Source organism: Bifidobacterium sp. MSK.17.10 (genome assembly GCF_019129655.1).
In the GTDB taxonomy this organism is placed as follows: Bacteria; Actinomycetota; Actinomycetes; order Actinomycetales; family Bifidobacteriaceae; genus Bifidobacterium; species Bifidobacterium adolescentis.
On the sequence record NZ_JAHOJD010000009.1, the window covers coordinates 57,268 to 101,232 of the forward strand.

The window sequence follows — 43,965 nt, forward strand, 5'->3', positions numbered from 1 at the left end:
CACCGGCATCGGCACCGCGCTGATTTTCAACGGCGAGCTCATTCCGAACACCGAGCTCGGCCATCTGGAACTGCTCAAGGGCAAGGGCGACGCGGAGAAGTACGCCGCATCCTCCATCCGCGAGAAGCTCGACATGGGCTACAAGAAGTGGGCGAAGCGCCTGACCAAGTACTACTCCCTCATGGAGTTCTACTTCGACCCGCAGCTGTTCGTCGTCGGCGGTGGCGTGTCCCGCGTCTCCGAGAAGTTCCTGCCGTACATCGACATCAAGACCCCGATCGTCGCAGCCAAGCTGCACAACGAGGCCGGCATCATCGGCGCCGCATACTACGCGAGCACCAAGCAGAAGTGATGTGTTGACCGATTAGGTTGTCACAAGGCCGTCCGATTCGTCGGACGGCCTTTTTCGTTGTTCCATGTGCCGCAGATGGAAGACGGCAGTCCATGGAGTAGGGTGGAGAGCATGCGTTTTTCCTCAAGAGTCGACATCAGTGAGCCCAATCCCATCGCCAAGGCGGAAGCCACCGCCAAAACAGCCGGCAGACCGCTCGGCAAGCTCAACGACTCCAATCCGACACGGCACGCGCTGGCTCCGGATCTTGTGCCGGACATCTACTCCGCCGACCCGCGCGGCCAACGCTACGCGCGTGAGGCGCTGGCCGCGTTCCTTGACATGCAGGAAATCGGCCATTGCTCGCCGGACGACCTGTACATCCTCAGTTCAACTTCCGAAGCCTACTCGTGGCTTATCAAACTGCTGTGTGATGCCGGTGACGCCGTGCTCGCACCGAAACCCGGCTATCCGCTCATCGAATCGATCGCACGCCTCGAATGCGTCGACATGATCGAATACCAACAACGATTCGACGGCTCCTGGTACATCGACGTGGCCGAACTGAAAACCGCGCTGGAAGGCCCGGACGGCAATCGCATCCGCGCGCTGGTGCTCATCAACCCCAACAATCCGACCGGTTCGTACGTCAAACCGTCGGAACGCGAGGCGATCGTCCGCCTGTGCCGGGACCACGACGTGGCCATCATCGCCGACGAAGTGTTCTACGATTACGATTTGGAACCATTCGAAGGCAATGCACGACTCGCGGGGGAGCGTGGCGCGCTCACATTCGCGTTGGACGGTTTTTCGAAAATGCTCGCCGCACCGCATGCCAAAGTCGGCTGGATCCAAGTGTCCGGACCGGCAGAAGACGTGACGGAAGCCAAGCGTCGTCTCGACGTGATCGCCGACGACTATCTGCCCATGAGCGAGATCGTCGCAAAACAAATTCCCGCACTGCTTGAAGCGGCGCCATCGCAGACCGCGCGCGTGCAGGAACGTGTGCGCGGCAATCTCAAAGCACTGCATGCCATGCTCGACGCGGACGAGCAAGGTCTTGTCAGCGTATTGCGTGCCGAAGGCGGATGGAACGTACTGCTGCGCGTGCCCAGCGTGCTCGACGAGAACGAGCTGGTGCTGCACATGATCGAACGCCACGGCGTATCCGGACAGCCCGGCTACTTCTTCGACATGACCTCCAACGGCTATCTGGCCATCTCACTACTGCCCGAACCGGACGATTTCCGGCATAACGTGTACGTGGTGATCGACACCGTCAACGAACTGATCGGCTGAACGGACTGCCGAGTCCGAAATCTCTTCTACGCCCTGTCGCCCTTCGCCGCCTCATACTTCGAACGAACCAAATCCGTGTAAAAATCGACCGCCTCACGAGGCACGCCGTCGAACACCACACGATGGTCGTCGACAACGAGCACGCGGCCGATCGCATATTCCGGACGGACGATCAGATCCGTGTCATGCGTGGCGAACACCACCTGCTTGTCATAGCTGAACAGGGCCTTCGCCACGCGCGCCGACGCCACCTCGTCCAATCCCTTGGTCGGCTCGTCGGCGACGATCGCAGCGGGGGAGAAGCTCAACGCGGCCGCGATCGCCAGCAGATGCCGCTTCTCGCTATCCAAAGCGGAGGCCGGCTCGCGGGCCACGGAAGCCAAGTCGAAATGCGCGAACAGATTGCCGATGATCGCCTGACGTTCGCTTTCCGGCACCTTGTGCTTCTTCAACGGCAGGTCGATCGCCTCACGAATCGAAGCCGCCTTGTAGTAGGCGTTCGGAATCTCTTCGCGCCGCACGCGGCCGACCAGATCCTCGACATGCTTCAGATTGCGTTTCACGGCGGGGTCGTATGCGGTACCGTCCGCTTCGATGCGGACCGTTCCGGACGTGGCGGCCAACGCTCCGTCCAGCAACTTCAGCAGCGTGGTCTTGCCTGCGCCGTTCAAGCCGATTATCGCCACACGCTTGCTGTCAGGTGTGATATCAAGCGTGGTGGCTTCCAAGCCGATATTGCCGTCCTCGTACATGTGGGCGGCCTGGTCGAGATGGAACGTGACGGACGAAGCCGGTGTGGAATGTTTACCGGCGAACAGCGAATCGAAGAAACCCATACCGCCGATTGTAACGAACCGCAGGCGCAACCGCGCGCAGGTTCACCGGCAGTTCATCCGAATCGTCCGTGCCCGCATGCGTGGCGGACGCCTTGTAATCGGCGAACAGGCTGCCGAAATCCAACAGTCGCGTCACACTGCTGGTTTCGGCATCGAGTTTGACGACTTGGTCCTGCACGGCGTTGTCGTCGCGGCCCAGTTCGGTGGTGAGCAGCACGATGTCGCCTTTGGCATCCAACGTGCGGCCTGAGGATGGTTGCGTGGCGGCGAAAGCGGTTTCATGGTCGGCGACCCCCGGAACATAACTCAAAGCAACAATGATGACAATCACTATGATTGCCGATGAAACTCAGAGCAAACCGGAAAAACTGCTATATGAATCAGGAAAGAAACCTGAATTTTTACTGGATGTAGCTTATGTCGGACGTCAACCCAACATGAACCAGGACTGCACGTCGAGATAGAGGGCGGGATTGTTGCGCAACATCTCATCGTCACGCCCGGGCAGGAACAACGACATCAGCGCGACAACCAGCGTGAACAGCAGCAGCGCGAGGAATCCGGCACGACATACCCAACGCAGACGCGGCTTGCCGCAATCAAGTACGATCAGCAACGAAGGCAACGCGGCCAAGGCAAACAGCCATCCGAAATCGGCGATGTACCGCCATCCCAAACCAGCCATGCGGGAGTCAATCACCACAAGCAGCAATCCCAATGCCAGGCTGGATGTCAACAACAGCCATGTGTTCGTGCGCCCGGCCTTGCGCATACGCCGGTAGAGGAACGGGCAGGCCAGCGCGGCCAACGTCAACGGAGCTATCGTGAATAAGCCGCCAGGCATTGCCTCGGTAAATCCCCAAGTGGGAAGAGGCGCCGGATTGACGGCGAGGAACGGAAACGCATCCGTGAACCGCAACGGCAGGAACAGGTAATATGCGACGGTCAGCGCAAGATTCGACAATGGCTGCCGATAACTGGTCATATCCGTGACCGTCATCTGATATGAGGTGCCGAAGTCGAGCGGTGATCCGAACCGGACCACGTTGTACGCCAGCAGAGGAACGATCACAATCAACGCGGGAAGCAATGCGGCCAACGGCGCGCGCATCAGACGCCAGACCGACATATGGGGAAGGGAGGAATCATTGGAGGCGTGACGGAAAATCGACTGAATCTGCGGCCAGAATATTACGAAAGCCAGCAACGCCACGAGAATGAACTGCGGACGGCACCCCAGATTGGCCGCAATGCACATCGAGCCTGCAGCCAGATGGGGCAACGACAACGACTGCGTGCCATCAACCTCACGAATCCGATCGCCTGACACCGGCACCCGCTTGGCGGCGCCCAACCACAGCCACAATCCCAACACGCTCAGAAACAGGGAGGCGGCGATCGGCACCGAATAGAAATTCGTCCGATACCACAGATACAAACCATTGGAAGCCAACAGCATGAACACGCACAGCATACTGACCGCAGCCAACGGCGCATTCGGACGAATTCGGGATATCACACGAATCACCAGCAGACATCCGAATACCAGAAAACCAAGCATCAGCAGCGGCACGGCCGCACCGCAGGGCATCATCAGCCCGCCATCGACGAACAACGATGTGACCGCCCGATACGGCAGGAACAACAACAACGCGGGAACCACACCGAAATACGAATACCAGTGCCCCTGATAGAACGCGTAATCCCAATACACTGGGCTTACGCCATCGGCAAGCAACCGCTGCCGGGTGGCCACATCATACGGATCCGCCGCGTCACGCAACGCATCCGGCACATCCAAATCCAACCACGCGTGACCATCAAGCAGCGCCCTTGCCACGTAATCGTACTGGTCGAAATCATACGTGTACGTGCCTTTCGTATGGAAGCTCAACGGAGCCGCCTCCACCAGCTGCCACACCACAACGGCACAAGTGACCACAACAGGCACCGCCAGCAGCGCCCCCAGCCACGCACGCTGCCTCACACTCGTCGTATCCAACGGCATCCGCCACAACCGCGAACCAGGCCTCCACACCAGTACCATCGCCAACACGGCCACCATCACGCCGATACGCAACGGATTCAACGCGAACGGTACACGCACATTCGCACGCACCGCATCAAACGGAATCAGCGAACCCTTCGGCTCGACAATCCGCACGCACACCGAACCACCGGCAGCCGCCGCATGCACATACAGCGAACGCGGCGAAGACACCGACACCGAACTGACCGTACCGGCCCTGCGATTGACATCAGGACGGACGCGAACCGTGCGCAACACCTGCTCCGATTGTCTGGCTGCCTTATCCAACGCCTTCGAAGACACCGGGTCCATACGAACATATTCCGACGAGCCATCCGCATCGACCTGCATATATGCCTGCGTCGGATCGGTGACCTTCAACAACCCCTCGTCAGTACGTTCGAGCCCAGGGCCTAGCACGTTGTACGCGGCGGCGGAATCACCCGATGCGGCCAAGGAACGCCAAAACGGCATATTGCACAACACGCACTCGACCACCACCATCACCGCGAAAGCGACTACAATGGCTGCGCACATACGACGACGTGCCTGAAAACGCTGCTTCGAAAAAGTCACGTCATTATTCTAATAGCTTCATGTCGCGTTGGATTGAAAGAATAGCACACATGTCTCACCGCACACCATCAGACCCGGCCAGCCAACCGGAACATAACCGGACCATGCTCGAACGCGTCAGGCAAAATGTGCGGCGACTCGTCAACCAGGCCACGCCGCGCCACATCCACGCCAACCCCTTCGGCAAGGCGCTTGACAAGCCCGACGACATCGTCGACGAACTGACCCGCAACGCCATCCGGCTTAATCCGCTCATCAAACGACACATCATCGACGGATTCGAAGGCGTGCCCGGAGGATTCCGCCTCGGATGGGCCCAACTGCCGCAGACCCACGGCCATGCCTTCTCCATCGGATTGTTCACCGACAGCGACCACTTCGCCCAAATCGCGCTCGCGGACGGCAAAGCGCGTGTCTTCGCCGGCACCGATCCGGACATGGACACGCAGGAACTCGAACCGCGGTTCGTCTTCGTCAAAGAGGAAACCCTTACGTTGGCGGACGGTCCAAGACTCGGCCATGCGGCCAGCCGCAATCCGAAAACGGTGCGCGCCACGCAAGGCGGCGTCGTGGGACGCATGCCGGGCGGTCGCATGATGTGGCTCGCCTCATGGCTCAAAACCGGCAGCCGTTACACGCTTGAGCAAATGCGCGCCAACCTGCCAGCGAATATGCGGTTCGACCTCGAATATCGGGACGCCATCACCATCGCCTTCTTCGCCGCCTACATGCTTCCACAGATGAACGGCCTGCTCGTCGGCTTCGGTTCCGGCAACATTTTCCGCAGGCTCAACCGCGAAGCGCCCATAGGCGCCATCCGACGGTCCATCAGAGACACCATGAGCGCCCGGTCGCATGGCATGCGCGCCTCCGGCCTGGAAGACTACTTCGCCGATCTGATGCGCGAAGCCCACGCGCTCGATACCGATCAAGGGCTCGAAGCTGTGCACGGAGCGGAACCGCTGCGCCTGTACACATCCAGCTATTCCGGATGCTACTTCTTCGCATGGGATTCCTCCCTGCCGTTCTCGGCAGTGCTGTGCGCCCTCAACATCGAGGGCAACCTCAACCGCTTCGCCGCCGTCAGCTCATGGTTGGAACGTAACGCACGCATCGGCGCTCTCCCCACGGAGGACACGGTGACGCGTGCTGAAGCCGCGCAGATCGACTTCGCCCTGCTGGAGAATCCGACGCTGATCGCGTTGAAACCGGACGACCGGTTCGGCGCGATCCTCGACCCGAACCGGGAAGACGGCATCCAGGCCGCCAGCCGACTGGCGGATATCGCGGCCGACTTCCGGCGTGAAGTCGCCGAATCAACCAAGGACAACGTGTTGGAAGGCGATTTCGGCGCCGACGGAGGTTCCGAATGGGTGTACCGGCAGACCATGTCCCGTCTGCTGCGCAGCCTGCGTCTGCCATACCGTTTCGACGTTGACTTCCGGTGCGACCTCAGCGACGGCGAAGTCGCAATCGGCTTCACTTCTGCTGGAGTGTCCATGATGCCGTTCACCCGATACGACGTATCGCGCCGCGCGTGGATCGACCTGACCGACGTCGAACGCACGCGTATGAGCGTCGATTACAATCTGCGCGTCGGACTCATGATGGCCGCGCTGAGCTTCGGAGCCGATCCGAATGTCAAACGCGTGTCGATGCACATCGATTCGATTGGTCTGGAAGAGGCCGTAGCCGAACAGGATTCCGCCATCAGCGAGTTGATGAGCGAGGCGTTAAGCGCCTTCGAACGCATCCGTACCGGAGACATGAGGCCATCCGGATCCAAAGCCGCTCCAAAGGACGGCGACTACCATGGCGATCCGGCTCGGCCCGTCACTCCGAGAACCACCGATATCTCATCCGAATCAATCGATTCCGACGATTCGGCTGGCTCGGATAGCGTTGGCACTGGAGACGATACGGTGGACGGCCAGTTCGAAGACCTGATGAAAGACATCGACTTCGACGAAATGGCGTTCGCGGTACCGGACGGACGCGCCGATGATGACGACGCCTCCATGCGGGACGACGCCAGCGACAAAACGGAGTACGACACCTACCTCGATGATGATGACGACGATCCGATGGCGCAGCTGCGCAAAAACCCGACCGTACGCAACTTGGTGACCGTCACCTTCACCCGCGACGAGTTCCTGAAGCGGCTCGACACTGACGGATTGGCCCATCCAACCGCCACATACCGCATGTTCGACGCCGAAATGGACGTGGACGGCAAAGGCGCGCTCAAACCCATCGATGCGGCCTTCGACCTTCGTGACAGCCGATTCTCACCGGCGGGAAGCCAAGAAGAACCCGAACTGTCCGACATTCGTTTTGATGACGGCACGGCGCAGTTGTTCGGCTGTGAGAACATGATGGGCCTGTCCATCCAGCGTGTCGACCTGTTGCAGCGCGCCGTGGGGGAGTTCCATCGTCTTGCGCAAAGCGACGGACTCGAATCGGTGGCCAAAGCCAAACAGGCCATGGACATCATCAATTCCATATCCGATCCGGAATTGACCGAATTGGCGCCGCAGGTCACCAGCGCGCTGATCGACGGCGAAGACACGCCCGACTTCTCATTCGAACTGGCACAATCCCTCGATGACGAACGTCTGAAGGCACGAGACATGCTGTTCTCCGGAGACGTCGAGCGGGCCATCGAATCCGCCCAGTCCACACTCGAACGTATGGACCGGATCTTCGCTGAAAATCCGGGCGTGCCGCGGTACTTCAATTCATATGCGGAACGCGTTATCTACAACCGCATGTTCGCCACCGAAGGCGAAAGAACGGTGCTCATCCCCGACAACCTGTTCTACATGCATATGGAGCTTGCCGACCTGCTCGCCCAAGTCAAAGGCGTCGATGCCGCGCTGCCGCATCTGAACGCCATGGTGCGTTACGCCCCCGCATACCCGCTGTCGCATCTCAAGCTCGCCGTGCAGCTGGGGCGTGCCGAGGACTGGGATCCGGCACGTGCGGCATGCCTCAACGCGCTGAACGTCGCGCTTGACCGGGAAGACGCCTCATTCGCCTACTATCGCCTCGCCTATGCGGAATGGATGTGCGACCACTTCGACCTTGCCGCCGCCTCATACATCATGAGCGAGGAGATCGCCCCCGGACGTATCGCCATGCTCGAAAGCGAACTGCAGGAACTGATCGGAAGAGCGCAATCGCAGTGCATTCCGGTGCCGACCAACGTGCAGGAAGCCATCCACGTGCTCGCCGACGCCGGACTGCCGGTATGGCCGAACACGCCGGTCGCGCCCCTGATGCACCAAGCGGCCCGCGTCTGCGTGGACAAAGGCATGTTCGTGCCCGCACGCACCCTGTCGGTGGCCGCGATGCGCATGGATTACGAAGACCATGACGGTGCCGACGTGGTGCAGGTGCAGTTCCTGCGCTCTCTGAACAACTAACAAAAACAGTCGAACATTTGTGCGATAATCGGTGCTGGCGTGGACATCCGCGCGGCATGGCGGAAATGATGGGAAAGCGGTGACAATGACGAATCGTGATGATTCCGAACAGTTGGCATGGGATTTCGACGCGCCGGAGAGCGACGGTAGTTCCGCGGCCGTCGTGGCCGATGAGGTGCTGGCTTCGCTGACTCCGGGCAGCGAACGTTGGATTGCCGCGTTGCAGCCGACCGATGCCGACGCCATGCGCCTCGACAAGGTTGATGTGGCTTCGATGAGCGCCGAGGCCGCGGCCAGGCTGTGGGCGCGCGTGGCCGCATGGGTGGAATCAGACCAGATCGCATACTATATCGACGATGCCCCCGTCTCATCCGACGCGGCATATGACGCAAGATTGCGCTGCCTGCAATCGCTTGAGGCGCAGTTCCCATCACTTGACTCACCGCAGTCACCGACCCATCGCGTGGGCGGCACGTTCTCCAACGACTTCGCTTCCGTACGTCATCCATCGCGCATGATGAGCCTCGATGACGTGTTCTCCATCGAGGAGCTGCGCGAATGGTACGACGGCGTGCTCAGGGGATTGGATTGGCCCGAATCGAAGCCACTGCCCATGACCTGCGAGGTGAAAATCGACGGTCTTGCGCTGAACCTCATCTACCGCAACGGCGTGCTTGAACAGGGTCTGACCAGAGGCGATGGCGTGACCGGCGAGGACATCACTCTCAACGTGCGCACCATCTCCACCATTCCGCAGAACCTTGCCGGACCGGAGGAAGACATTCCCGAATTCGTGGAGATTCGCGGCGAAGTGTTCATGCGATGGGACGATTTCAACAAGCTGAACGCCGAGAACGAGGACGCCGGTCGCGCGCCATTCGCCAATCCCCGCAACGCGGCCGCAGGTAGTCTGAGACAGAAGGATCCGCGTATCACCGCAACCCGTCGCCTGAGCTTCTACGCGCACGGCATCGGATCGCTGCGTTGGGGTGCGGGGCACGCCGGCAACGGCCATGATGTGGTCAACGACCAATCCGAAGCCTACGAATTGTATAAGAAATGGGGTGTGCCCGTCTCTCCGCACAACCGTGAGGTCACGTCGTTCAAGGAAATCCTCGACATGATCGACTATTACGGCGAACACCGAGGCGACATCGAACACGCGCTTGACGGCATCGTCGTGAAGGTCGACGATTTGGGATTGCAGCGTTCCCTTGGCGCCACATCGCGTGCGCCGCGCTGGGCCATCGCCTACAAATATCCACCGGAAGAAGTCAATACCGAGCTGCTTGACATCACTGTGCAGGTGGGGCGCACCGGACGTGTGACTCCGGTGGCGGTGTTGAAACCCGTGTACGTGGCCGGTTCCACAGTATCCCGTACCACGCTGCACAACCCCTTTGAAGTGGAACGCAAAGGCGTGCTCATCGGCGACACCGTGGTGGTGCGCAAGGCGGGAGACGTGATTCCCGAGCTCGTCGGTCCGGTGCTGGAGCGACGCAAGGGACGCGAGGGCGAGCTCCGCCGGTTCGTGATGCCCACGCGTTGCCCGAGCTGCGGCGCGGAACTCGCTCCCGCCAAAGAGGGAGACAAAGATATACGCTGCCCGAACGTGGAATCCTGCCCGGCGCAGCTGACCGAGCGGATCATCAATCTGGCGTCCCGCAAGGCGTTCGATATCGAACATCTGGGCGACCAATCAGCCATTGCGCTGACGAATCCCGAAGAGGACAGGCCCGATTCCATCGACACGTATGCGCCGAACATCACCGAAATCGTGGTGAAACCCGGTGAGGAGCCTGAACCGTACGAGCCGGTGGCGGGACTGGAACTGCCGCCCATGCAGACACCTGTGCTGTCCAGCGAGGCCGGGCTGTTCTCGTTGACGTCCGCAGACCTCAAGGATGTGCGCGTCTGGCGCGAGGCCCCAATCATCGAAATCCACGAGACCGTCGGGTCAAACGGCAAGATCAAGAAAGTGCGCAAACGTGTGGGCGGATCCGGATTATGGCATCAGGTGCCCGCATTCTGGACCGCGCCTACCGCTGCCCGCAAACGCAAGGAAGCCGACATCGACGAGACCGCGGAATATCCGCAATACGTGGTGCCGGATGACGCCGTGGTGATCCGCGAGGAAATCAAGGTATCCCGTGGAGGCGCGTCCAGCGTGCAGCCGGTGTACATTCGTCCGGCGGAAAACACCCGCAAGATGCTCGACGAAATGGACAAAGCCCGCCATGCCGACCTGTGGCGCGTTCTGGTGGCCCTGTCCATCCGCAGGCTCGGACCGCCCACCGCACGCACCATCGCCAGCGCGTTCGGTACGTTGGATGCCATCGAACATGCCAGCGTGGACGAATTGTCCCAAATCGACGGTATTGGTCCGGAAATTGCGGAATCCGTAGTCACATGGTTCACCGCGGCCCGTGAGCCGGGCAATTGGCGCGGTGCCGTGCTTGACGCATGGAAGGCCGCCGGCGTAGGAGTCGGACAAGCCCAAGCCAGCGGACTACCACAGACATTGGCAGGCAAAACGGTCGTGGTCACCGGCTCGTTGGAAGGATTCTCCCGCGATTCCGCAAAAGAGGCCATCGTTCTGCGCGGAGGCAAAGCCGCAGGATCCGTCAGCAAGAAAACCGATTGGGTCGTCGTAGGCGAGAATGCCGGCTCAAAAGCCGCAAAAGCCGAGGAACTGGGCATCCCCATGCTCAACGAAGACCAATTCAAACAGCTGCTCGACACGGGAACAGTTGAATAATCGCCACACCATCTGGCAAGCCGTGCCGCGAACCGCTACTGTGGTACGCGGCATAAGGAGGAAGCATGAGCGACGAGCGCACCATCGAAGCGCGCATCTACGAACGGCTAAGCAAAGTGATTGACCCCGAACTGGGCAGGTCCGTCACCGACTTGGGCATGATCGCAGCCATTGACGCCACGCCAGTGGCAGGCGAAACCAACACGTACGACGTACGGGTGCGGGTCGAACTGACCGTGGAAGGCTGTCCGCTGTCGCAGACCATCACCAACCAGATCAACGGCACGGTCGCCTCCTATCCTGATGCCACGTTGATTCCCAGCATCGAAGTCGGCTCCATGAGCCAAGACAAACTCACCCAGCTGGTGGCCGGCCTCAAAGCGGAACGTAAACAGAACCCGTTCAACAAACCCGGCATCAAAACCCGCATCTTCGCCATCGCCTCCGGCAAAGGCGGCGTGGGCAAATCGTCTGTCACCGCCAATCTGGCAGCCACATTCGCGGCGCTCGGCTACGATACCGCCGCCATCGACGCCGACATCTACGGTTTCTCGCTGCCTAGGCTATTCGGCGTGCAATCACAGCCCACGAACCTCAACGGCATGCTCATGCCCGTCACCGCATGGGGTGTGAAACTGATCTCCATCGGCATGTTCGCCGGCGCGGACAGAGCCATCCTATGGCGTGGTCCAAGACTGCAACGCTCCTTGGAACAATTCCTATCCGACGTATGGTGGGGCGAGCCGGACGTATTGCTGCTCGACCTGGCGCCCGGCACCGGCGACATGGCGATTTCCGTGGCACAGGCACTGCCGAACGCCGAACTGGTGGTGGTCACCACACCGCAGCCATCCGCCTCCGACATCGCGGTACGATCCGGCCTGGTGGCATTGCAGGTGCCGATGAAAGTTCGCGGCGTCGTGGAGAACATGAGCTACTACGAGCACAAAGGCGAGAAGCTACGTATCTTCAGCGAAGGTGGCGGCGCACGCGTATCCGAACAGCTGACCCACAGCCTCGGCTATGAAGTGCCACTGCTCGCACAACTCCCATTGGAGCCTGAACTGCGCGAAACCGGCGAAGCAGGCCGGCCCGCAGTCCTGACCAAAGAGGGCGCGTTGCGGTCGGACGGTATCGGAGAAACATTCAAGAATCTTGCCGAATCGCTGATGAGACTGCCTCAATAAAATCACCATACGGTTGGAGCGTTCCTCCAAAACAACACATCGGAATGCGACTCAGCCACGGAATACGGAATCCGTTATGAGACAAAACCGACGTAAATCGTGGGTCCTGTGTAATATCAGGCGCAGACACGGGGGCCGAATGGCTGAGAGGAAGCAACCGCTTCAACCGTATGAACGTATACCGGGTAATGCCGGCGCACGGACGTCTCTCTATTTCCCGTGCCTTGACGAAAAGAGAAAGGCACATATCCCATGACTGAAGAAAACCAGTCTTCCGCAGTTCGCAAACACAACAACAAGTGGCGCGTGGTCGATATCGTCGTCGCAGCCATCATCGCCGTCGCATCCGGCGTGATCTTCTGGGGCTGGGACATCGTCTGCACCGCGCCGCTGGCCCTCTTCGAGGCGGTGACTCCAGGCTTCGAAGGCCTGCTTAACGCTTTCTGGCTGTTCGCAGGCCCTCTGGCCGCCATCATCGTGCGCAAGCCTGGAGCCGCACTGTTCGCGGAAACCCTCGCGGCCGCGCTCGAACTCACCATGGGCAACCAGTGGGGCGTCGGCGGCTCGCTGATCGTCGGCATCGTGCAGGGCCTCGGCGCCGAAATCGGTCTTGCCATCTTCGCCTATAAGAAGTGGGACCTGCTGTCCACCACGATCTCCGGCGCACTTGCAGGCGTCGGCTGCGGCCTGTACTACTGGCTTACCAATCCGGCTTGGAGCGCGCTACGCGTCAGCATCTACCTGATCGCCTCCGCCATTTCCGGCGCGGTGCTCGCCGGCGCGGTGATGTACCTCCTGCAGGTGGCCATCGCCAAGACCGGCGTGCTCGACCGCTTCGAATCCGGTCGTACGCAGGAACTGGTCTGATTGTCCGATGCAAGCAAATCCCGCATCACATCAAGGTGGTGCGGGATTTTCTTGTGATGGCGCATCGCATGACAACGGCATACGAAACAACAGCATGACAATCAGAAGAAAGAACGACGAATGACCACTGACGTTCAGAACACAACAGCGGCCGGCGTGACCGCACATGATTGGGGATGGAGACACGCCTCACGTAAGGATTTCGCGCTACGACACGTCGACTTCGACATCAAACCGGGGGAGCGGGTACTGTTGCTTGGCGCTTCCGGCGCAGGCAAATCAACCCTGATGTCCGGTTTGGCTGGCGTGCTCGGTGGAGATGACGAAGGCGAGCAGGAAGGCGAGCTGCTCATCGACGGCGTCGACGCCAGACAAGCGCGCGGACGTTGCGGGCTGGTGCTTCAGGACCCGGACTCGCAGACGATTCTCGAACGTGCCGGAGACGACACCGCATTCGGCTGCGAGAACCTGAACCTGCCGAAAGATGAAATCTGGAACCGGGCACGAGCCGCCCTTGACATCGTCGGGCTCGACTACATGGCGTTCGACCGCTCCACACGAGGACTTTCCGGCGGGCAACGTCAGCGCCTCGCCTTGGCGGGCGTGCTGGCCATGCACCCTGGCCTGCTGCTGCTTGACGAACCGACCGCCAACCTTGACCCGGACGGTGTCAAGGAAGTGCACGACGCTGTCCGCCACGTCCTCGAACAGACCCATGAGACGCTGGTTGTGGTGGAACATCATATCGACGTGTGGCTCGACCTGGTCGACCGCGTCATCGTGCTGGGCAAACCCGAAGCCGATTCGAACGTCGGCGGCGTAATCGCCGACGGCACTCCAGACGAAGTGTTCGGCCACATGGGTCAGGTGCTTGCCGACGGCGGTGCGTGGGTGCCGGGCCGCACCATCGAAAGCCACGCGCCCAAACCGGAACAAATCCGGCAACCGCAGGACGTCGTGCTTTACACGCGGGATCTGAGCTTCGGCTATGATTTCCCGCTCGGCGAGCATATCGACCTCGAATTCCATTCCGGTGAGGTGACCGCGTTGACCGGCAGAAACGGCGTGGGCAAATCCACACTTGGACTCACTCTCGCAGGACTGCTCAAACCGATGGCAGGACGTGTATGCATGGCGGACGATCTGGTACCTCCCCATCGCGAAAACAATGTGATCACATGGAAAAGCCGCGACTTGCTGGGACGTATCGGCATGGTGTTCCAAGAGCCGGAACACCAGTTCGCCGCATCCACCGTGCGAGACGAGGTGGCCATCGGCCCCAAATCCATGGGCAAAACCGACGAGGAGGCGTATTCCATCGCCGACAGGCTGTTGGAACGCCTGAATCTTTCCCGCTTCGCCAAAGCGAATCCATTCACCCTATCGGGCGGTGAGAAAAGAAGACTGTCCGTGGCGTCCATGCTGGCTGCCGCGCCAAAAGTGCTGGTCATGGACGAGCCGACATTCGGACAGGATTTCACCACGTGGACCAGCATGGTCCAATTGATCGCCGGTGCGCGCGACCAAGGTTGCGCGGTCATCATGATTACGCACGATGAGCCGCTCATCGAAGCGCTGGGCGCACGCCGTATTTTGGTCAGAGAGGGGGAGTGACATGCTCGAAACCAACAAAAACAGTGGGCGCGACGGCAATGAAAAGCCCGAAACCATTACCGTGGTGCCACACAAGGAACGTCGTAACGAAACGAAGCCGGCGTCACCGTCATGGTTCGTGGCGAAAATCAACCCGGTAAGCCGTTTCATCGGTGCGTTGATCCTGTGCATTCCGATGTTCTTCACCCTCGATGTCGTTTCGGCATCCGTGGCGTTTGGTTTGGAAATGCTATTGTTATGGATCGGCGGAGTGGCTCCCTGGACGGTCTTGCGCAAGACATGGCCGGTATGGATAGCGGCCACAGGCAGCTTCGTTTCCGTGGCGTTGTACGGCAAGACATCCGGCACGGTGCTGGCCAATCTGGGCGGCATCATCGTCATCTCCCAAGGATCGCTCTATCTGGCGTTGGCCACATTCCTACGTGTCGCCGCAATCGCCGTGCCGGGTGTGATTCTGGCTTTGGGACTCGACCCGACCGATCTGGCCGACGGACTCGTGCAGATTCTGCGCCTGCCGCAACGTTTCGTATACGGCGGCCTTGCCGGCATGCGCATGTTCACGCTGCTGCAGGACGATTGGCGTGCACTCGGCCAGTCACGCCGCTCGCGTGGCCTCGGCGACGGCAGCACCATCAAACGCGTCTTCTCGCAAGCATTCAGCCTGCTCGTCGTATCCATCCGACGTGGAACGAAACTCGCCACCGCCATGGAAGCGCGCGGATTCGGATCCGACGCGCCACGAAGCCAAGCGCGCGAATCGAAACTGCATGCGGTCGACTGGCTGTTCTACGCCATCTGCATCGCGGTGCCGGCAATCGCGTTGGCCACCGCATACTACACCGGCTACTGGCATTGGGCGTTCAGCAACGTGTCCAACTAATGGATGATGATTCCCCAATCGGCAGCTAAATGAAAAAGCTCTCTGTCATACGTTCCAATCGGAATCGTATGACAGAGAGCTTTATTCTATTTCGGCAAGCCTTACACGGCTTCTTACTTGGCGAGCTTATCCAGCAGCAACGCTTCGGTGATGACGTTGTTCTTCAACGCCGGCAGACTGATGGACTCGTTCGGGCTATGCGCGTTGGCCTTCGGATCCTCCGGACCGGTGACCAGCACCTGCGCCTTCGGGAAGATGCGCTGCAATTCCGGAATGAACGGGATGGAGCCACCCTCGCCCTTGTTGACCGGAGCCACACCGAACGCTTCCTCCATGGCGTCCATGGCGTCCTTGGTGGCCTCAGCGTTCGGATCCATGGCCCAGCCCATGCCGTTGTCGAGCTTGTCGACCCACACTTCGGCACCGAACGGCGCATGCTCCACCATGAACTTGGCCAACGCCTCCTGGGCCTCTTCCGGGCGCTGGTTCGGCGCGGTGCGCAAGCTCAGACGGAACGTGGTTTCAGGAGAGATGACGTTGAAGGATCCTTCCACCGGATGCGCGTCGAACCCGATGACGGTGACGCTGGGCTTCGTCCACAGACGCGCGGCGAGCGAACCGGTGCCGGCAAGACGATACGATTCGACGATGCCCGCGTCGGCACGCACAGTCGCCTCGTCCATATCACGCTGCAGGCCGCCAACCGGTTCCTCGGACGCAACGCCCGGCACGGCCAAATCGCCATTGGCGTCGTACATGGAGGAAATCAACATCGCAGCCAGCGTGTTCGCGTCAAGAATCGGGCCGCCATACTGGCCGGAATGCACCGGATGTTCCAACGCCTTGACATGCACATCAATATCGGTGTTGCCACGCAGCGACGTGGTCAGCGACGGAATCTCAGCGGACCAGTTGCCCGAATCGGCCACAATGATCACATCGGAAGCGAACTCGTCCCGGTGCTCTTCGATGAACGGAATGAAGCTCGGAGAACCCATCTCCTCCTCGCCTTCGATGAACACCTTGATGTTCACCTTCAGATCGTCTCCAAGCGCTTTCAGCGCACCGGAATGAATGGCGATTCCACCGCCGTCGTCCGCGGCTCCGCGGCCGTACAGACGCGTGCCGATTTCAGTGCCGACGAACGGGTCGGTGTTCCATACGCTCGGATCCGGCACCGGCTGCACGTCATGGTGCGCGTACAGCAGCACCGTCGGCGCGTCCTCGCTGACGTTTTTGGAACCGATGACCTCCCAAGCGCCCGGCGTGCCGTCGGGGTTGTGCGACTGCACCACCTTCGTATCGACGCCGACCTCGCGCAGCAGGTCCGCCACGAATTGCGCGGAACGTTTCATATGATCGGCGGTGATGCCCTTCGCGGAAATCGACTGCAAGGCGATCTTCTGGTTCAACACGTCGACGATGCGGCTGAAATCAGATTCGACGCGCGTGCGGATCTCTTCGGCTCCTAAAGCTGTCATAATCCTTGATGCTCCCTATATATGCGTGTATATTACGCGGATTGAATATCGTGTGACGAATGTCCATTGTATCCGTTCTTTGCAGACCGTCCGACCGCAGCTTGAATCGCAGCTTGAACCGCAACGCAGACGGCACCGCGGGCGGCATCGAGCGTCGATACGTCACCTTACGCTCTATAGGCATGAGTTTGTTTACCAAGAAGGAAGAACCGGCGCAGGAGAACGTCGAGAGCAAGGCTGCACAGCCGACCTCCGGCAAGGGCCGTCCGACCCCGAAGCGCAAGGACGCCCAGGCGCAGAATCTCCGTCCGCTGGTCCCCAAGGATCGCGACGCCAGCCGTAAGGCGGCCAAGGCCCGCATCCGCGAACGTGAGAACGCCGAATACGATGCCATGCAAAGTGGCGACATCAACCACATGCCAAAGTCGGAACGTCTGCCGTGGCGCATCTACATCCGTGACTACGTCGATGCCCGCTTCAATCTGGGCGAGTTCTTCATCCCGGTCGCGTTCATAATCCTGATCGGATCCATGGTCGTCACCTACAAGTGGCCTGCATTGGCGTTGCCGCTCATGCTGATCATGTATGTCTACTTGTTCGCCGTGATTATCGACGTGGCGGTCATGTGGCACAAGCTCAAGAAGAAGCTCATCGAGAAATTCGGTGAGCAGTCCGTGGCCAAGGGCATGCGTTCCGGTTCCTATGCGTGGAGCCGTGCCATCCAGATTCGCCGTTGGAGGCTTCCGAAGCCTCGTTACCCGAAGCGTGGACACTGGCCGGAGTGATCGGTATCGAGAACCGCCGGTGATTTTTCAAGCCGTCAGCGAACAACTGACGGCTTTTCCATTACCATGGAAAACGATTGCTCGCATCGAACAAAAGCTCACTTCACGTGCGTGCAAACGAATCAATGAGGAACGAATTGGGATTCAATATGGTTCAACAGCATTTCGACATCGCTATCATCGGAGCCGGCCCCGGCGGTTACTCTACGGCACTGCGTGCCGCGGAACTCGGCAAATCGGTGGCGTTGATCGAACGTGACGGTACGCTCGGTGGCACATGCCTCAACCGCGGATGCATCCCATCGAAGGCATTGTTGACCGCCGTGCATAGCGTCGAAACCATCCATAACGCCGAACGCATGGGCATCAACACCACGCTGCAGAGCATCGATTTCGGCAGATTACGTGATTTCCGCGTCTCCACCGTGGAAACGATGACGAAAGGGCTGACGGGCCTGCTGGCGCATCGCGGCGTCACCGTATTCCGCGGTTGCGCGGCATTGCAGAACGCGCATACAGTACGTGTCACGCCGGCTGAGGGGGAGACGCAGGTATCGCGGTCCGTGGAAGCCGGCGTGTTCGAACCGGTTGAAACGGAACTTGCGATCGATGCCGACGACGTCGTGTTGGCAACCGGATCGCGTCCGCTTGCGTTGCCTGGAAATCCGTTCGCCGGCGCGCTGATCGATTCCACCCAGGCGTTGGAGCTGAATACCTTGCCCTCCAGCGCGGTGATTATCGGTGCGGGTGCGGTGGCATTGGAATTCGCGTCGCTGTGGAATGCCGCCGGTTGCGAAGTGACACTGCTGATTCGTAAGGACCGTGTGCTGTCCACATGGGAACGCCGTGCTTCGATGACGCTGACACGTGAGCTGAAACGCAGGGGAGTGAACGTGATCGCACGCACCGCGGTGGACCGTGTCGACACTGGCGCGAACCTAGGGGCCACTGTGCACTATCGGCAGGGCGATTCCGATGAGGACCGCACCGCTTACGGCGAAGTGGTGCTTGCCGCCATCGGACGTGTGCCCAATACCGACGCCGACTGGTTCCGCTCCAGCGGCCTGAAGCTCGACGAACGAGGATACGTGACCGTCGACGGATACGGACGGACGAACCTTGATGGCGTGTGGGCGCTGGGAGACATCACTCCAGGTCATGCGCTGGCCCACCGCGCCTTTGAACAAGGCATCACCATCGCTGAGAAAATCGCCGGAGCCGATCCAAAACCCGTGCTTGACGACACCGTGCCACAGGTGGTGTTCTCTTTCCCCGAAGCAGCAAGCGTCGGATTGACGCTCGACCAGGCAAAAGCGCGCGAAGACGTGGTCGAGCCGAAGGAGACGGCATACCCGATGCTGTCCAACGCGCGCATGCTGATGAGCGGGGAAGGCGGATCGATGACCGTCGTCAGCGGTGCGTTTGCGAACAATCCTGATATGCAGGTGGTGTTGGGCGTGCACATCGTCAGCCCAATCGCCAGTGATTTGATAGCGGAAGCCGAACAGTTGGTCGGCAACCGTGTCCCGCTTGCCGATGCGGCACGGCTCATCCACCCGCATCCCACGTTCAGCGAGACGCTCGGTGAGGCGTTGCTGAAAGCGGACGGACGCCCGCTGCATACGAGATAGGCGGAGTAGAATAGCGCAGTCGCACCATAAATGGCATGGTTCCTGATAAACTATCGTCCCAGTGTGTGTAACCGAACCGTCAAGCGAGGAAGTCGATGGCAGATAAAGCAGAGAAAAAGAAGCAGAAGAAGCAAGGCACCATCAGCCAGATCATCCAGATCTTCAAATACACCCAAGCTGAGGATAAGGCGCTTCCGTGGCTGTGCGGTGGCGTGTTCGTGGCACCGATTGTCGTGTTCGTCGTACTGGGCGTCATATTCAAGTGGCATGTGTTCAGCTGGATCCTGTTCATGATTCTTGCCGTCATGCTGGGCGTGCTGTTCGCCACCATGATGCTCACCAAGCGTGCCGACAAGGTCGGCTACGCCAAGATCGAAGGTCGTCCCGGTGCCGCAGTAAGCGTGCTCGGCAACATCAGCAAGGCCGGCTTCAACTTCCCCCAGGAACCGGTGTGGATTGACCCGAAGACCAAGGACGCCATCTGGCGCGGTACCGGTTACAACGGCATCTATCTGCTGGGCGAAGGCGATTACAATCGCGTCAAGCGAGCCATGGATCGTCAGGAGCAGCGCATCAAGGGCGTGACCGCCGGCTCCGAAATCCCGGTCTACCGTATGTACGTCGGCACCGGCGCAAACCAGACCCGCCTCAAGGACGTGCGCAAGACGCTGCTCAAGTTCAAGAGCTACCAGCCGACCCATCACAAGAACAAGCTGATGGCCGCCATCCATCCGAGGACTCGTTTCGTGCTCACCAAGACCGAGCTCACGGTGCTCAACGAGCGTCTGCGCACTCTGCAGCTGAAGAACGGCATGAGCGTGCCGAAGGGCGTCGACCCGATGCATTCGCAGCGCGTCAGCCGTCGCGCCATGCGCGGCCGCTGACGGTCATAGCACCCGCATGATGTCACGGAAGGTTCCGATCGTATTCATACGATCGGGACCTTTTTCATGCTGCCTGTCCATTAAATGAACGCTTCTGAAGGGGCGGACGTGGCTGTTCGTAACAATCGAATCGTGATTTTCCGCGAAATCACACCTCGAATATGTCATTACGAAACATTCTCGTAACCCAAATGGCGAGTGAGCGAAACGCGCGACCATAGACTAAGAGCCTGTAAGTAACTTATTCGAAAGGAGCGGTCCCGTGACTGCACTTGAAACCAAGGCTGATGCTGAGGCCCTTATCAACAAGGAAGGCATTGAGTATGTCTCCGTTCGCTTCACCGATCTGATCGGTGTTCAGCAGCACTTCACCGTGCCGGCAAGCGAATTCCTGAAGGACGCCTTCACCGACGGCATGCCGTTCGATGGTTCTTCCGTGGAAGGCTTCCAGGCCATCAACGAGTCCGATATGAAGCTGGTGCCGGACGTTTCCACCGCATTCATCGATCCGTTCCGCAAGCACAAGACCCTCGACGTGGCATTCTCCATCGTCGACCCGCTGACCGACGAGCCGTACTCCCGCGACCCGCGTCAGGTTGCCGGCAAGGCCGAGGCTTACCTGAAGTCCACCGGCATCGCCGATACCGCTTCCTTCGCTCCGGAAGCCGAGTTCTTCATCTTCGACAAGGTACGTTTCGAGAACAGCATGCAGCGCTCCTTCTACGAGGTGGACTCCATCGAGGCTCCGTGGAACTCCGGTATCGACACCGAGGACGATGGCACTCCGAACATCGCGTTCAAGAACCGCGTCAAGAAGGGCTACTTCCCGGTTCCGCCGATTGACCACACCCAGGATCTGCGCGACGACATGGTCGCCAACCTGCAGAAGGTCGGCCTGATTCTCGAGCGTTCCCACCACGAGGTGGCAGGCGCTGGCCAGCAGGAGATCAACTACCGCTTCAACTCCCTGCAGCACGCAGGCGATGACCTGATGAAGTACAAGTACGTCGTCCACGAGACCGCTGCCCTCGCTGGCAAGGCCGCCACCTTCATGCCGAAGCCGATCGCAGGCGACAACGGTACCGGCATGCACTGCCACCAGTCCCTGTGGAAGGACGGCAAGCCGCTGTTCTACGATGAGAAGAACTACGGCGGTCTGTCCGACCTCGCCCGCTGGTACATCGGCGGCCTGATCAAGCACTCTTCCTCTGTGCTCGCCTTCACCAACCCGTCTCTGAACTCCTACCACCGTCTGGTCCCGGGCTTCGAGGCTCCGGTCAACTTGGTGTACTCCGCTCGTAACCGCTCCGCCGCCATCCGTATTCCGCTGGCCGGCACCTCCCCGGCTGCGAAGCGTATCGAGTTCCGCGCTCCGGATCCGTCCTGCAACCCGTTCCTCGCCTTCTCCGCACAGCTGATGGCAGGCCTGGACGGCATCCTGAACCACATCGAACCTCCGGCACCGGTCGACAAGGACCTGTACGAGCTGCCGCCGGAAGAGCACGCTGGCATCAAGCAGGTTCCGAGCTCCCTGGCTGAGGCCATGGACGCCCTTGAGGAAGATCACGACTTCCTCACCGCAGGCGACGTCTTCACCGACGACCTGATTGACACCTGGATCAGCATCAAGCGCGGCGAGATCGACCAGGCTCGTCTGGCCCCGACCCCGCTGGAGTACGAGCTGTACTTCCACATCTGACGGGCATAACCCCTGAGCCCTACTAGCGACTGGGTTTTTACCCTGTCAGTATAGCTCAGGTCTAGTTGTATTCCGAAAACACGACCCCCGCACGACTCGCAAGAGCCATGCGGGGGTCGTGTCTTTTCCGTTTACCGCGGCCGTTCGGACAGGCCGGCGATCCAGTCGTCCAGGTCGCGCCGCCGGATACGCTCGGTCGACGAATGCACCGGGCGATGAGGTTGTCGTGCTTGATGGCCGTACGCACTGCTTTCCCGGGTGATCCGGCGTTGTCATTTTCTTCCTTACGGATGACGCTTTTTCGCGCATGGTCAGGGACATGACCCCTGACAAAGTAGCGTCGTTTTTTCTTCGGCAACGGTCACATTGTGTCTGCTGATCCCGCAATGCGTCGTTTACGCTCCTATACTCGGCCGTATGTTGTTCCAAGCCGGATCTTTGCTACTCGTCATCATCAGCGTCTACCTGCTCAAACGCATCCATATCTTCTCCGACAAATCCTATAAAGTGGTTCAGGGACTGGTATTCAACCTCACTCTGCCATGCGCCATCATCATGAGCTTCGCCACGAACAAGCATCCGATGAACCTGCTGTGGCTTGTCGTATTCGGCTTATTTGCCTGCCTGATTCCGTTGTTCGTCGTGTATTTCGGATCGCGCGGCGACGAGCCACGCTACCGTGCTTATCAGATGCTCAACGCGTCGGGACTGAACATCGGCGCGTTTTGCCTGCCGGTGGTGCAGACCTTCATGGGGCCAAGCGCCGGCCTGCCGGTCATCATGCTTGATATCGGCAACGCCATCATCGCCACCGCTGCATCCCTGACCATCACCCGTTCGTTGCTGCACTTGGGGAGCCCCGCCAAGAATCTGCCGTTGAGCCTTAAGATCAAGAACATCGCGCACGATTTCTACTCGTCCATCTCGTTTGACTGCTACATGCTTATGCTGGTATTCATGTTTGCCGGGTGGAGCGTCCCACATTGGATCGTCACGCTTATCACGCCGTTCGCCAATGCCAACGCGTTCGCTGCAATGGCCATGATCGGCCTGATGATGGAGATTCCCGACAATCACAAGGACCGTTCGGAACTGGGCAAGGTCATCGCATGGCGTTTCCTGTTCAGCGTCCTCATCGCATTGGCCGCATGGTTCCTGTTGCCGTTGGACGAACGTGTCCGCGAAATCGTGGTCTTGGCCGCATTCGCCCCGGTGACGATTTTCTCTACGAAATTCACCGACTCGCTGACGGGCAATGCCAAGCTTGCCGGCTTCTCATTGACCGTTACCGCGGTCATCGGATTGACGATTATGACGATTCTGCACGCCGTTCTGCCGGTCGCCTGACTTAGACTTGCGGGCGTGCATGCCGTCCGTTAGGCCTGATGTGTGGCGATGATGTGTTCGATTTCGGTCAGATTCGACGCGAAATAGATGCCGTGCTGACGTTCGGACGTGGAGAAGCCCACGTTGATCATCCGCTGCAGGAACGCCTTCATATCATCGTAGAAACCGTTGAGGTTATAGAAGATGCACGGTTGGGACAGCTGATTCAGGCAGATCTTCGACACCACTTCGCTGACTTCCTCCAATGTGCCCGTGCCGCCGGGGAAGGCGATGAACACGTCGCCCAGTTCGATCATGCGGGTACGGCGTTCCGTGATGTCCGGCACGATGACCAGTTCGGTTAGTCCCTGATGCGCCACGCCTTGGTCGGCGAACATCTGCGCTTCGATGCCGGTCACCTCACCGCCATGTGACAGCACGGCATCCGCTATCACGGCCATCAATCCTTCATCGGAGCCGCCATATACCAGACGGTTGCCGTTGCCTGCGATCCACGCGCCCAATTCCTCGACGGCCTTTCTGTACGACGGATCGTTGCCTTCATGCGCGCCGAGATATACGGTGATGTTCATATTGCATTCTTCCTGCATCCATGTGCCGGAGCGTTTCGCGCCCCGTTGTTCGTCATCAGTCTACCGGACCACATGACGAACAACGGGGGAGCGCAAAATACGGATTGGCTGAAAACGTCAACGTTTCCGTCGTTTGATGGGGGCCAATTCGAACACTTCGTCGGACGTCTTGGCCACTTCCGGACTGTGCGTCACAATGATGACGCAACGGTGCTCGTCATGCGCCAACATACGGAAGATGCCCATGATGTCGTCCTGCGTGGCCGGATCGAGATTGCCGGTCGGCTCGTCCGCGACGATGATGGAAGGACCATAGCTTAACGCGCGGGCGATCGCCACACGCTGCTGTTCGCCGCCGGACAGGTGCAGAATCCGCTCGTTCGCGTATTCCTTCGGCAGATGCACCTGTTTGAGCAATTCTTCGACGATTGCTTTCTTCGGCTTGTCGAACGATTTGCCGGACGCGTCCATCGACAGGATGATGTTCTCCGCCACCGTAAGGTTCGGCAGCAGGTTGAAGCTTTGGAAGATCACGCCGATATCATGGCTGCGAAAACGGTATCGGTCTCGTTCCGACAGGTCGGTGCCGTCGACCAGCACCATCCCTTCCGTGGGATTCGCCAGTCCCGAGATCAGTGATAGCAGCGTGGTTTTGCCTGCTCCGGACGGTCCGGTGATGGCATGCACTTTGCCGGCTTGGAAATCGTGGCTGATGTTTTTCAGCACGCGTTTGCCGCCTTTGGTGTAGGCATAACTGACGTTATCCAGCTGCAGCGTAGGCGGGTCGGTCTGCTGCGATTGTGCGCCGTTGGTCTCGACGGCTTCTTTTGCGATTGCCGTATTGGCGGTATTCGCGGAATTCGTTGTCATGGGAGGTCCTTTCCAGGAAAAACGTGCGATTGGATTGTCAGGAACGGTCGGCGAGCGATTTGGGGATGATGGCATCGCCATCACTGCTCGCGTCATAGCCGAACACCTTGCCCTTCACCATCGTGAAGCTGCCATTGGAGGCGTTGGCGACGGCCTCGTCGCTGGAGAAGCCGATTAGGGAGAAATCGCCGCTGACCATGCCCGCGCCGTCTTTGCTGCCCGCGACGTCGCCCATTTGTCCGTCGGGGCCACCGGACTGTTCATCCTGACGGGTGCCGTTATCCGTACCGGCGGTATCAGACGAATCCTTCATATTGGACGAGCCGGACGAGCTGGAGGAATCCGAACCGGACGAATCGGTGACCGGCTGGAAATCGTCGGTCGCCGCCAACCCCGTGGTCTCCATATAATAGTGGATTTCACCGCGGATGAAGCCTTCGCGTACTTCTGATAGTCGGCAAGCGAAAACTGCTTGTCGGCCAAAGCGGAACGCATGGCGTCGAAGTCAGGTTTGGCGGAAGCATCGGACGAATCGGAATCCGACTTGGACTGCTCGCGCGATTCGGAAATGAGTTTGCCGCGATCAAGGCTGATCTGCGCGGTGGCGGTGGTGTTATCTAATCCGCTGCTTCTTGCGGTGGCGGCCGCCTGCCGGATGGATAGGCCGATTGTGGCGGCAGCGGCGATGATGGTCACGATGACGATGATGAGCATATTGCGTCCCTTGTTGCGGGTGACGCTTTTCCATGCGTTTTTGACGACGAACATGGCTGTTTCCTTATGTGTTTCGATAGATATGAGCGATTGATGGTTCCGCGCCGCTCGCGATCGGCGTTTATGCTGATGGTAAAAGTTGTATCTGGCATACAACAGAAAGACGCTTTGTTCGCGCTGGGATGTGGCTGGATGTTTTCTGGACGCCTCGAAACATGACATGGCCGCGTCGCCAACCGCTTCGAAGGTGTTAGGCTAACGCGTATGCCTATGAAATCCGAAGTCATTGCAAACCCAAGGGCCGAACGCGTCCGCAGGGTCTCCGAACTTGCCGACAGGAAAGGCCGCAAGCGGTCCGGCAGGTTCATGGTGGAAGGACCGCAGTCGGTACGTGAACTGCTCTCCTGGCATCCCGACATCGTCGAGGATCTGTATGTGGAGGTCGTCTCTGCCGAGCCGGACGCGGCTTTCATCACGCCTACCGTGGCGCAGATGGCCGGCAAGGCCATGCAGACCGGTGCTTACGTGCATAAGGTGACGCATACCGTCATGCAGCACATGAGCTCCGACGCGCAGGGAGTGCTCGCCGTCGCCGACATGCGCGCTTTCCTCGATTCCGCCGTCATTGATGGCGATTTCGACGAACGCACGATGGTCGCCGCGTTCTGGCAGGTGCGCGATCCGGGCAACGCCGGCACCGTGATTCGTTCCGCGGATGCGGCCGGTTGCGCGGGCGTGGTGCTGGTGGACGACTGCGTGGACATCTTCAACCCGAAGGTGATTCGTTCCACTGCCGGCTCGCTGTTCCATCTGCCGGTCGTCTCCATGGGCACGGACGAGTATTTCGATTGGTGTGCGGAACGTGGACTCGCCGTGTACGCCGCCGACGTGTATGGTACCGATGCACGGCCGCCGGAACCGCTTACGGACGTGCTTGCCGTACCGCAATCACTTGCGCAAGCCAAGACGGTGCTGTTCGGCAACGAGGCGCGCGGGCTGACCCAGGATGTGTTGGAACGCGTCGACAGAATCGTGTCGATTCCCATCTACGGCAAGGCGGAATCGCTCAATCTCGGCACCAGTGCGGCGGTGATGCTGCTGAGCTTGGCTATGTCGAGTCATGTTGAAAGAATGTGAAGTCGTAAAAACGTTGGAATTGCGCGTTTTATGCGTAAAACAAACGGTTGATAAGAAAGGTATCTCGTGGCAGAGGGTGCGGTATTCGACGCCCAAGCGGTAACCGATGCGGTTGCCGAGGGCATCGCGAAAATCGAAAACGCCTCCACAATGGAGGAATTGAAAGCCATCAAGACGCAGTACGCCGGAGCGGAATCCGCGATGACGCAGGCCAGCAAGGCCATCGGCGCGTTGCCGAAGGACCAGAAGAAAGACGCCGGTAAGCTCATGGGCAAGCTTCGCGCCGACTTCGGTCGTGCGTTCGGCACCAAGGAAAAGCAAGTCAAGGCCGAAGAAGAGGCCCGCGAGCTTGCTGCCGAAACCGTGGATATGACCTTGCCGGTCAACCGCAAGCCGCTTGGCGCCCGCCATCCGCTGCCGAAGCTGATGGAGGATGTCGAGGACTTCTTTATCTCCATGGGCTGGCAGATTTCCGACGGTCCGGAAGTGGAAACCGAATGGTATGACTTCGACGCGCTGAACTTCGGTCCGGACCATCCGGCCCGCCAGATGCAGGACACCTTCTACGTCAAGGGCAATCAGGCCAAGGACGCCGCGGGCTTCGTCGGCTCCAACATGGTGCTGCGCACCCAGACCTCGTCCGATCAGGTCCGTGGACTCATCACCCGTGGCGTGCCGTTGTACATCGCCTGCCCGGGCCGTGTGTTCCGTACCGACGAACTTGACGCCACCCACACCCCGGTGTTCCATCAGGTGGAGGCCCTCGCCGTGGACAAGCATCTGACCATGGCCGATTTGAAGGGCGTGCTCGACAAGCTTGCCGTGGCCATGTTCGGCCCGGAAGCCAAAACCCGTCTGCGTCCGAGCTACTTCCCGTTCACCGAGCCGAGCGCCGAGCTCGACCTGTGGTTCCCCGATAAGAAGGGCGGCGCCGGTTGGCTTGAATGGGGCGGCTGCGGCATGGTCAACCCGAACGTGCTGAAGTCTGCGGGCCTCGATCCTGAGGTCTACACCGGCTTCGCCTTCGGCGTCGGCGTGGAACGTACCCTGCTGCTGCGCCACGACATCAACGACATGCACGACCTGGTGGAAGGCGACGTGCGATTCAGCGAACAGTTTGTGATGGGGGAGTGATTGACCCATGCCAATGGTTGACATTGATTGGCTCAAGGACCATGTCGAGGTTCCGGAAGGCCTTACGTACGAACAGCTTGCCAAGGATCTGGTGAAGGTCGGCCTCGAAGAGGAAGAGATCCACACCTCCCAGGTCACCGGCCCGATTGTCGTCGGCTATGTGGTCGACGCCACTCCGGAACCGCAGAAGAACGGCAAGATCATCAACTGGTGCCACGTGGACGTCGGCGACGAATACAACGAGACCGATGAAAACGGCAACAAGGTGCCACGCGGCATCATCTGCGGAGCTCCGAACATGGCAGCCGGCGAGAAGGTTGTCGTGACCCTGCCGGGCGCCGTGCTGCCAGGCGATTTCAAGATTGAACCGCGCAAGACCTACGGCCACATCTCCAACGGCATGTGCGCCTCCGAGCGCGAGCTTGGTCTGGGTGATAACCACGACGGCATCATCCTGCTACGCAAGTACGGCTTCACCCCGGAGGAATACGAAAAGCTCCAGCCGGGCGATGACGCCATGCATCTGCTGCACCTGGACCAGCCGCTGCTGGAAATCAACATCACTCCGGATCGCGGCTACGCGTTCTCCTACCGTGGCGTGGCCCGCGAATACCACCATTCCACTGGCGCCGTCTACACTGATCCGGCAACCGCCCTTGGCAAGAAGGCGCCCGTCACTCAGGGTCTGCCGGAAGGTGCCAAGAGCGACATCGAAGTGATCGTCGACGACAAGAATCCGATTCACGGTGTGGTCGGCTGCGATCGCTACTGCGCGCGCGCCGTGCGTGGTTTCGACCCGGCGAGCCACACGCCGAACTGGATGCGCCGCCGCCTAATCCGCGCAGGCATGCGCTCCATCTCTTTGGCGGTGGACGTCACCAATTACGTGATGCTTGATCTTGGCCAGCCGATGCATGCCTACGATCTGGACAAGATTGAAGGACCGATCGTCGTGCGCCGCGCCAACGAAGGTGAGAAGCTCACCACATTGGACGGCAAGGATCATGACCTGAGCGTCGAGGACCTGCTGATCACCGACTCGCCGAACGGCGAGCGTGGCTCTCGTGTGCTTGGCATCGCCGGCGTGATGGGCGGCCTGTATGGCGAGGTCACTGCTGAAACTAAGAACATCCTGCTGGAATCCGCTCATTTCGACCAGGTATCGATCGCGCGTTCTGCACGTCGTCACAAGATTCCGTCCGAAGCGTCCCGTCGTTTCGAGCGTGGCGTGGATGATCAGCTGCAGCCGGCTGCCGCCCAGATGGCCGCCGAGCTTCTGGTCAAGTATGGCAACGGCGAGCCGAGCGAGCACCCGACTGATTACAACACTGTCTGCAATCGTCGTCCGATTCTGTTCAAGGCGTCCGAAGTGGCCCGCGTGGCGGGACTGGACACTGACGTGAACACCATCAGCGACATTCTCACCGATATCGGCTGCACTGTGGCCGGCGGTGGCAACGGTGAGTTCTCCGTGACTCCGCCGAGCTGGCGTCCGGACCTCAACGAACCGTGCGATCTGGTGGAGGAAGTGGCCCGTCTGGTCGGCTACGATGAGATTCCGGTCACCGTGCCGCCGGCACCGGTCGAAGGCAAGGTCGGACTGACCGCCGAGCAGCTGCGCAAGCGCCAGGTGGCCGACGAACTCGCCGAATACGGCATGGTGGAGACCCTGAGCTATCCGTTCGTGGGCGACGAAGATTACAAGAACTTCGCACTTGACGCCGACGCCACCAAGAAGGTCAGCGTCGAAATTGCCAACCCACTGGCCGGCGATCGTCCGTTCCTGCGTCGCGACATCATCCCGACCCTCGCGCAGACCGTGCAGCGTAACCTGCGCCGTGGCGTGGAAAACGTGTCGCTGTACGAAATCGGACACGTCTACCTGTGGGATCCGAACGCTCCGGCGATTCCGGCGTTGCCGGGTGCCGTCAAGCCGACCGGCGAGCAGTTGGCCGCGCTTGACGCAGGTCTGCCGGACCAGCCGATGCACGTCGCCGGCATTCTGACCGGCAACGCCGTCGACTCCGGCTGGATGGGCGATCGCCGTGCCGTGGACTGGTCCGACGCAGTTGAAGCCGTGCAGCGTATTTCCGACCGCATTGGCGCAAAGCTCACGTTGGACCAGCCGAAGGCTGAGGACGTACCCGCGCAGTGGCATCCGGGCCGTGCGGCACGTGTGATGGCAGGTGACACGTTCGTCGGCATGGTCGGCGAGCTTCACCCGCATGTCAACGAGGCGTTGGGCTTCCCGGCCCATTCCGCCGCGTTTGAACTGAACCTGACCGCGCTGTTCGCCACCTTGAGCGGCAAGCCGGTGCAGGCCAAGCCGATTTCCACCTTCCCGCCGGTCAAGCAGGATCTGGCCTTCACCGTGTCGACGGACGTCACCGCCGCCGAACTCGAGAAGACCATCGTCGAAGCCGCCGGCAACAGCTTGGAGAGCATCGACCTGTTCGACGTGTACACCGGTGATCAGCTGGGTGAGGGATTGAAGTCCCTCGCATACGCCGTCACGTTCCGCGCTGAGGACAAGACGCTGACCTCCGAGGACAGCGAAGCCATTCGCAAGCGCATCGTGGGTGCGGCCGAGAAGCTGGGCGCGCAACTGCGTGCCTGACACGTCAAGTCCATCGAAGTAACCAAAAAGATAAAGAGGACGACATGAACGAACCGGAGCAGAACCAGCCGATCAACCCCGACGAAGGGCAGGAGGTGGCCGGGGCTGCTCCGGTTTCGTCGTCTTCGTCGTCGGACCAGTCGGCACAGCCGGAATTCGGACAGTACAACCAGCCTGAATATGGCGCGATGTCCAACCAGTATCCGGCGAACTACAATCCATACATGTATGGGGCTCCCGAACAGCCCAAGTCGGAGGACGATGCACAACAAACAGCGCAGCGGCCGCAGACGAATCCGTATATGCAGAACGGGTATCCGGCGAATCCATATGATGCATCGGGATGGCAGCAATCAGGCCAGCCCAATGGCTATCAGTATGGACCAAATCAATACGGGCCAAGCCAGTATGGGCCGAATCCATACCAACAGCCCGGCATATATCCCATCAACCCGAATGATCCCAGCCAGAACCCCCTGTACGGCCATTGGGATAGCTATGCGATCATCTCGTTCGTGTTCGCACTATTCCTGCCGGTACCGGTCATCCCTGCGGTGATGGGCGCCATCGCCATGTGGCGTACCAAAAAACTGCATATGAAAGGCTACGCGCTTGGCGTGGCAGCGCTGATTATCAACGTGCTGTACACTATTGCGGTGATTTGGATGACGGTTCACGGCATTTCCACAGCCGATTTGTATAACCAGATGATGCAGTACATGTTCGGTGGCAGTGGCCAAAGTGGTGATTCCAGCTCGATTTCCGCCTGAAACCAATCTTTTTATGTTCGTCTGAACGGTCCCGTTATGGGCGGTGATCACTATCCGACACGATTGAACTGCATAATTATGCAATGTAGTGCATAAAGTGTATGCTGAATGTGTTTCAACGAGTCAAGGAAAAGAGACGTGACATGGCCAAATACACGGTAGCCGTGGCTGGCGCGACTGGATACGCGGGTGGTGAGGCGTTGCGCATACTCGCGGCACACCCGAATTTCGAAGTGACCTGCGTCGCCGGACATTCTTCGGTGGGGGACAAGCTTGGCAAGCATATGCCGCACATTCCGCAGTTGGCGGACCTCGTGGTCGAGGACACCACGCCGGAAGTGCTCAACGGCCATGACGTAATCATCCTGGCATTGCCGCACGGCGCTTCCGGAGCATTGGCTTCCCAGCTTGATCCGAACGCAGTGGTGGTGGATCTGGGTGCCGATCACCGCCTTGAGGAGAAGAGCGCATGGGACGCGTTCTACGGCGGTGACTTCTACCAGCATTGGACCTACGGCATGCCGGAACTCATCACCGGCATCGAGACAGACGGCTCCTACAGTCGTCAGCGTGAAGCGCTTCCCGGCACCAAGCGCATTGCGGGACCGGGCTGCAACGTCACTGCGACCACGCTGGCTTTGCAACCGGGCATTGCGCAGGGTCTTGTCGAACCGAAAGACATCGTGGCTGATTTGGTGGTCGGTTATTCCGGCGCCGGCAAGAACCTCAAGCGCACCAATCTGCTTGCGGCTGAGGCGTTCGGCTCCGCACTGCCGTATTCGGTAGGCGGTACGCACCGCCACATTCCGGAGATCCTGCAGAACTTCGCGCACGCGGCCGGCAAGAGTGCTGCGGAGGCGGACGATTACACCCTCGCCTTCACGCCGATTCTCGCGCCGATGGCGCGTGGCATTCTCGTCACCGTTTCCGCCAAACTCACCGACAAAGCGCTTGGCATGACGGATGCCGAGATCCGCCAGGTCTGGCTGGACGCATACGAAGGCCAGGATTTCATGGTGGTGCTGCCTGAAGGCGTAATGCCGGCCACCGCCAACATCATCGGTTCTAACGCGGCCCACATTCAAGTGGTCGTCGACCATCATGCCGGCCGCCTGCTGGCATTCGCGGCCATCGACAACCTCAACCGAGGAACCGCCGGACAGGCCGTGCAATCGCTGAATGTGGCATTGGGGCTTCCTGAGGATGCAGGATTGACGAAGATTGGAGTGGCACCGTGAGCGTAACGTTCGCACAAGGTTTTTCCGCAGCTGGCGTGGCAGCTGGCATTTCCGCGGTCGAAGGCAAGAAGGATCTGGCTCTCGTGGTCAACAATGGACCGCTTGACGCCGCTGCCGGCGTGTTCACCTCGAACCGTTTCTGCGCGGCTCCTGTGCAGTGGTCGAGGAACATCGTATCCGACGGCCATGTGAAGGCCGTGATTCTGAACTCCGGCGGCGCCAACGCATGCACCGGCAAGCCAGGATACGAGCAGTCCAAGGCCACCGCTGAAAAGGTCGCCAGCCTCATCGGCGCCAAAGCCGAAGACGTGGCCGTATGTTCCACTGGTCTCATCGGCGAATTGCTGCCGCTCGACAACGTGCTGTCCGGCGCGGACAAGGCATTTGAAACCCTTGCCGATACCGCCGAAGCCGGAGCCGATGCGTCGCACGCCATCATGACCACCGACACCAAGCCGAAAACCGTCGAGCTGGAAGGTTCCAACGGCTTCCGTATCGGTGGCATGGTCAAGGGTTCCGGCATGATCGCCCCGCAGCTGGCCACCATGCTGTGCGTCATCACCACCGATGCCGTCGTGACCGCCGGACAGCTTCAAGCCGCCTTGAACGCCGGAGTCGAAATGTCGTTCAACCGCATCGACGTGGACGGCTGCATGTCCACCAACGACACCGTGCTGCTGCTGGCTTCCGGCGCGTCCGGCATCGAACCGGAACCGGACGAGTTCAACGAGCTCGTGGCCAAGGCCACCGCCTCGCTCGCCCGCCAGATCATCGGCGACGGCGAAGGCGCAAGCCATGACATCCGTGTCAAAGTTACCGGCGCGACCACCGAAGAAGCCGCTCTGGCATGCGGCCGCGCGGTTGCAGCGTCCAATCTGCTCAAATGCGCCATCTCCGGCAACGATCCGAACTGGGGCCGTATCGTCAGCTCCCTTGGCACCGTGCCGTCCGACGTCGCACCATACGATTCCGAAAAGGTCACGGTGGACGTCAACGGCGTACGCATCTGCGAAAACGGCGGAGCTGGACGCGACCGCTCCGAAGTGGACATGACCCCACGCGAGGTGCACATCGACATCGACCTGAACGCCGGAGAAGCGGAAGCGACCGTCTGGACCGACGATCTGACCCACGAATACGTACACATCAACGCTGACTACGAAAGCTGATCGAATAGGAATGGCCAAAGAACTCAAAGGACCTGGATTCCACTTCGACGTGCACACCGACCTGCGCGCCGACCAGAAGGCGGAAGTGCTTATCGAAGCGCTGCCGTGGCTGGAGGAATTCGCCGGACAACGCATCGTCATCAAATATGGCGGCAATGCGATGATCGACGATCATCTGAAAGCCTGCTTCGCCGAAGACATGGTGTTCCTGCGTCAGGTGGGACTGCACCCGGTCGTGGTGCACGGTGGCGGTCCGCAGATCTCCCAAATGCTTAAGGCCCTGGGTATCAAGTCCGAATTCAAGGGCGGATTGCGTGTCACCACTCCGGAAGCCATGGATGTGGTCCGCATGGTGCTGACCGGCAAGGTGTCCCGTGAACTCGTTGGCCTGATCAACGCGCACGGTCCATTCGCGGTCGGACTGTCCGGCGAGGACGGCGCCCTGTTCTCGGCCATGCAGCGCAAACCGGTCATTGACGGCAAACCCACCGATATCGGCTTGGTCGGCGACGTGGTAAGCGTCGACGCGTCCGCCGTGGAGGATCTAATCAACGCCGGACGTATTCCGGTGGTCTCCTCCGTGGCGCCGAATGAAGACGATGCCACCGAAGTGCTCAACGTGAACGCCGACTCCGCCGCGGCCGCCCTTGCCGCGGCCCTTGGAGCCAGCAAGCTGGTCGTGTTGACCGACGTCGATGGTCTGTATGCCGATTGGCCGGACCGCGACTCCCTGATTGGCCGCATCGGCGTGGAGAATCTGCGCGATATGCTCCCCGACCTGGAAAGCGGCATGCGTCCGAAGATGGAAGCCTGCGTGCGCGCCATCGACGGGGGTGTTCCGCGGGCCCATATCATCGACGGTCGCAAACCGCATTCCATCCTGAACGAGATCTTCACCACCGACGGCATCGGCACCATGGTCGTGCCCGAGGACGGTATTGAAATGAGGAGTTCCTATGGCAACTGAACAACTGGAAACACTCGGCACTGAAGATGCCAAGTGGCTGGGAGAGTACTCCCAGGTGCATATGAACGTGTTTGGCACGCCCCTGCGCGTGATGGACCACGGTGAGGGCGCCCACATCTGGGATGTCGACGGCAATGAATATCTCGATTTCCTTGCAGGCATCGCCGTCAACGCACTCGGATACGCCCATCCGAAGTGGGTGAAGGCCGTCAGCGAGCAGGCCGCCAAGGCCGCGCATGTGAGCAACTACTTCGCCACCGAACCGCAGATCAAGCTCGCCGCCAAACTCGTCAAGCTCGCGGGCGCTCCGGAAGGTTCCCGCGTCTACTTCGGCAATTCCGGCGCGGAAGGTAACGAGGCGGCGCTGAAGCTCGCCAAGCTCTACGGGCGCACCCTGCCGGGCGCGTCGCCTGAGATCGGCGGCAAACCGGCACGCATCATCTCCATGACCCACGGTTTCCACGGCCGTACCATGGGCGCGCTGTCCGCAACGTGGAAGCCCGCCATCCGTGAGAAATTCGAGCCGCTGGTACCGAACATCGAATTTGTGGAGGCCGGCAACGTCGAAGCCTTGCACGACGCTTTCGCCGAAACCGGCCAAGGCAAGTACGGCAAAGGGCCGGTCGCGGCCGTCATCATGGAGCTTATCCAGGGCGAGGCCGGTGTGATGCCGCTCGGAGTGGACTATGTGAAGGCCGCCCGCAAACTATGCGACGAACATAAGGCACTCCTCATCATCGACGAAGTGCAGACCGGCATCGGACGCACCGGAGCATGGTTCGCCTTCCAGCGTGAGGATCTTTCCGGCGGTGTGACCCCGGACATCGTCACTTTCGCCAAGGGCGTTGGCGGTGGTTTCCCGATGGGCGGCATGATTTCCTTCGGCGCCGAACTGTCCGCGCTGTTCACCCCGGGTTCCCACGGCTCCACTTTCGCAGGCAATCCATTGGGCGCTTCGGCGGCATTGGCAACGCTGGGAGTCATCGAAGAGGACAACCTCGTGGACAACGCCGAAGAACGCGGCAAGCAGCTGCGCGACGGTATCGCCTCCTGCGGTAATCCGCTATTCGTCTCCGTGCGTGGCCGTGGCCTGCTCGACGCCATCGAACTTGCCCACCCCTGCTCGCATGCGGCCATGAACTGGGCTTTGGAACACGGTCTCATCGTCAATGCGGTGGCTCCGAATGCGTTGCGTCTCGCCCCGCCGCTGGTCATCACTGCTCAGGACGTCGATCAAGCGGTGTCCATCCTCGCCAAGATTCCGTCCGACCTGCCTAACGACTGATCTCGGACGAACCCGAAGAATTTGAAAGGAGCCTCTATACCAATGGCAACCCCTGAACTGCGCCATATGCTGCGCGATGACGATCTGAACCACGAAGAACAGAAGCAGGTGCTGGAACTGGCCATCAAGTTCCACAAGAACCGTTTCTATCACCAGCCGTTCGCTGGCCCGCAGGGCATCGCCGTGATTTTCGACAAGCCCAGTACCCGTACCCGCTCCAGCTTCTCCATTGGCGTGGCCGAACTCGGTGGCTATCCGCTGGTCATTGACAAGTCCGGCTCCCAGCTGGGCCGTGGCGAACCGGTGGCCGACACGGCTCGCGTGCTTGACCGTATGGCCTACGGCGTGGTGTGGCGCACCTTTGGTCAGGACCGTGTTGCGGAAATGGCCAAGTACTCCACCCATCCGGTGGTGAACGCACTGACCGACGAATTCCATCCGTGCCAGATTCTTGCTGACTTCCAGACCATCGCGGAACATCGCGGCGGTGTAGACAACCTCAAGAACCAGACCATCGCCTATCTTGGCGACGCGGCCAACAACATGTCCAACTCCTACCTGCTCGGCGGCGCTGTGGCGGGCATGAACGTGCGTGTGGCAGGACCGTACGGATACCTGCCGGATCCGCAGATCGTTGCCGATGCCGAAGCGATTGCCTCTGAGACCGGCGGCTCCATCCTCGTCACTACTGATCCGAATGAGGCTGTTGCCGGAGCCGATTGCGTCTTCACCGACACGTGGGTCTCCATGGGCGAGGAAGCGGAATACGCTGTCCGTTCCAAGCCGTTCTGGGATTACCAGGTGAACGCCGAACTCATGGCCAAGGCCAAGGACGACGCCATCTTCCAGCACTGCCTGCCTGCATATCGCGGCAAGGAGGTCACCGCCGAGGTTATCGATGGTCCTCAGTCCGTGGTTTGGGATGAGGCAGGCAACCGTCTGCACGCCCAGAAGGCGTTGCTGACCTGGTTGGCCGGCAAGGCCCGTGGCGATGAAAGCCTGCTGGTCTGATGACTGACCACACTCCCGCGTTGCAGCGTCCTGCCACACGAACCGCTCGACTGAGCGCCATTGAGCAGGCGCTGCTGACGCGCATCGTCACCTCGCAATCGCAACTGTCGCAGATTCTCGCCGACCAGGGCATCGAGGTGACGCAGGCCACGCTGAGCCGTGATCTCGATGAGATTCACGCCACGAAGACCCGTCTTGCCGACGGAACCGTGGCCTACGCCGTCGGCAAACAGAACATTGATGAACATCCGGCTTCTAACCCGGACGCCAAAACCGAGCAGCAGATTAGCCGGGTACTGTCCGGACTGGTCACATCCGTGGCCGCGGCACGTAATCTCGTGGTCGTGCACACGCCATCCGGCGCCGCGCAATATGTGGCCAGCGTCATCGATAAGCAGCCCATCGAAGGCGTGCTTGGCACCATCGCCGGAGATGACACGGTCATGGTTATCTGCTCCGAGGATGATGTCGCCAAACGGCGTGCGCAATGGCTGCTTGATGTCGCTTCCAAAGCGTGAATAGCCATATAGTGGACACGACGCACCAAATATGCATAAATATACAGAGCTGTGCATATACTGATGAATAACGTTGGATGTTAGAAAGGGAAACCATGAGCGATCAGAATCGTCTCGTCCTGGCGTACTCCGGTGGTCTTGACACCTCCGTCGCCATTTCGTATCTGAAGGAACGCACCGGCAAGGATGTTGTGGCCGTGTCCCTCGACGTCGGCCAGGGCGGCGAAAGCCTCGAAACCATCAAGCAGCGCGCGCTGGCATGCGGTGCGGTCGAAGCCTACGTGGTCGATGCCCGTGATGAATTCGCCAACGAATACTGCATGAAGGCCCTGAAGGCCAACGCCATGTACGAAGGCGTGTACCCGCTGGTCTCCGCCATCTCCCGTCCGCTGATTTCCAAGCATCTCGTCCGTGCCGCCCACCAGTTCGGCGCTGACACCATTTCCCACGGCTGCACCGGCAAGGGCAACGATCAGGTTCGTTTCGAGGTCTCCATCGCCTCCATCGACCCGACGCTGAAGGCCATCAGCCCGATTCGCGACCTGTCTCTGACCCGCGACGTCGAGATCGCCTTCGCCAAGGAACACAAGCTGCCGATCGTGCAGACCGAGAAGAGCCCGTTCTCCATCGACCAGAACGTGTGGGGCCGCGCCATCGAGACCGGTTTCCTCGAGGATCCGTGGAACGGTCCGACCAAGGACTGCTACTCCTACACCGACGATCCGGCGTTCCCACCGGTCGAGGATGAGGTCGTCATCGAATTCAAGCAGGGCGTCCCGGTCAAGATCGACGGTCATGACGTCACTCCGCTGCAGGCCATCGAAGAGATGAACCGTCGTGCAGGCGCGCAGGGCATCGGCCGTATCGATTTGATTGAGGATCGTCTGGTAGGCATCAAGTCCCGCGAGCTGTACGAGGCTCCGGGCGCAGTGGCGCTGATCACCGCCCACCAGGAACTCGAGAACTGCTGCCTCGAACGCGAGCAGCACCGCATCAAGCGCGACATCGACAAGCGCTGGGCCGAACTGGTCTACGACGCGCAGTGGTTCTCCCCGGCAACCCAGTCCCTGAACGCCTTCATCGAAGACACCCAGAAGTACGTCTCCGGCGAGATTCGCATGGTTCTGCACGGTGGCCGCGCCGTCGTGACCGGCCGTCGCTCCGACAGTTCGCTGTACGACTACAACCTGGCCACCTACGATTCCGGCGACAGCTTCGACCAGAAGTCCTCCAACGGCTTCATCGACATCTATGGTCTGCCGAGCCGCGTGGCCGCAGCCCGCGACGTCAAGTTCGGCAACGGCATCGAGGTCCCGGAGAACAGCGTCGAGTAAGCATCATCCGGATTCACGTTGTGAATCGTCTTGATAATGGGGGAGAGCGTACCGTCGGGACCATCCTGACTGGTAAGCTCTCCCTCAGTCATATCTGCAAGGAGATTTGGAAAAACAATGACCGAGAGCACTACTAATGGTGAGCATCTTGCCCTGTGGGGCGGCCGTTTCAAGTCTGGTCCGTCGCCGGAACTCGCACGGCTGAGCAAGTCCACCCAATTCGACTGGCGACTCGCCGATGACGATATCGCCGGTTCGCGCGCCCATGCCCGTGCACTGGGCCGCGCCGGACTGCTGACCGCCGATGAGCTGCAGCGCATGGAAGACGCCCTTGACGAGCTGCAGCGCCGCGTGGATTCCGGAGCATTCGCTCCGATCGAGGATGACGAGGACGAGGCCACTGCACTCGAACGCGGCCTGCTTCAAATCGCAGGTGACGAACTCGGCGGCAAGCTCCGCGCCGGCCGTTCCCGCAACGATCAGATCGCCGCGCTCATCCGCATGTGGCTGCGCCGCCACAGCCGCATCATCGCCAAAATGCTGCTCGGTCTCGCCGCAACACTGATTGAGCAGTCCGAAAAAGCCGGTCGCACCGTCATGCCGGGACGTACGCATATGCAGCACGCCCAGCCAGTTCTGCTTGCCCACCAGCTCATGGCCCACGTGTGGCCGCTGCTGCGTGACGTGGAACGTCTCGCCGATTGGGATAAGCGCATCGACGCCAGCCCGTACGGCTCCGGTGCCCTCGCCGGCAACACCCTTGGCCTCGAACCGGTGGCTGTGGCCCGTGAGCTGGGCTTCTCCAAGGTGACCGCCAACTCCATCGACGGCACCGCCAGCCGTGATCTGGTCGCCGAATTCGCCTTCATCGCCGCCATGACCGGTGTCGATCTGAGCCGCCTGTCCGAAGAGATCATCATCTGGAACACCCAGGAATTCGCGTTCGTGCGTCTTGATGACGCCTACTCCACCGGCTCGTCCATCATGCCGCAGAAGAAGAATCCGGACATCGCCGAACTCACTCGCGGCAAGTCCGGACGACTCATCGGCGACCTGACTGGCCTGCTCGCCACCTTGAAAGGCCTGCCGACAGCCTACGCGCGCGACCTGCAGGAAGACAAGGAAGCCGTATTCGACCAAGTGGACACGCTTGAAGTGCTGCTGCCGGCATTCACCGGCATGGTCGCCACCATGGTCTTCGACAAGGAACGCCTCGAAGCCGAAGCCCCGACCGGTTTCGCCCTCGCCACCGACATCGCCGAATGGCTCGTCAAGAACGGTGTGCCGTTCCGTCACGCGCATGAGCTTTCCGGCGCATGCGTCAAGATTGCCGAAGACCGCGGCCAGGAGCTGTGGGATTTGACCGACGAGGACTTCATCAACGTGTTCAAGGACTTCCTGCCGGCGGACAAGGCCCCGCAGGTGCGTGAAGTGCTGTCCACCGAAGGCTCCGTCTCCGCCCGCAACGGCAAGGGAGGCACCTCCCCGCTGCGCGTGCGCGAACAGATCGTTTCCGCCAAGACCACCATCGAGCAGCTACGCGCCTTCGCCAACTCCGTGTCCGACGGTTCCGCATACAAGTCGCCCGAATCCCTGCTCAAGTAATCCCTATTAAGCAAGGAGCAAAAAGCGGTGCTGTTGACGCGCACGCAGATACGACGGCTGGTCTACGCGCACGGCCGGGAGATTCTGGAACATGACCACATGGCCATCGAAAGGGTCTGCTACCAGCATGGCGTGGTCACCACATTCGCCCATTCCATTCGTGTGGCTTGTCTGTCCGTCTGGCTGGCAGACAGACTGCACCTGTGGAATAGGGTTGATCTACGTTCGTTGATTCGCGCCGCTTTGCTCCATGATTACTTCCTTTACGATTGGCATGACTGGGACAACGGCACCCATCGGCTACACGGATTCACACATGGTGAAACGGCCATGCGCAACGCCATACGGGATTTCAAACTCAACCAGATCGAACGGGACAGCATCGAACATCACATGTTCCCATTGACTCCCTATCCGCCGAAGTACATCGAAGGATACCTTGTCACCGCGGCCGACAAAATCAGCGCCACGAAGGAAACGCTCTCTTTCGATCGTTTCGACAAACCCGCATCCGAACAACCGACGGACAGGAGCTGATGGCTGTGGCGCTCACACTCGAATATTTGTTCCTTTGGTTCCTGTTATACGCTTTCATCGGATGGGTGTACGAGTCGGTTCTCGTGTCCGTTTCGGAACGTCGATGGGTCAACCGTGGTTTCCTTAACGGGCCGTTGTGCCCAATTTACGGATGCGGCGCGGTGCTTGCGATCGTGCTGTTGCATGACTTCACGAATCCCATCGAGATTTTCCTTATCTCCTCATTCGGCGCGAGCATACTCGAATACATCACCTCTTGGGGCATGGAAAAGCTGTTCCACGCCAGATGGTGGGATTACAGCCATTACCGATTCAACATCCAAGGCCGCATCTGTCTGCTCGGCGCAATCGTATTCGGATTCGGCGGAGTATTGATCATCGATGTGGTCCAGCCGCAGGTCGAACGGCTCACCGCCATGATTCCGCTGCTTGCCGTGCACGTGATATGCGCGGTCGCCGCCATCGTCGTTATCATCGACACCATCGTCACCGTGGTGGGCATTGTCGGTCTGTCCGAGCGTCTCGCCAAATTCAGCGAAGCGGTGCAGGATCGTGCGGAGAAGGCCGGAGACTCCTGGCAGTGGGGCAAAGAGGAGTTCCGGGAAAAGATGCATGATTTGTCGGAATCGTCGCAGGAACGTGTCGCCAATATGCGTCAGCTTGTCTCTTCCGCGTTGAATTGGCAGCAACGTCGTATGATCCGCTCCTTCCCACGCATGCGTTCCACGGACTCCACCAAATACAGCAAGATCATGGAAACCGTGCGTGAGATGCTGCGCCGAAAGTAAGTTTCCACCGGCCACACGTGTCGTATAGCGTGTGTCCAAAAAACGATTTGCCCCGCCAACCTGCGTTGCGCACGCTGACGGGGCAAATCCCTTTATGCATCACATCGGATAGGAGCTACGACACTTGCGATGTGGCCGACCCCTTGTAATCGGTGATGCCGGCACCAATGTTCGGATGCTGCGCCGAATACGCCTGGTCCACACAGTAGAACGCCAGAAGCACGACGGCCACAACGGTGAGCTTTCTTGTATCGATACGACTCAGCAAGTTGTCCAATGCAGGAGCCAGCAGATACACGATCGCCAAACCGCCCAAACCAAACGTCAGCAGACCCTCGGCACAGATACGACCATTGAGATTGAGAAAATAACCGGTGTAATCCCACCAGCGTTGTCCTCCGTGGGTCTTCTCCAGATACCAGGACGAGAAGTACTCCAACCCGCCACACAAGACCATGGCGGCCAGGAACTCGAACAAGGGCTTCTTCCTCAACTTCTTCAGCAGAATAAGGATAATCACTCCGCCGGTGCCATAGATCGGCAGCCATGGCCCATGCAGCGTGCCACGATTCACGAACGTTCCTTCGGAAATGAAGGCGAGGCTCACCTCCCATACCCATCCCACGAAACAGAAGATGAAGAACATCATGACCAGATTGACCAACGAATAGCTGCGATCGGAGCTGACGGTGCGGGATTCGCGGAACCGGAACGCCATCGGCGCCGGAGCCAGACGACCAGGATAGATAGCGCCGTTCAGAATCTCCCTGCCGGTATCGATCTGATGCAGTTGCTCGCGATACTCCTCATACTTGGTCACCGACCGCGCATGCAGGATACGCACGCCCAACCATTCGGACAGGAACCCGACGAAACCGTTCGGCTTGTCCACCGGAACAAGATTGCTGGACAACTGCTCCACCGTTTCGGCAACATCACCATAAGCGGCATGCAATGTCTCAGCGGAGGCCTTGCTGTACAGGTATTCGTCGCTGAGCAGCTCGCTTCCCTCCAATCCCGAATCCTTGGACAATCCGCGCACATGCACGTAATATTCGACGAAAAACGCCGCGTTATAGCCGTTGGAATAGAAGATGCCGCTCAAGCCGAGCGTGAACAGATTGAGCAGCCACCAGCCAAGGAACGACAGGTCGGCCACGAAACACTCCCACTTGTGACCCTTCATCATGCGCCTGGACAGGCTGATGGCCTCCCGTGCCCCGATATTCGGATTTTCGGCGACGATGTAGGGGTGTTGCCTACTACCGAACTGTTTTGTTTTTTTAAGTAATCCTATGTTATAATAAGTCTCATGTTGGTAAAGGAATGGGCCAGACTGGAAGGATTGCATCCGCAGACCGTGTGGAAATGGTGCCGTCAGGGCACCATGCCCGTTCCTGTGGAGCAGACGCCGACCGGCATGTGGCTCATCCACGACCCGAAATACGAGACCGCATCGCAGCCGAATCCCGCGGACACTCGCACCGTCTGCTACGCGCGAGTATCCAGCGGCGGACAGAAGGACGATTTGCAACGTCAGGCCGACCGGTTGAAGGCGTTCGCTCTTAGCATGGGCGTCGAGAAGCCCGAGGTGGTCACGGAGACGGGTTCCGGCATGAACGACAAGCGACGCAAGCTCAACCGGCTATTGTCCGAACCGACCGTCGGCACGATAATCGTGGAGCATCGCGACCGGCTCGCCCGTATGAACGCGGGCTTGGTGGAGAGCGCGTTGAAGGCGCAGGGACGCCGAATCATCGTGGTGGATGACACGGAGCTGGATGACGATCTGGTGCGCGACATGACCGAGGTGCTGACCTCGTTCTGCGCGAGACTGTACGGACGCCGCGCAGCCAAGCACCGTGCGGAGAAGGCGTTGGAGGCGATGCGCGATGAGCGCGTATGAGGCCGTTAGAATTCGGCTCGACCCAACCCCACGGCAGACACGGCTGTTGGAGTCCCATGCGGGTGGTGCGCGTTTCGCGTACAATCTGATGCTCGCGCACGTCCAGCGCCAAATCTCCTTGGGTGAGAAACCGGACTGGACGTTGTACGCGATGCGCCGCTGGT

At 59.9% G+C, this 43,965-nt stretch carries 38 protein-coding genes and 1 riboswitch (1 of these 39 only partly in view); of the genes, 29 read left to right on the forward strand and 9 right to left on the reverse strand.

Translation table 11 applies throughout. The features are described from left to right. Both ppgK and KSX58_RS08535 read left to right on the forward strand, forming a co-directional pair. On the forward strand, nucleotides 1-352 hold the 3' end of the coding sequence (ppgK, locus tag KSX58_RS08530; protein ID WP_011743321.1) for a polyphosphate--glucose phosphotransferase. Its footprint begins 416 nt before the window's first position; the window shows 352 of its 768 coding nt (coding positions 417-768); the start codon falls outside the window, past its left edge; the stop codon is at nucleotides 350-352. A gap of 111 nt (nucleotides 353-463) precedes the next feature. Next, the gene (locus KSX58_RS08535) at nucleotides 464-1,630 is read left to right on the forward strand and encodes a pyridoxal phosphate-dependent aminotransferase (RefSeq protein ID WP_033499835.1); all 1,167 of its coding nucleotides are present in this window, start codon (nucleotides 464-466) and stop codon (nucleotides 1,628-1,630) included. 26 nt (nucleotides 1,631-1,656) lie between these two features. Here the strand turns inward: KSX58_RS08535 and KSX58_RS08540 are convergent, their stop codons facing one another. The 3 genes from KSX58_RS08540 to KSX58_RS08550 form a co-directional block, all read right to left on the reverse strand. Continuing rightward, nucleotides 1,657-2,466, reverse strand: a complete 810-nt coding sequence (locus tag KSX58_RS08540; RefSeq protein ID WP_217736167.1) for an energy-coupling factor ABC transporter ATP-binding protein — start codon at nucleotides 2,464-2,466, stop codon at nucleotides 1,657-1,659. Further along, nucleotides 2,435-2,776 (reverse strand): hypothetical protein, encoded by a 342-nt coding sequence (locus KSX58_RS10495; RefSeq protein ID WP_051633917.1) that lies wholly within the window; start codon nucleotides 2,774-2,776, stop codon nucleotides 2,435-2,437. The genes KSX58_RS08540 and KSX58_RS10495 overlap by 32 nt, the downstream gene beginning before the upstream one ends. A gap of 117 nt (nucleotides 2,777-2,893) precedes the next feature. Beyond that, nucleotides 2,894-5,032 (reverse strand): hypothetical protein, encoded by a 2,139-nt coding sequence (locus KSX58_RS08550; RefSeq protein WP_085380373.1) that lies wholly within the window; start codon nucleotides 5,030-5,032, stop codon nucleotides 2,894-2,896. 143 nt (nucleotides 5,033-5,175) lie between these two features. Here KSX58_RS08550 and KSX58_RS08555 point away from each other — a divergent pair, with 143 nt between their 5' ends. From KSX58_RS08555 to KSX58_RS08580, 6 genes are all read left to right on the forward strand, one after another. Further along, a complete protein-coding gene (locus tag KSX58_RS08555) occupies nucleotides 5,176-8,496 on the forward strand; it encodes a lipopolysaccharide assembly protein LapB (RefSeq protein WP_055054811.1) in 3,321 nt (1,106 codons plus the stop codon). A gap of 85 nt (nucleotides 8,497-8,581) precedes the next feature. Continuing rightward, entirely contained in the window at nucleotides 8,582-11,254 is a 2,673-nt protein-coding gene (ligA, locus tag KSX58_RS08560) for an NAD-dependent DNA ligase LigA (protein ID WP_217736166.1), read from the forward strand. Between the two features lie 65 nt (nucleotides 11,255-11,319). Continuing rightward, entirely contained in the window at nucleotides 11,320-12,441 is a 1,122-nt protein-coding gene (locus KSX58_RS08565; protein ID WP_217736165.1) for a P-loop NTPase, read from the forward strand. Nucleotides 12,442-12,559: 118 nt separating this feature from the next. Next, nucleotides 12,560-12,662: riboswitch (TPP riboswitch) on the forward strand. 31 nt (nucleotides 12,663-12,693) lie between these two features. Next, nucleotides 12,694-13,308: an ECF transporter S component gene (locus tag KSX58_RS08570; protein ID WP_003810333.1), complete on the forward strand. Its 615-nt coding sequence runs from the start codon at nucleotides 12,694-12,696 to the stop codon at nucleotides 13,306-13,308. A 120-nt stretch (nucleotides 13,309-13,428) separates the two neighbouring features. Further along, nucleotides 13,429-14,922, forward strand: a complete 1,494-nt coding sequence (locus KSX58_RS08575) for an ABC transporter ATP-binding protein (RefSeq protein ID WP_033499829.1) — start codon at nucleotides 13,429-13,431, stop codon at nucleotides 14,920-14,922. A 1-nt stretch (nucleotide 14,923) separates the two neighbouring features. Beyond that, nucleotides 14,924-15,802 (forward strand): energy-coupling factor transporter transmembrane protein EcfT, encoded by an 879-nt coding sequence (locus KSX58_RS08580; RefSeq protein ID WP_038444566.1) that lies wholly within the window; start codon nucleotides 14,924-14,926, stop codon nucleotides 15,800-15,802. A gap of 113 nt (nucleotides 15,803-15,915) precedes the next feature. On the opposite strand, the gene KSX58_RS08585 is transcribed toward KSX58_RS08580, so the two are convergent. Then, nucleotides 15,916-17,283: a dipeptidase gene (locus KSX58_RS08585; RefSeq protein ID WP_217736164.1), complete on the reverse strand. Its 1,368-nt coding sequence runs from the start codon at nucleotides 17,281-17,283 to the stop codon at nucleotides 15,916-15,918. A 182-nt stretch (nucleotides 17,284-17,465) separates the two neighbouring features. Here KSX58_RS08585 and KSX58_RS08590 point away from each other — a divergent pair, with 182 nt between their 5' ends. The 5 genes from KSX58_RS08590 (at nucleotide 17,466) to KSX58_RS08610 (ending at nucleotide 23,629) form a co-directional block, all read left to right on the forward strand. Then, nucleotides 17,466-18,068 (forward strand): DUF3043 domain-containing protein, encoded by a 603-nt coding sequence (locus KSX58_RS08590; RefSeq protein WP_034984602.1) that lies wholly within the window; start codon nucleotides 17,466-17,468, stop codon nucleotides 18,066-18,068. A gap of 149 nt (nucleotides 18,069-18,217) precedes the next feature. Then, the gene (locus tag KSX58_RS08595; RefSeq protein ID WP_217736163.1) at nucleotides 18,218-19,699 is read left to right on the forward strand and encodes an FAD-dependent oxidoreductase; all 1,482 of its coding nucleotides are present in this window, start codon (nucleotides 18,218-18,220) and stop codon (nucleotides 19,697-19,699) included. 95 nt (nucleotides 19,700-19,794) lie between these two features. Next, nucleotides 19,795-20,583: a DUF4191 domain-containing protein gene (locus KSX58_RS08600; RefSeq protein ID WP_217736162.1), complete on the forward strand. Its 789-nt coding sequence runs from the start codon at nucleotides 19,795-19,797 to the stop codon at nucleotides 20,581-20,583. Nucleotides 20,584-20,845: 262 nt separating this feature from the next. Beyond that, nucleotides 20,846-22,282 (forward strand): type I glutamate--ammonia ligase, encoded by a 1,437-nt coding sequence (gene glnA / locus KSX58_RS08605; protein ID WP_003810315.1) that lies wholly within the window; start codon nucleotides 20,846-20,848, stop codon nucleotides 22,280-22,282. A 417-nt stretch (nucleotides 22,283-22,699) separates the two neighbouring features. After that, complete coding sequence (locus KSX58_RS08610) at nucleotides 22,700-23,629, forward strand: AEC family transporter (RefSeq protein ID WP_003810311.1); 930 nt, start codon at nucleotides 22,700-22,702, stop codon at nucleotides 23,627-23,629. Between the two features lie 29 nt (nucleotides 23,630-23,658). On the opposite strand, the gene KSX58_RS08615 is transcribed toward KSX58_RS08610, so the two are convergent. The 4 genes from KSX58_RS08615 to KSX58_RS10505 form a co-directional block, all read right to left on the reverse strand. Beyond that, on the reverse strand, nucleotides 23,659-24,201 hold the full coding sequence (locus tag KSX58_RS08615; protein ID WP_021913356.1) for a TIGR00730 family Rossman fold protein: 543 nt from the start codon (nucleotides 24,199-24,201) through the stop codon (nucleotides 23,659-23,661). 117 nt (nucleotides 24,202-24,318) lie between these two features. After that, nucleotides 24,319-25,071, reverse strand: a complete 753-nt coding sequence (locus KSX58_RS08620) for an ABC transporter ATP-binding protein (RefSeq protein ID WP_003810307.1) — start codon at nucleotides 25,069-25,071, stop codon at nucleotides 24,319-24,321. A gap of 37 nt (nucleotides 25,072-25,108) precedes the next feature. Then, on the reverse strand, nucleotides 25,109-25,384 hold the full coding sequence (locus tag KSX58_RS10500) for a hypothetical protein (protein ID WP_237976478.1): 276 nt from the start codon (nucleotides 25,382-25,384) through the stop codon (nucleotides 25,109-25,111). Beyond that, nucleotides 25,381-25,839: a hypothetical protein gene (locus tag KSX58_RS10505; RefSeq protein WP_003810303.1), complete on the reverse strand. Its 459-nt coding sequence runs from the start codon at nucleotides 25,837-25,839 to the stop codon at nucleotides 25,381-25,383. The genes KSX58_RS10500 and KSX58_RS10505 overlap by 4 nt, the downstream gene beginning before the upstream one ends. A 210-nt stretch (nucleotides 25,840-26,049) precedes the next feature. On the opposite strand from KSX58_RS10505, the gene KSX58_RS08630 reads away from it, so the two are divergent. From KSX58_RS08630 to KSX58_RS08695, 14 genes are all read left to right on the forward strand, one after another. After that, entirely contained in the window at nucleotides 26,050-26,922 is an 873-nt protein-coding gene (locus KSX58_RS08630; RefSeq protein WP_217736161.1) for an RNA methyltransferase, read from the forward strand. A gap of 66 nt (nucleotides 26,923-26,988) precedes the next feature. Continuing rightward, a complete protein-coding gene (gene pheS, locus KSX58_RS08635) occupies nucleotides 26,989-28,056 on the forward strand; it encodes a phenylalanine--tRNA ligase subunit alpha (RefSeq protein WP_003810298.1) in 1,068 nt (355 codons plus the stop codon). A 7-nt stretch (nucleotides 28,057-28,063) separates the two neighbouring features. Next, nucleotides 28,064-30,673: a phenylalanine--tRNA ligase subunit beta gene (gene pheT / locus KSX58_RS08640; RefSeq protein WP_217736160.1), complete on the forward strand. Its 2,610-nt coding sequence runs from the start codon at nucleotides 28,064-28,066 to the stop codon at nucleotides 30,671-30,673. Nucleotides 30,674-30,717: 44 nt separating this feature from the next. Further along, nucleotides 30,718-31,443, forward strand: a complete 726-nt coding sequence (locus KSX58_RS08645; protein ID WP_117837021.1) for a DUF4190 domain-containing protein — start codon at nucleotides 30,718-30,720, stop codon at nucleotides 31,441-31,443. Nucleotides 31,444-31,586: 143 nt separating this feature from the next. Continuing rightward, nucleotides 31,587-32,681, forward strand: coding sequence for an N-acetyl-gamma-glutamyl-phosphate reductase (gene argC / locus KSX58_RS08650; RefSeq protein ID WP_117837020.1), 1,095 nt, complete (start codon nucleotides 31,587-31,589; stop codon nucleotides 32,679-32,681). Continuing rightward, a complete protein-coding gene (argJ, locus tag KSX58_RS08655; protein ID WP_085346376.1) occupies nucleotides 32,678-33,850 on the forward strand; it encodes a bifunctional glutamate N-acetyltransferase/amino-acid acetyltransferase ArgJ in 1,173 nt (390 codons plus the stop codon). The genes argC and argJ overlap by 4 nt, the downstream gene beginning before the upstream one ends. A gap of 10 nt (nucleotides 33,851-33,860) precedes the next feature. Further along, on the forward strand, nucleotides 33,861-34,817 hold the full coding sequence (gene argB / locus KSX58_RS08660; protein ID WP_003810291.1) for an acetylglutamate kinase: 957 nt from the start codon (nucleotides 33,861-33,863) through the stop codon (nucleotides 34,815-34,817). Beyond that, nucleotides 34,807-36,102, forward strand: coding sequence for an acetylornithine transaminase (locus KSX58_RS08665; RefSeq protein ID WP_217736159.1), 1,296 nt, complete (start codon nucleotides 34,807-34,809; stop codon nucleotides 36,100-36,102). The genes argB and KSX58_RS08665 overlap by 11 nt, the downstream gene beginning before the upstream one ends. A gap of 42 nt (nucleotides 36,103-36,144) precedes the next feature. Then, a complete protein-coding gene (gene argF, locus KSX58_RS08670; protein WP_011743279.1) occupies nucleotides 36,145-37,113 on the forward strand; it encodes an ornithine carbamoyltransferase in 969 nt (322 codons plus the stop codon). Further along, complete coding sequence (locus KSX58_RS08675; RefSeq protein ID WP_003810288.1) at nucleotides 37,113-37,631, forward strand: arginine repressor; 519 nt, start codon at nucleotides 37,113-37,115, stop codon at nucleotides 37,629-37,631. Before argF ends, KSX58_RS08675 begins: the two co-directional genes overlap by 1 nt. A gap of 77 nt (nucleotides 37,632-37,708) precedes the next feature. Next, nucleotides 37,709-38,965 carry an argininosuccinate synthase gene (locus KSX58_RS08680; protein ID WP_011743278.1) on the forward strand — a complete coding sequence of 419 codons (1,257 nt, stop codon included), beginning with the start codon at nucleotides 37,709-37,711 and terminating at the stop codon, nucleotides 38,963-38,965. 117 nt (nucleotides 38,966-39,082) lie between these two features. Next, complete coding sequence (gene argH, locus KSX58_RS08685; protein ID WP_035010903.1) at nucleotides 39,083-40,570, forward strand: argininosuccinate lyase; 1,488 nt, start codon at nucleotides 39,083-39,085, stop codon at nucleotides 40,568-40,570. 30 nt (nucleotides 40,571-40,600) lie between these two features. Continuing rightward, a complete protein-coding gene (locus KSX58_RS08690; RefSeq protein WP_038445395.1) occupies nucleotides 40,601-41,107 on the forward strand; it encodes an HD domain-containing protein in 507 nt (168 codons plus the stop codon). Then, nucleotides 41,107-41,895, forward strand: a complete 789-nt coding sequence (locus KSX58_RS08695; RefSeq protein ID WP_033499811.1) for a putative ABC transporter permease — start codon at nucleotides 41,107-41,109, stop codon at nucleotides 41,893-41,895. The genes KSX58_RS08690 and KSX58_RS08695 overlap by 1 nt, the downstream gene beginning before the upstream one ends. 115 nt (nucleotides 41,896-42,010) lie before the next feature. Here KSX58_RS08695 and KSX58_RS08700 read toward each other — a convergent pair whose 3' ends face one another. Then, nucleotides 42,011-43,246 (reverse strand): DUF975 family protein, encoded by a 1,236-nt coding sequence (locus KSX58_RS08700; RefSeq protein ID WP_217736158.1) that lies wholly within the window; start codon nucleotides 43,244-43,246, stop codon nucleotides 42,011-42,013. Here KSX58_RS08700 and KSX58_RS08705 point away from each other — a divergent pair. Both KSX58_RS08705 and KSX58_RS08710 read left to right on the forward strand, forming a co-directional pair. Further along, nucleotides 43,208-43,801, forward strand: a complete 594-nt coding sequence (locus KSX58_RS08705) for an IS607 family transposase (RefSeq protein WP_217736157.1) — start codon at nucleotides 43,208-43,210, stop codon at nucleotides 43,799-43,801. The genes KSX58_RS08700 and KSX58_RS08705 overlap by 39 nt on opposite strands. Continuing rightward, a partial coding sequence (locus tag KSX58_RS08710; RefSeq protein ID WP_217752056.1) for a helix-turn-helix domain-containing protein occupies nucleotides 43,788-43,965 on the forward strand: 178 nt, incomplete at its 3' end. The genes KSX58_RS08705 and KSX58_RS08710, both read left to right, overlap by 14 nt.

What these genes read in the sequence shown, in the direction of transcription:
- argB (WP_003810291.1), top strand. Translation starts at nt 33,861, where the DNA reads ATGGCCAAAGAACTCAAAGGACCTGGATTCCACTTCGACGTGCACACC.
- KSX58_RS08580 (WP_038444566.1), top strand. Translation starts at nt 14,924, where the DNA reads ATGCTCGAAACCAACAAAAACAGTGGGCGCGACGGCAATGAAAAGCCC.
- KSX58_RS08680 (WP_011743278.1), top strand. Translation starts at nt 37,709, where the DNA reads ATGTTAGAAAGGGAAACCATGAGCGATCAGAATCGTCTCGTCCTGGCG.
- KSX58_RS08585 (WP_217736164.1), bottom strand. Translation starts at nt 17,283, where the DNA reads ATGACAGCTTTAGGAGCCGAAGAGATCCGCACGCGCGTCGAATCTGAT.
- KSX58_RS10500 (WP_237976478.1), bottom strand. Translation starts at nt 25,384, where the DNA reads ATGAAGGATTCGTCTGATACCGCCGGTACGGATAACGGCACCCGTCAG.
- KSX58_RS08610 (WP_003810311.1), top strand. Translation starts at nt 22,700, where the DNA reads ATGTTGTTCCAAGCCGGATCTTTGCTACTCGTCATCATCAGCGTCTAC.
- KSX58_RS08535 (WP_033499835.1), top strand. Translation starts at nt 464, where the DNA reads ATGCGTTTTTCCTCAAGAGTCGACATCAGTGAGCCCAATCCCATCGCC.
- KSX58_RS08540 (WP_217736167.1), bottom strand. Translation starts at nt 2,466, where the DNA reads ATGGGTTTCTTCGATTCGCTGTTCGCCGGTAAACATTCCACACCGGCT.
- argF (WP_011743279.1), top strand. Translation starts at nt 36,145, where the DNA reads ATGGCAACCCCTGAACTGCGCCATATGCTGCGCGATGACGATCTGAAC.
- KSX58_RS08705 (WP_217736157.1), top strand. Translation starts at nt 43,208, where the DNA reads ATGTTGGTAAAGGAATGGGCCAGACTGGAAGGATTGCATCCGCAGACC.
- KSX58_RS08700 (WP_217736158.1), bottom strand. Translation starts at nt 43,246, where the DNA reads ATGCAATCCTTCCAGTCTGGCCCATTCCTTTACCAACATGAGACTTAT.
- argC (WP_117837020.1), top strand. Translation starts at nt 31,587, where the DNA reads ATGGCCAAATACACGGTAGCCGTGGCTGGCGCGACTGGATACGCGGGT.
- KSX58_RS08695 (WP_033499811.1), top strand. Translation starts at nt 41,107, where the DNA reads ATGGCTGTGGCGCTCACACTCGAATATTTGTTCCTTTGGTTCCTGTTA.
- pheT (WP_217736160.1), top strand. Translation starts at nt 28,064, where the DNA reads ATGCCAATGGTTGACATTGATTGGCTCAAGGACCATGTCGAGGTTCCG.
- KSX58_RS08590 (WP_034984602.1), top strand. Translation starts at nt 17,466, where the DNA reads ATGAGTTTGTTTACCAAGAAGGAAGAACCGGCGCAGGAGAACGTCGAG.
- KSX58_RS08550 (WP_085380373.1), bottom strand. Translation starts at nt 5,032, where the DNA reads ATGTGCGCAGCCATTGTAGTCGCTTTCGCGGTGATGGTGGTGGTCGAG.
- ligA (WP_217736166.1), top strand. Translation starts at nt 8,582, where the DNA reads ATGACGAATCGTGATGATTCCGAACAGTTGGCATGGGATTTCGACGCG.
- KSX58_RS10505 (WP_003810303.1), bottom strand. Translation starts at nt 25,839, where the DNA reads ATGTTCGTCGTCAAAAACGCATGGAAAAGCGTCACCCGCAACAAGGGA.
- KSX58_RS08665 (WP_217736159.1), top strand. Translation starts at nt 34,807, where the DNA reads ATGGCAACTGAACAACTGGAAACACTCGGCACTGAAGATGCCAAGTGG.
- KSX58_RS08595 (WP_217736163.1), top strand. Translation starts at nt 18,218, where the DNA reads ATGGTTCAACAGCATTTCGACATCGCTATCATCGGAGCCGGCCCCGGC.
- argH (WP_035010903.1), top strand. Translation starts at nt 39,083, where the DNA reads ATGACCGAGAGCACTACTAATGGTGAGCATCTTGCCCTGTGGGGCGGC.
- KSX58_RS08600 (WP_217736162.1), top strand. Translation starts at nt 19,795, where the DNA reads ATGGCAGATAAAGCAGAGAAAAAGAAGCAGAAGAAGCAAGGCACCATC.
- KSX58_RS08565 (WP_217736165.1), top strand. Translation starts at nt 11,320, where the DNA reads ATGAGCGACGAGCGCACCATCGAAGCGCGCATCTACGAACGGCTAAGC.
- KSX58_RS08630 (WP_217736161.1), top strand. Translation starts at nt 26,050, where the DNA reads ATGCCTATGAAATCCGAAGTCATTGCAAACCCAAGGGCCGAACGCGTC.
- KSX58_RS08675 (WP_003810288.1), top strand. Translation starts at nt 37,113, where the DNA reads ATGACTGACCACACTCCCGCGTTGCAGCGTCCTGCCACACGAACCGCT.
- KSX58_RS08645 (WP_117837021.1), top strand. Translation starts at nt 30,718, where the DNA reads ATGAACGAACCGGAGCAGAACCAGCCGATCAACCCCGACGAAGGGCAG.
- KSX58_RS08575 (WP_033499829.1), top strand. Translation starts at nt 13,429, where the DNA reads ATGACCACTGACGTTCAGAACACAACAGCGGCCGGCGTGACCGCACAT.
- KSX58_RS08570 (WP_003810333.1), top strand. Translation starts at nt 12,694, where the DNA reads ATGACTGAAGAAAACCAGTCTTCCGCAGTTCGCAAACACAACAACAAG.
- KSX58_RS08615 (WP_021913356.1), bottom strand. Translation starts at nt 24,201, where the DNA reads ATGAACATCACCGTATATCTCGGCGCGCATGAAGGCAACGATCCGTCG.
- KSX58_RS08555 (WP_055054811.1), top strand. Translation starts at nt 5,176, where the DNA reads ATGCTCGAACGCGTCAGGCAAAATGTGCGGCGACTCGTCAACCAGGCC.
- KSX58_RS08620 (WP_003810307.1), bottom strand. Translation starts at nt 25,071, where the DNA reads ATGACAACGAATTCCGCGAATACCGCCAATACGGCAATCGCAAAAGAA.